This window comes from Brevibacillus sp. HB1.4B (assembly GCF_013284285.1).
In the GTDB taxonomy this organism is placed as follows: domain Bacteria; phylum Bacillota; class Bacilli; order Brevibacillales; family Brevibacillaceae; genus Brevibacillus; species Brevibacillus porteri.
Map to the genome: position 1 here is coordinate 1 of NZ_JABSUT010000016.1, position 57671 is coordinate 57671.

The 57671-nt window shown below is 46.8% G+C and carries 50 protein-coding genes and 7 tRNA genes; 38 read left to right on the plus strand and 19 right to left on the minus strand.

What is annotated here, in order from left to right:
• Positions 1–45: 45 nt before the first annotated feature.
• The 8 genes from HP398_RS27960 (at position 46) to mnmL (ending at position 3721) form a co-directional block, all read left to right on the plus strand.
• Positions 46–136, plus strand: a tRNA-Ser gene (locus HP398_RS27960).
• 10 nt (positions 137–146) lie between these two features.
• Positions 147–223: transfer RNA gene (locus HP398_RS27965), tRNA-Met, on the plus strand.
• A gap of 17 nt (positions 224–240) precedes the next feature.
• Positions 241–316 (plus strand) — tRNA-His (locus tag HP398_RS27970).
• A 9-nt stretch (positions 317–325) separates the two neighbouring features.
• Positions 326–399, plus strand: a tRNA-Cys gene (locus HP398_RS27975).
• A gap of 5 nt (positions 400–404) precedes the next feature.
• Positions 405–481, plus strand: a tRNA-Arg gene (locus tag HP398_RS27980).
• A gap of 474 nt (positions 482–955) precedes the next feature.
• Positions 956–1040: transfer RNA gene (locus tag HP398_RS27985), tRNA-Leu, on the plus strand.
• A 298-nt stretch (positions 1041–1338) separates the two neighbouring features.
• The gene (locus HP398_RS27990; RefSeq protein WP_007724131.1) at positions 1339–2577 is read left to right on the plus strand and encodes a glycosyltransferase family 2 protein; all 1239 of its coding nucleotides are present in this window, start codon (positions 1339–1341) and stop codon (positions 2575–2577) included.
• A gap of 175 nt (positions 2578–2752) precedes the next feature.
• Complete coding sequence (gene mnmL / locus HP398_RS27995) at positions 2753–3721, plus strand: tRNA modification radical SAM protein MnmL/YtqA (RefSeq protein WP_069852441.1); 969 nt, start codon at positions 2753–2755, stop codon at positions 3719–3721.
• 47 nt (positions 3722–3768) lie between these two features.
• Here the strand turns inward: mnmL and HP398_RS28000 are convergent, their stop codons facing one another.
• Together HP398_RS28000 and yjcZ are read right to left on the minus strand one after the other, a co-directional pair.
• A complete protein-coding gene (locus tag HP398_RS28000; RefSeq protein WP_083261745.1) occupies positions 3769–4497 on the minus strand; it encodes a glycerophosphodiester phosphodiesterase in 729 nt (242 codons plus the stop codon).
• 96 nt (positions 4498–4593) lie between these two features.
• Positions 4594–4908 (minus strand): sporulation protein YjcZ, encoded by a 315-nt coding sequence (yjcZ, locus tag HP398_RS31460; RefSeq protein ID WP_106836696.1) that lies wholly within the window; start codon positions 4906–4908, stop codon positions 4594–4596.
• On the opposite strand from yjcZ, the gene ablB reads away from it, so the two are divergent.
• Positions 4856–5710, plus strand: coding sequence for a putative beta-lysine N-acetyltransferase (gene ablB / locus HP398_RS28010; protein WP_017247766.1), 855 nt, complete (start codon positions 4856–4858; stop codon positions 5708–5710). The genes yjcZ and ablB overlap by 53 nt on opposite strands.
• 4 nt (positions 5711–5714) lie before the next feature.
• Here the strand turns inward: ablB and HP398_RS28015 are convergent, their stop codons facing one another.
• Positions 5715–7259: a PucR family transcriptional regulator gene (locus HP398_RS28015; protein ID WP_173624251.1), complete on the minus strand. Its 1545-nt coding sequence runs from the start codon at positions 7257–7259 to the stop codon at positions 5715–5717.
• Between the two features lie 156 nt (positions 7260–7415).
• Between HP398_RS28015 and HP398_RS28020 the strand changes: the two genes are divergently transcribed.
• The 7 genes from HP398_RS28020 to HP398_RS28050 all read left to right on the plus strand — a co-directional run bounded on the left by HP398_RS28020 (position 7416) and on the right by HP398_RS28050 (position 14844).
• Positions 7416–8768 (plus strand): aspartate aminotransferase family protein, encoded by a 1353-nt coding sequence (locus HP398_RS28020; RefSeq protein ID WP_017247768.1) that lies wholly within the window; start codon positions 7416–7418, stop codon positions 8766–8768.
• A 16-nt stretch (positions 8769–8784) separates the two neighbouring features.
• Entirely contained in the window at positions 8785–9477 is a 693-nt protein-coding gene (locus HP398_RS28025) for a 3-oxoacid CoA-transferase subunit A (protein ID WP_017247769.1), read from the plus strand.
• On the plus strand, positions 9459–10136 hold the full coding sequence (locus HP398_RS28030) for a 3-oxoacid CoA-transferase subunit B (protein ID WP_069852430.1): 678 nt from the start codon (positions 9459–9461) through the stop codon (positions 10134–10136). Before HP398_RS28025 ends, HP398_RS28030 begins: the two co-directional genes overlap by 19 nt.
• 33 nt (positions 10137–10169) lie before the next feature.
• On the plus strand, positions 10170–11450 hold the full coding sequence (locus HP398_RS28035; RefSeq protein WP_017247771.1) for a peptidase: 1281 nt from the start codon (positions 10170–10172) through the stop codon (positions 11448–11450).
• A 96-nt stretch (positions 11451–11546) separates the two neighbouring features.
• On the plus strand, positions 11547–12965 hold the full coding sequence (locus tag HP398_RS28040) for an aldehyde dehydrogenase family protein (RefSeq protein ID WP_026042998.1): 1419 nt from the start codon (positions 11547–11549) through the stop codon (positions 12963–12965).
• 67 nt (positions 12966–13032) lie between these two features.
• Positions 13033–13121, plus strand: a tRNA-Ser gene (locus HP398_RS28045).
• A gap of 157 nt (positions 13122–13278) precedes the next feature.
• The gene (locus tag HP398_RS28050; protein WP_173624252.1) at positions 13279–14844 is read left to right on the plus strand and encodes an acyl-CoA synthetase; all 1566 of its coding nucleotides are present in this window, start codon (positions 13279–13281) and stop codon (positions 14842–14844) included.
• 66 nt (positions 14845–14910) lie between these two features.
• Here HP398_RS28050 and HP398_RS28055 read toward each other — a convergent pair whose 3' ends face one another.
• Positions 14911–16959, minus strand: coding sequence for an exo-beta-N-acetylmuramidase NamZ domain-containing protein (locus HP398_RS28055; protein ID WP_173624253.1), 2049 nt, complete (start codon positions 16957–16959; stop codon positions 14911–14913).
• Positions 16960–17182: 223 nt separating this feature from the next.
• On the opposite strand from HP398_RS28055, the gene HP398_RS28060 reads away from it, so the two are divergent.
• The 7 genes from HP398_RS28060 (at position 17183) to HP398_RS28090 (ending at position 25832) form a co-directional block, all read left to right on the plus strand.
• Entirely contained in the window at positions 17183–18013 is an 831-nt protein-coding gene (locus tag HP398_RS28060) for a copper amine oxidase N-terminal domain-containing protein (protein ID WP_173624254.1), read from the plus strand.
• 75 nt (positions 18014–18088) lie between these two features.
• Positions 18089–18703, plus strand: coding sequence for a YhcN/YlaJ family sporulation lipoprotein (locus HP398_RS28065; protein WP_217368932.1), 615 nt, complete (start codon positions 18089–18091; stop codon positions 18701–18703).
• 122 nt (positions 18704–18825) lie between these two features.
• Positions 18826–22032, plus strand: coding sequence for an ATP-binding protein (locus HP398_RS28070; protein WP_173624255.1), 3207 nt, complete (start codon positions 18826–18828; stop codon positions 22030–22032).
• A gap of 129 nt (positions 22033–22161) precedes the next feature.
• On the plus strand, positions 22162–22731 hold the full coding sequence (locus tag HP398_RS28075) for a TetR/AcrR family transcriptional regulator (protein ID WP_026042999.1): 570 nt from the start codon (positions 22162–22164) through the stop codon (positions 22729–22731).
• A gap of 44 nt (positions 22732–22775) precedes the next feature.
• Positions 22776–23966, plus strand: coding sequence for an HlyD family secretion protein (locus HP398_RS28080; protein ID WP_173624256.1), 1191 nt, complete (start codon positions 22776–22778; stop codon positions 23964–23966).
• Positions 23956–25134, plus strand: a complete 1179-nt coding sequence (locus HP398_RS28085) for an ABC transporter permease (protein ID WP_173624257.1) — start codon at positions 23956–23958, stop codon at positions 25132–25134. The genes HP398_RS28080 and HP398_RS28085 overlap by 11 nt, the downstream gene beginning before the upstream one ends.
• Before the next feature lie 185 nt (positions 25135–25319).
• Positions 25320–25832 (plus strand): DUF3907 family protein, encoded by a 513-nt coding sequence (locus HP398_RS28090; RefSeq protein ID WP_173624258.1) that lies wholly within the window; start codon positions 25320–25322, stop codon positions 25830–25832.
• A gap of 30 nt (positions 25833–25862) precedes the next feature.
• Here the strand turns inward: HP398_RS28090 and HP398_RS28095 are convergent, their stop codons facing one another.
• Positions 25863–26042, minus strand: coding sequence for an anti-repressor SinI family protein (locus HP398_RS28095; protein WP_173624259.1), 180 nt, complete (start codon positions 26040–26042; stop codon positions 25863–25865).
• 197 nt (positions 26043–26239) lie between these two features.
• Positions 26240–26569 (minus strand): helix-turn-helix domain-containing protein, encoded by a 330-nt coding sequence (locus tag HP398_RS28100; RefSeq protein ID WP_017247782.1) that lies wholly within the window; start codon positions 26567–26569, stop codon positions 26240–26242.
• 642 nt (positions 26570–27211) lie between these two features.
• On the opposite strand from HP398_RS28100, the gene HP398_RS28105 reads away from it, so the two are divergent.
• The 8 genes from HP398_RS28105 to HP398_RS28140 all read left to right on the plus strand — a co-directional run bounded on the left by HP398_RS28105 (position 27212) and on the right by HP398_RS28140 (position 38309).
• A complete protein-coding gene (locus tag HP398_RS28105) occupies positions 27212–28030 on the plus strand; it encodes a hypothetical protein (RefSeq protein ID WP_173624260.1) in 819 nt (272 codons plus the stop codon).
• Between the two features lie 22 nt (positions 28031–28052).
• Entirely contained in the window at positions 28053–29456 is a 1404-nt protein-coding gene (locus tag HP398_RS28110; RefSeq protein WP_173624261.1) for a glycosyltransferase family 2 protein, read from the plus strand.
• Between the two features lie 26 nt (positions 29457–29482).
• Positions 29483–30295, plus strand: a complete 813-nt coding sequence (locus HP398_RS31465; RefSeq protein WP_371736807.1) for a response regulator transcription factor — start codon at positions 29483–29485, stop codon at positions 30293–30295.
• A 26-nt stretch (positions 30296–30321) separates the two neighbouring features.
• Positions 30322–31683, plus strand: a complete 1362-nt coding sequence (locus HP398_RS28120; protein ID WP_173624262.1) for a nucleotide sugar dehydrogenase — start codon at positions 30322–30324, stop codon at positions 31681–31683.
• A 44-nt stretch (positions 31684–31727) separates the two neighbouring features.
• The gene (gene glmS / locus HP398_RS28125) at positions 31728–33560 is read left to right on the plus strand and encodes a glutamine--fructose-6-phosphate transaminase (isomerizing) (RefSeq protein ID WP_173624263.1); all 1833 of its coding nucleotides are present in this window, start codon (positions 31728–31730) and stop codon (positions 33558–33560) included.
• A gap of 110 nt (positions 33561–33670) precedes the next feature.
• A complete protein-coding gene (locus HP398_RS28130) occupies positions 33671–33829 on the plus strand; it encodes a YwzD family small protein (protein ID WP_017247788.1) in 159 nt (52 codons plus the stop codon).
• Between the two features lie 22 nt (positions 33830–33851).
• On the plus strand, positions 33852–35228 hold the full coding sequence (glmU, locus tag HP398_RS28135) for a bifunctional UDP-N-acetylglucosamine diphosphorylase/glucosamine-1-phosphate N-acetyltransferase GlmU (RefSeq protein WP_173624264.1): 1377 nt from the start codon (positions 33852–33854) through the stop codon (positions 35226–35228).
• Positions 35229–35267: 39 nt separating this feature from the next.
• Complete coding sequence (locus HP398_RS28140; RefSeq protein WP_173624265.1) at positions 35268–38309, plus strand: hypothetical protein; 3042 nt, start codon at positions 35268–35270, stop codon at positions 38307–38309.
• A gap of 129 nt (positions 38310–38438) precedes the next feature.
• Here HP398_RS28140 and HP398_RS28145 read toward each other — a convergent pair whose 3' ends face one another.
• From HP398_RS28145 to HP398_RS28165, 5 genes are all read right to left on the minus strand, one after another.
• Positions 38439–39839, minus strand: a complete 1401-nt coding sequence (locus HP398_RS28145; protein WP_173624266.1) for a S8 family peptidase — start codon at positions 39837–39839, stop codon at positions 38439–38441.
• Positions 39840–39924: 85 nt separating this feature from the next.
• Positions 39925–40695: a Cof-type HAD-IIB family hydrolase gene (locus HP398_RS28150; RefSeq protein WP_173624267.1), complete on the minus strand. Its 771-nt coding sequence runs from the start codon at positions 40693–40695 to the stop codon at positions 39925–39927.
• Between the two features lie 110 nt (positions 40696–40805).
• A complete protein-coding gene (locus HP398_RS28155) occupies positions 40806–41921 on the minus strand; it encodes an ABC transporter ATP-binding protein (RefSeq protein ID WP_017247792.1) in 1116 nt (371 codons plus the stop codon).
• Between the two features lie 112 nt (positions 41922–42033).
• Positions 42034–43041 (minus strand): PucR family transcriptional regulator, encoded by a 1008-nt coding sequence (locus tag HP398_RS28160; RefSeq protein WP_106836675.1) that lies wholly within the window; start codon positions 43039–43041, stop codon positions 42034–42036.
• Positions 43042–43083: 42 nt separating this feature from the next.
• The gene (locus tag HP398_RS28165; RefSeq protein WP_173624287.1) at positions 43084–43983 is read right to left on the minus strand and encodes a metallophosphoesterase; all 900 of its coding nucleotides are present in this window, start codon (positions 43981–43983) and stop codon (positions 43084–43086) included.
• Positions 43984–44143: 160 nt separating this feature from the next.
• On the opposite strand from HP398_RS28165, the gene acsA reads away from it, so the two are divergent.
• Positions 44144–45859 (plus strand): acetate--CoA ligase, encoded by a 1716-nt coding sequence (gene acsA, locus HP398_RS28170; protein WP_173624268.1) that lies wholly within the window; start codon positions 44144–44146, stop codon positions 45857–45859.
• 49 nt (positions 45860–45908) lie between these two features.
• On the opposite strand, the gene HP398_RS28175 is transcribed toward acsA, so the two are convergent.
• The 3 genes from HP398_RS28175 to HP398_RS28185 form a co-directional block, all read right to left on the minus strand.
• Entirely contained in the window at positions 45909–46922 is a 1014-nt protein-coding gene (locus tag HP398_RS28175) for a cation diffusion facilitator family transporter (RefSeq protein ID WP_173624269.1), read from the minus strand.
• Between the two features lie 29 nt (positions 46923–46951).
• The gene (locus tag HP398_RS28180; protein WP_173624270.1) at positions 46952–47992 is read right to left on the minus strand and encodes a flavin-containing monooxygenase; all 1041 of its coding nucleotides are present in this window, start codon (positions 47990–47992) and stop codon (positions 46952–46954) included.
• Positions 47993–48134: 142 nt separating this feature from the next.
• Positions 48135–48524, minus strand: a complete 390-nt coding sequence (locus tag HP398_RS28185; RefSeq protein ID WP_173624271.1) for an ArsR/SmtB family transcription factor — start codon at positions 48522–48524, stop codon at positions 48135–48137.
• 255 nt (positions 48525–48779) lie between these two features.
• On the opposite strand from HP398_RS28185, the gene HP398_RS28190 reads away from it, so the two are divergent.
• From HP398_RS28190 to HP398_RS28200, 3 genes are read left to right on the plus strand one after another with little or no spacing between them, the layout of a single operon-like run.
• On the plus strand, positions 48780–49706 hold the full coding sequence (locus HP398_RS28190; RefSeq protein WP_483297076.1) for a permease: 927 nt from the start codon (positions 48780–48782) through the stop codon (positions 49704–49706).
• 10 nt (positions 49707–49716) lie between these two features.
• Positions 49717–50703, plus strand: coding sequence for a TIGR03943 family putative permease subunit (locus HP398_RS28195; RefSeq protein ID WP_173624272.1), 987 nt, complete (start codon positions 49717–49719; stop codon positions 50701–50703).
• A 17-nt stretch (positions 50704–50720) separates the two neighbouring features.
• Positions 50721–51173 (plus strand): GNAT family N-acetyltransferase, encoded by a 453-nt coding sequence (locus HP398_RS28200; protein ID WP_173624273.1) that lies wholly within the window; start codon positions 50721–50723, stop codon positions 51171–51173.
• Between the two features lie 117 nt (positions 51174–51290).
• Here HP398_RS28200 and HP398_RS28205 read toward each other — a convergent pair whose 3' ends face one another.
• The 3 genes from HP398_RS28205 to HP398_RS28215 form a co-directional block, all read right to left on the minus strand.
• Positions 51291–51695 (minus strand): SET domain-containing protein, encoded by a 405-nt coding sequence (locus HP398_RS28205; protein WP_017247802.1) that lies wholly within the window; start codon positions 51693–51695, stop codon positions 51291–51293.
• An 81-nt stretch (positions 51696–51776) separates the two neighbouring features.
• Positions 51777–52424: a response regulator gene (locus HP398_RS28210; protein WP_007724217.1), complete on the minus strand. Its 648-nt coding sequence runs from the start codon at positions 52422–52424 to the stop codon at positions 51777–51779.
• Positions 52421–53227, minus strand: a complete 807-nt coding sequence (locus HP398_RS28215; protein ID WP_173624274.1) for a sensor histidine kinase — start codon at positions 53225–53227, stop codon at positions 52421–52423. The genes HP398_RS28210 and HP398_RS28215 overlap by 4 nt, the downstream gene beginning before the upstream one ends.
• A gap of 107 nt (positions 53228–53334) precedes the next feature.
• Between HP398_RS28215 and thiD the strand changes: the two genes are divergently transcribed.
• Positions 53335–54129, plus strand: a complete 795-nt coding sequence (gene thiD, locus HP398_RS28220; protein ID WP_173624275.1) for a bifunctional hydroxymethylpyrimidine kinase/phosphomethylpyrimidine kinase — start codon at positions 53335–53337, stop codon at positions 54127–54129.
• Between the two features lie 67 nt (positions 54130–54196).
• On the opposite strand, the gene HP398_RS28225 is transcribed toward thiD, so the two are convergent.
• Positions 54197–55492 (minus strand): DUF4179 domain-containing protein, encoded by a 1296-nt coding sequence (locus HP398_RS28225; protein WP_254476423.1) that lies wholly within the window; start codon positions 55490–55492, stop codon positions 54197–54199.
• A 41-nt stretch (positions 55493–55533) separates the two neighbouring features.
• Entirely contained in the window at positions 55534–56058 is a 525-nt protein-coding gene (locus tag HP398_RS28230; RefSeq protein WP_026043006.1) for a sigma-70 family RNA polymerase sigma factor, read from the minus strand.
• Between the two features lie 126 nt (positions 56059–56184).
• Here HP398_RS28230 and HP398_RS28235 point away from each other — a divergent pair, with 126 nt between their 5' ends.
• A complete protein-coding gene (locus HP398_RS28235; RefSeq protein ID WP_017247807.1) occupies positions 56185–56412 on the plus strand; it encodes a hypothetical protein in 228 nt (75 codons plus the stop codon).
• A 73-nt stretch (positions 56413–56485) separates the two neighbouring features.
• On the plus strand, positions 56486–57559 hold the full coding sequence (splB, locus tag HP398_RS28240; RefSeq protein WP_017247808.1) for a spore photoproduct lyase: 1074 nt from the start codon (positions 56486–56488) through the stop codon (positions 57557–57559).
• The last annotated feature ends 112 nt before the right edge of the window (positions 57560–57671 follow it).

Sequence of the window (57671 nt, forward strand, 5' to 3'; positions counted from 1 at the left end):
TCTTAGCAATCATGCATATCTAGTTTTGAAGGTGCATATAATCACGGAGAGTTACCCAAGAGGCCGAAGGGGACGGTTTGCTAAACCGTTAGTATGCGCAAGCGTAGCGAGGGTTCGAATCCCTCACTCTCCGCCATTTTTATTTTGGCGGCGTAGCTCAGCTGGTTAGAGCGTTCGGTTCATACCCGAAAGGTCGGGGGTTCGATTCCCTCCACCGCTACCAAACTACATAAAAATATGGCGGTCGTGGCGAAGGGGTTAACGCACCGGATTGTGGCTCCGGCACTCGTGGGTTCAAGTCCCATCGATCGCCCCATAACAACATGGGAGTATAGCCAAGGGGTAAGGCACGGGTCTGCAAAACCCTTATCCCCGGTTCAAATCCGGGTACTCCCTCCATTTTAGTCCCAGTAGCTCAGCAGGATAGAGCAACGGCCTTCTAAGCCGTCGGTCGGGAGTTCGAATCTCTCCTGGGACGCCACGCCTTTTCAAAAGATAGCCTCCTTAGGACGTTGTGGCGTCCGCAGGAGGTTTTTTTCGTAGAAGATATAAAGTGTCTTTCAGGATACAAACAAAAGCATGTGATGAGACAAATAGCCTATTTCAAAAAAAAGTTAAAAAACTTCCATCCAAAATTGGAAATATTTTGTCTGACTTGTCATAAATTATGTAAAAAAATCACAGAATATGGCTCCTTTTCTATTCGGAAAATGTGACGAAACAATGATATTTTTGTAGAGATGCGTTTGCATTCTTTCAAAATTTTTGCGACATGTAACTTTCTTTTTCGACAAACGTATCTACTAGTAGACTGAGCAATAAAAAAGATAGTTTGACAGGAAAAATATGGGCTCCATCAAATCGAAAACGATATTGACTTGCGAAAATTGATTGTGTATACTCAAAAACGTACTTCGTGTCAACAGAAAAACACGAGTAAAATCAGCGTTTATAGGCGGTCGTGGTGGAATTGGCAGACACACCATCTTGAGGGGGTGGCGGGGCGACCCGTGCGAGTTCGAGTCTCGCCGACCGCACCAATCCCGAAAGCAATCAGGAAGAAATGGAAACGAGCGTTTGTATTTTTCTAAATAAATGGAGCCTTTTTCGACAAGGGCTTTTTTTTCTGCCAACTGCTAAGCACTGTCGAATAGAAAGAGAAAAAGGTGGGAAAGGTGATAGCAGTGCCTTATTTTTTCCCACTTTTGGGTCATTGCTTATGAATCGCATTTGATGTAAACTGCCAATTGAGAGAAAAACAATAGAGAAATGTTGGAAAAACAACACTACCTAAATTCAGATCAGACCCAATCTGGTTTAGGTCGAGGAGAAGAACCCATGAGTGTAATTAGAGAGATCATTGAGGGATTATTCATCGGATTTACGTCTGCGGTGGGTGTAATCGGCACATACCAAACACTGGTTTCTTGTGCAGGCCTGTTCCGCAAAAAAGAGCAAGTAACAACAGAGCCGCAAAAGACGTTTGCTGTGCTCGTGGCAGCTCACAATGAGAGCGCCGTAATTGCTCCGCTTATTGAAAACCTGAAGAAACTCGACTATCCACGTGAAATGTACGACATCTTCGTCATTTGCGACAACTGTACAGATAACACGGCAGAAATTAGTCGGGCGCATGGTGCAATTGCATGTGAGCGTTTTGACACATCCAAGCGTGGGAAAGGCTACGGCATCGAATGGATGCTGGAGAACCTCTGGGCAAGACCTAAGCAGTATGACGCTGTCGTCATGTTTGATGCTGACAACTTGGTTGAGAAAAACTTCCTGAAAGTAATGAATGACCGTCTCTCCAAAGGGGCGCGTGTAATTCAAGGCTACCTCGACTCCAAGAACCCGTTTGATTCCTGGATTACGCTTTCCTATGCGGTTACCTACTGGTTTACAAACCGTATGTGGCAGTTAGCTCGTCACAATTTGGGACTGCCGAACACTTTGGGCGGAACGGGCTTGTGCATTGAGAGCAACCTGCTCAAAGAAATGGGCTGGGGAGCAACCAGTCTCACGGAAGACCTGGAATTTGCAACACGTTGTATTGAACGCGGTATTTACCCGACATGGGCACATGACACCAAGGTCTGGGATGAAAAACCGATTGATTTAAAATCGTCGATGCGCCAGCGTTTGCGTTGGATGCAAGGGCACTACGATGTGGCAGGACGCTACATCCGCGCTGTCTTGTTTAATGGTTTGAAGTCAAGAAAGCTGGGAATGCTTGATGCAGCCTTCTACCTCTTCCAACCGATGTATGTGCTGATGGTGACGATGATGTCGGTATTGTTCTTGGCAAGATTTTTTGATATCGGTACGCTGACAACAGTATCCACGATCTTGCCTACATGGCTGGTATACGGTTCTACTGCCGTGTTCTACCTGTTGCCGATCTTGGCCCTCTATTTGGATAAAGTTCCGTGGAAGGGGTATTTCGGGCTCCTCTTACTACCATTCTTTTTCCTGACCTGGCTTCCGATTATGTTTTACGCGTTCTTTACGAAGAAAAACCAAGAGTGGAGTCACACCTCTCACACACGCGCGATTCGTATTGAGGAGATCCAGCAATAGTGACGTAAACAAGCAAAGCCACAGGGGGAATATTCACCTGTGGTTTTCCTATTATCTTAAAGTAGCGAGACCGTTGCCGAATTTGGTATAATGACGTGATCAAGCAAGTAGCGTTCGCCAACGGGATTAAGGCACCAGCGCCAGACGTAGCGGTGCCCATAGGAGGAAAACAGCAATGAAGCTCGCGACAGATATTCACAACAACGACGTCCCATTGTTGTGGGGCGATAAACGATACCATACATGGAATAATCATTTAAGAGGAACTTTTCACGAAAAGATTTTTAAGGTTCCATTGGATGGCGGTTTTAGTTGTCCGAATCGGGATGGGAAAGTAGCGACAGGCGGCTGCACGTTTTGCAGTGCGAGAGGATCTGGAGATTTTGCTGGTGATCGCAGAATGGACCTGGAAAGACAGTTTCATGATGTGAAAAATCGCATGCATGAGAAATGGCCGCAAGCCAAGTATTTGGGCTTCTTCCAAGCGTACACGAATACGTATGCACCTGTAGAGGAGCTGCGGGAGATGTACGAAGTCATCCTCCAACAAGAAGGTGTAGTTGGGCTCTCCATTGCCACACGTCCTGACTGCCTGCCTGACGATGTTGTGGAGTATTTGGCTGAATTGAATGAGCGCACATATTTGTGGGTGGAGCTCGGTCTACAGACAGTTCATGAGCACACAGCCCAGTTAATTAATCGAGCACACGATTATCAATGCTACGTGGATGCTGTAGAGAGATTACGCAAGCACAACATTCGTGTATGCTCACATATCATCTACGGATTGCCAGGAGAGAGCCAAGAAGAGATGATGCAGACGGCAGATGCTGTGGCACATCTCGATGTGCAGGGGATCAAGATACACCTGTTGCATCTGCTGCGCAAAACGCCGATGGTGAAGCAATATGAAGCAGGTCTTTTGGAATTCCTGTCACAGGAAGAGTACACAAAGCTCGTTGTGGATACATTGGAAATTTTACCTCCAGAGATGATCGTCCATCGAATCACTGGGGACGGCCCACCTGATCTCTTGATTGGACCGATGTGGAGTCGCAAAAAGTGGGAAGTTCTGAATGGCATTGATGCAGAACTGAAAGCGCGGAATAGCTGGCAAGGAAAGTTTTTCGTGCCACGTACGTAAGGATGCAGCAACAAAAAGGGAGCCTTTTTAAGGGCTCCCTTTCTTTTTTATAAATTGCGAATCAGATTTCTCGCACGCTTCGGGTAATTGGTGATCAGACCATCTACACCACAGTCAATGGCTCGTTGAATTTGCCGACCACTGTTCACCGTCCAGCTCAATACTTCAAAATGATGCTCCTTTGCTTGTTTGACCAAGTCTTCCGTCAATTGATCATAAGGGACGTGCAATTGATCAGCTCGATAGCTGCTGGCTACTTCCCAGGGCTTGACGAGTGGTCCAACGTATAAAAGTCCCGTCCTTTGCGTGGCATCCAATTGCTTAATTCGTAAAAGGCTGTCGAAGTTAAACGCTGAAATGATGGTTCGCTCTGTTAGCTGATAACGTCTGATTTGTTCGATGACGAGCTCCTCTAAGTGGGGTTGATCGAGGAAGAAATTTTTCAGCTCGATGATGAAGCGCAGTGGTGTGTCGACAAACGTCTGGAATACCTCCTGCAAGGTTGGGATGTGGGCTTTTGGTACTCGCATAGACGAGTCTTTATCCGCACGTAGCTGACGCAGTTCACGCAATGTGTATTGGCGCACCATACCGGAACCATTGGTCGTGCGTTCCAGGCTATGGTCATGAATGACAACCAGCTTATTATCACTGCTGAGCTGGACGTCCAATTCGATCCCATTAGCTTTTCGTCGGACGGCTGCTTGAAAGGATCCCATCGTATTTTCCGGAAACAGGCCGGAAGCGCCACGATGGGCATAGATAAGTGGGGGCACGAGGGCTTCCTCCCTTCTCGAGCGTGTGATTCCCTATTACCATGATATGTAAAAGGCCCCTCGATACGACCTGACATGAGAGGCATCTCCAGAAGTCTATCCGATTACGACGAGTACGATGACCAAAAGGACAAAGAGGACAAGGATCAGGGCAAAATTGTTATTGCAGCTCACAAAAAACACCCTCCTTCTCGCACATGAAGCATCTACTTTTATGGTATGAAGAACGAGTAAATATGACCCAACAGAATGCCCACCCTGTGTTTTTTTGTGCATGAGGAACGCTTTTTTATACAGATTGGCAGATGACGGCTTTACTTGTTTTGCTACAATGAGAGGAGGAGTACTGTAGGGGAGGATGAAGACCGTGATAAATGTTGTAGGCGCACAGGACGCTGGCGACCTGATCATTGATCGACAAAATCGCCGGGTAAAGCTGCACGTATATGAACCATCACAAATCGAGCAGTGGGATCGGGTCATGAAGGAGCTGGCCGAAGAGTCAGAGGCAACAAAAGTGATTGTGTACGGGAAGAAACAAGATGTTTCACAATGGCAATCCCTTGGTTACGAGCTGGAGGGAACCATCGATGGTTTTTTTCAAGGGGAAAACGCACAGATGCTCACCTGCTATCTGACAAAAGAGCGGGCCACCTCTGGTGCAGCAAAACTTGCCGAGGAAATTCTTACGTTGAGCTTGTCACGAGCGGGGGGTACGATAGAGAAAACATTACCCGAGGGATACCACCTGCGTGAAGCAACGGAGGCAGACACGAAGGAATTGGCTTTTTTGTATGGACTGGTATTCGCGACGTATCCTACACCGATGAACGATCCGTCCTACATTCTCAAAACCATGCAAGAAGGCACCATCTATTATGTCGTTGAATTTGACGGCAAGATTGCATGTGCTGCATCGGCTGAAGTATCCGAACGATTTGGTTCAGCGGAAATGACGGATTGTGCGACCGATCCAGACCATGCGGGGAAAGGTCTCCTCCAACCGTTGTTTATCGCGCTGGAACAAAGGATGGAGGAGGCGGGGATTTACTTTTTATACACCTTGACCCGGGCACAATCTGCAGGAATGAATGTGACGGCTGCCAAAATGGGCTATGCTTACCGCGGACGGTTGATTAACAATTGCACGATTTTTTCAGGATATGAAGACATGAATATATGGGTAAAGCCACTTCGTCCGACGAGGGAATAACAGGCTACCTGTTTGTAGGATACAACTGCTGTTGCAGACGACGGGCCATCAGGGCCAACTGAAGCTGCCAGCGTTGATGAGCATCCTCCAGGCGGTAGCCTGTTTTTTCTTCAATCTGGGTCAATCGGTACTTGAGCGTATGTCGATGGATATACAAGGCTTGCGAAGTCTGTAGACCGTTTCCATTTTGGGCCAAATACACTTCAAGTGTTTCGAGAAGCTGTTGATTGTATTTCGTATCATAGCGAATTAATGGCTCTAGCAATGGGTTCCACAGGCGGAGCAAGCTATCTTTTTCACGATGGTACGGAAATAAAAACTGATAGCCCTGCATATCCCGGTATCGCAAAATTTGCGGGGATTGGGCCAACAGCGGATACGCTTGGAGAGCAAACATCGATTCTTCGGAGGCACTGACGACGTTTGGCAATTGCTCACAGGGATTGCTCAAGGCGATCTGTAGGTCAAGAGAAGGGTGCAACCCTCTCCAGCGGGAAGTGAGCTGTTCCAACAAGCGCAGGCTCGTCTGATCATCCGGCAAAATAAATAAGAGGCAATGTGGACGCTCGCGTAGCAAATAAGAGCGCTGATGACGGTCGCTAAGCCTCCGCATCAATGTAATGACACTTTGATGCATGTCTCCAAGCAGCGTCTGATCGGCTACCTCTACGCGAACAGCGACACAGAGATGATGTCCAGCAAGCGGGTACCCCAGCATGCGACAACGGCTCTCCAGCTCCGTATGGGTCATCTGCTGCCCGTTTAGCAACTCCTCCACAAAATCCCCTTTTAACCTCCATTCCGTTGCGGCTACTGCCCTTTCCTTTACATATTCGAGTGCACATAAGGTAGAGGCATGCTGTAGAGCGACGTCATCGAGCTCTTTCCAGGTGTGCTCGGGCTTCGTTAAGGTCAACGTGCCAAAATGCTCGCGATTGGCGCGAATCGGTACACGATGCGAGATTTCCTGGGACTGCTCATGCGGCAGTGCTTCCGAGCTGCCATGCTGTGTGACTTCGAAGCCTAATGCATCGATGAGCGACACGACGCCTCCGGTAAGTGTAGCGAGCTCGCCAGCGATGGCGGGAAGGCCTCCTTTGGACAGGGCAGCGTCAATCATTCGATTGTGAATCGCCGAGGAATAGGCCAGCGTCTCAAATTGGCGATTCATGATCGGCTGCAAGATAGCTTTGGTGATGATCGAAAAGTTAATCTCCGTGGGAATTTCAATCAATGGAAGTTGATAGTGATCCGCCAAAGACAAAAACGTCTCGGGAATTTCTCGTAAGTAAAAGCCCGTATGAATCGCAACGCCACTCAGCTTTTGCTTCGCCAACGAAGGAATAAAAGAAGCGAGCTTTTCCATGTTTTCAGCCAGCCCAAAGCCGGTTGTAATCAAAAATTCGCCTTCCTGCAAGCGACTCGTATCCTCCAGCACCTCGACAATAGTCACCCACCGAATCGGATTGTCCAGTCCGCCTGCTCCTGCGATCAGCCTGGTGTGAACCATGTCCGGCAGTTGTAGTGCTTCTTTTATCGTGATGGTCATCAGGCATCTCCTCCAAAAGCCTCGGTAAAGGTTCTCTTATACAAAATGTACAAAAGATTTTGTCTCTTTGCCATGTTTTTTTGCCAGCACGTAGGATGGCTCTTGCGTGCTGCTCAGCTAGGATAGAGGTAGAGAATAAGCGAGGTGGCGACGAAAATGACGAAAAGCTATGTAATCAAGCCTGAATTGGGCAAAGAGTATCCGGTAATTTCTCACGGAAAAGGCATCTATCTTTACGATAAAGAAGGGAATCGTTACATCGACGGTTCCAGTGGAGCGGTGACGGCAAGCATTGGTCACGGTGTAGAAGAAGTGGCTGAGGCGATGTATGCGCAAGCCAAAGAGGTTTCCTTTGTATACCGCTCGCATTTTAGCAGCGATGCTGTGGAGAAACTGGCTGCGAAGCTGGCTGAGTGGGCACCAGGCTCACTGAACTGGACGTTTTTTGTCAGCAGCGGTTCGGAAGCAACAGAGACTGCACAAAAAATCGCGATTCAGTACTGGCAAGAAAAAGGAAGACCAACGAAAAATCGGATTATCTCCCGCTGGATGAGCTATCACGGGATTACAATGGGTGCACTTTCGATGTCTGGACATGTCTTGCGCAGAAAGCGGTTCACCTCATTATTGGCTGACTATCCGGCGATCACAGGACCATATCCGTATCGTAAACCAGAAGACATGTCCCTCGAAGCGTATGCGCTTGCGTGTGCAAACGAGCTGGAGACCGCGATTTTGCGCGTCGGACCTGAGCAAGTAGCGGCATTCATCGCTGAGCCTGTCATCGGCGCTTCTGGTGGGGCTGTTGTGCCGCCAAATGGTTACTTCCAACGCATTCGCGAGATTTGCGACAAGTATGAGGTTCTGTTTATCGCAGACGAAGTGATGACAGGGGTAGGTCGCACGGGGAAAGCGTTTGGGATCGACCATTGGGACGTCGTACCTGACCTGATGGCATTGGGTAAAGGGATGAGTGCCGGTTATACGCCAATGGCTGCTACGATTGTCTCGGACGAAATCATTGAGACCATTACAAAAGGCAGCGGCTCGATTATGGCAGGACATACGTATAGCGCCAATCCACAATCTGCTGCTGTTTCTCTGGCTGTCCTCAACTATGTGGAGAAGCATCAGCTAGTCGACAAAGCAGCAGAACAAGGTGCCTATTTGCTTGCCCGCCTAAAAGAACTGGCTGACGAGCTCCCGTTGATCGGAGATGCACGTGGTCTTGGTATGCTGTGCGCGCTGGAATTAGTGAAAAACAAGCAGACAAAAGAGCCGTTTGCACTTTCACAAGGGGTAGGCGGGAAGGTCATTGAAAAAGCATTTGAAAAAGGCTTGCTTATTTATCCGGCAATGGGCGGAATCGAAGGGGTGGCAGGAGACGCTGTCATCATCTCACCTCCACTGACCATTACTACGGAGCAAATCGATGAGCTGATATCTCTGCTGAAAGAAGCGGTGGTAGCTGTTCAGCAAGAGCTCCAAGACAAGGCACTGATCGGATAGAGGAGGAGGAACGAGAATGACAAACCGATTTGAAAAGGTCGTCTCCCTGTCCGAAGCGCTCACCCATTTTCACGATGGGATGACGCTGTTGGCAGGGGGCTTCGGTGGGGTAGGGAACCCGCCTACGTTGATTCAGGGGATTTTGGATAGGGGCGTGCGTGATCTGACGTTGATCAGTAACGATACTGCTTTCCCGCATATCGGAATCGGCAAGCTGGTGACCGAAAAGCGCGTTAAAAAAGTCATTGCTTCACACATTGGCTCAAATCCGAACGCAGGGGCCCAAATGACGGCTGGAGAGCTGGAAGTAGAGTTCTGCCCGCAGGGGATACTCGCAGAGCGTGTACGGGCAGGTGGAGTCGGTCTGGGAGGCATTCTATCGGATGTCGGCATCGGGACGATCGCGGAAAAAGGGAAGCAGAAGGTCGTTCTGGATGGAAAGGAATACCTGTTGGAGACACCGCTTACTGCCGAAGTGGCTATCGTACATGCGAAAAAAGCGGATCGCTTTGGCAATTTGGTGTTTGATACAAGTGCACGCAATTTCAATCCGTTAGTGGCGATGGCGGGCGACATTACTATCGTGGAAGCGGATGAGATTGTAGAGGTAGGCATGATCGACCCGGAAGAAATCGTCACCCCGGGCGTTTTCGTGAACTTTATCGTCCAAAGTGAAGGGGTGAACTGGCAATGGGCATGGGAGAAGTAAAAGAAACAGAGAGCTATCGTGAACGAATTGCCCGCCGCGCAGCGTTGGAAGTAGAAGACGGCATGATTATTAATCTGGGAATCGGCATTCCAACATTGGTTGCGGATTTTATCCCAGCTGACAAGCGGGTCATGTTTCACGCGGAGAACGGCATTCTCGGTACAGGACCAAGCCCTGCGAAAGGCGAGGAGAACGCCATGCTATGCAATGCGGGCGGTTTTCCTGTCACGCTCGCCACAGGGGCATCCTTTTTTGACAGTGCGACTGCTTTTGCCATCATCCGTCGTGGACTGTTGGACATGACGATTTTAGGAGTCCTGGAAGTAAGCCAAAATGGTGATATTGCCAACTGGATCGTTCCAGGTAAACGCGTCCCAGGCATGGGAGGAGCTATGGAGCTGGCACAAAAGGCCAAGAAGGTCATGGTTGTGACCACGCATCTGGATAAAAACGGACGTTCGAAAATCGTTCGGGAATGTTCACTGCCGTTAACTGCGACAAAAGCAGCGGATTTGATCATCACGGATATGGCAGTAATGGAGGTCATGCCAGATGGGTTGTATCTGCGAGAAGTCATGTATCCTTACAGTGTCGCTGACGTGATTGGAGCAACGGAAGCCGAGCTCAAGATGGACGGAGAGGTTGGCGTTTTCCGCTAAGCAAAGACAAAAACCATGGAACGGGGGAAAAACATGGCAAACTGGCAGGTGCTTATTCGGGAGCAATTGGAAAAAGATCGCGAGGCGGCTGTTCAACTGCTACAGCAATGGGTAAAAAGCCCGAGCGTACAAGGCGAAGAGCAATCCATCCAGCAAAGCATTGCAGAGCTTTTGGGGCAGATGGGGCTGGACGTTGACTTATGGGTCATGGAAGGCGAGGAGCTGGTGTCACATCCGTATTTTGTCTCCCCGCGCACAACGTTTGAAGGCAGCCCGAATGTCGTCGGTGTGTGGAAGGGTCAAGGAGATGGGCGTTCCATCATTCTAAACGGACACGTGGATGTAGTGCCTGAGGGCGATCTGGCACAGTGGAGCGATGCTCCGTTTAGCGGGAAGGTTGTGGACGGCAAGCTTTACGGACGTGGAGCAACAGACATGAAGGGTGGAAACCTATCTTCACTGTTGGCGATCCAGGTTCTACAGAAGTTGGGTGTGCAACTGAAAGGCGACGTCATTTTTCAGAGCGTCGTAGAAGAAGAAAGCGGCGGTGCTGGAACATTGGCGACCATCATTCGCGGGTACAAAGCGGATGCTGCCCTGATTCCAGAGCCGACCAATATGAAAATTTTCCCGAAGCAGCAAGGCTCCATGTGGTTCAGATTGACCGTCAAAGGGCGTTCTGCTCACGGAGGGACCCGCTACGAGGGAGTCAGCGCCATCGAAAAGAGCATGCTCGTCGTTCAAGCAATTGGTCAATTGGAAAAAGAGCGAAATGATCGACTCGACGATCCGCTCTACGCCAAGCTGCCCATTCCGATCCCGATTAATCTGGGGGTGATTGAGGGTGGCAAGTGGCCTTCGTCTGTAGCTGACCTCGTCAAGCTGGAAGGAAGGATGGGGGTTGCCCCAGGAGAGCAGATGGACAATGCCAAAGCCGAAATGGCAGCAGCACTCAAAAAGCTGGCTGAGATCGACCCGTGGTTTGCAGAACAGCCCGTCGAGCTGGAGTGGTTCGGAGCTCGTTGGGTTCCGGGAGCAGTGGAGCTAGATCATCCGTTGATGGAAATTCTGCAAGCACAGTTTGAAGCTGTGACAGGAGATCGTGCCATTGTGGAAGCATCGCCTTGGGGAACAGATGGCGGTTTGTTGACGGCTTTGGCTAATACCCCAGCGATTGTTGTCGGACCTGGAGTCACACAGGTTGCACACTACCCGAATGAATACATCGTTTTGGATGAGGTATTCCGTTGTGCTGAGATCTTTGCGCTTACGTTACTGGAATGGTGCGGTGTAGCGAAAAGTGTGAAAGAGTAAAAAGATATCCAAATATTTCAAAATCAAGACAGGAAGGCATGCGCATGAGGGAGAATGTTTGGAGGTGAACTCCAATCAATGAGAGTGGGGATACCAATGAAAAAAACGTGCTTTATCGGGGGAGAGTGGGTGCCAGCCACTGCTCATGCACCGCTATTCTCTCCATGTACGGGTCAAGAGATTGCACAAATTTCGCAAGCAGACTCATCATTGGTTGAAAAAGCAATTGCTGCGGCCCACGAAGCGACAGCCGTCATGCGGCGTCTTCCTGCCTATCAACGCTCCTTCCTGCTTGAAAAAATCTCAATTTTGATGAATGAACGTTTGGAGGAAGCGGCACGGATCATCGCAATAGAAGCGGGAAAACCAATTAAAACAGCCCGCGGTGAAGTGATCCGAACCATTCAGACGTATAAGTTTGCGGCAGAGGAAGCCAAACGCCTCCATGGAGAAACTGTACCACTCGATGCAGCTATCGGCGGAGAGGGGCGCCTGGCTTACACCGTGCGTGAACCACTGGGAGTCATCGGTGCCATTACACCCTTTAATTTTCCCATGAATCTCGTCGCCCATAAGGTCGGACCTGCTCTCGCTGCTGGTAATACTGTTGTTCTCAAGCCTGCATCGCAGACACCACTTAGCGCATTGTTTCTCGCAGAGCTCGCAGAGCAAGCGGGTGTGCCTGCAGGAGCCCTAAATGTGATCACAGGCAGTGGTGCGAGTGTTGGCGATAAAATCGTGTCTGACCCGAGAGTCAGGGCGGTGACGTTTACAGGGAGCCCAAGTGTTGGGCTGGATATACGCAATCGAGCGGGCATGAAAAGAGTCACGCTCGAGCTGGGATCGAATTCGGCAGTGATCGTTGATCGCGATGTGCAACTCAATGATGTGATACCCCGATGCGTTTTTGGCGCATTCGCCTATTCTGGGCAGGTATGTATCTCTGTGCAAAGAATTTATGTGGTCAAAGAAATCTATCATGATTTCGTCCAACAGTTTGTTGAACACACACGAGCACTTCGCGGTGGTGATTCGCTCTCTGAGGACGCGGACTATTCCGCTATGATCAATCCACGCGAATCAGAACGTGCGATGGCGTGGATTCATGAGGCGCTCCAGCAGGGGGCACGTTTGGAGTGTGGGGGACAGATCGTGGATCGGATGCTCCAACCTACGGTGTTGACGGGTGTTCCGGCAGAGGCAAAAGTTTCTTGTCAGGAAGTATTTGGTCCTGTCGTTCTGATTAATCCAGTGGAGTCTGTCCGGCAAGGCATTACGTTGGTCAATGATTCCCGCTATGGATTACAGGCTGGTGTCTATACCAACAATCTGTCGTTGGCTCTGGAAGCGGCAGAAGAGCTGCGCGTGGGTGGTGTGATGGTAAATGATATTCCGACTTTTCGCGTGGACCATATGCCCTACGGTGGCGTAAAGGAAAGCGGACTTGGTCGGGAAGGGGTCAAATACGCGATAGAAGAAATGACGGAATTGAAACTCGTTGCCTTCAAACGATAAAGGAAATGGATACAGGGCTCTTGCAAAAAATAGTAGAGCTGTGATATAGTAAGTATTGTTGAAATACGGAGGGATACCGAAGTGGTCATAACGGGGCGGTCTTGAAAACCGTTAGAGTGCAAGCTCACGCGGGTTCGAATCCTGCTCCCTCCGCCATAAATACAAATGAACCGACTCCAGTTGAGAAGCTGGGGTCTTTTTTATGGTTGAGAGCTTTGAGTGTAAGTTGTCGTTTCTTTATTGTAAAAATATCAGAAAATAAAGAAAACTATTATATAATGGAGAGGAGACTAAAAGTGATGGGGGAATTTGCATGCTCGAAGCGCAACGGGTTCGTAGAAATGCACTAGGCGATATTTTGCGAAGAAGTCGTGGGCGAAATCCTGATAAGCCTGCCCTGTACTTTGAGGAAGAAGTATTGACCTACACGCAGCTTGATCAGCTTGCAAATAAGACGGCTCATACGCTTCTTTCCAAAGGCTTGCAAAAAGGGGAGCGGGTAGCTGTACTTTCACGCAACTCGATGGATTTTGCGATTCTGAACTTTGGGCTAGCGAAAGCAGGAGTCATCATGGTGCCGATCAACTTCATGTTGAATAAGGAAGATGTCGCCTATATTTTGGGTCATGCGGAAGTGAGTGCGTGCTTCGTATCCCCTGAATTCCTGCAGCTCGCTCAAGACGGACTCCAATTAGCTGGAATTTCCCCCAAGCTGCTTTCCCTCATGTCCAAACCTACAGTACAAGCAGGGGAATGGTTGCCTTTTCGCACGCTGATGGAAGCGGCAGACGACCATGAGCCTGAAGTAGATATAGCGGAAGAAGATGTTGTACAGATTTTGTATACCAGCGGAACGGAATCAAAGCCAAAGGGCGTTATGCTCACGCATAAAAGCATTATCTCCGAATATGTCAGTGCGATCATTGAAGGCGGGATGACGCAGGATGATGTGGCTGTTCACGCGCTTCCCTTGTTCCATAGTGCGCAGCTTCATTGCTTTTTGGGACCGTACGTGTACCTAGGTGGGAGCGGTATTATTTTGGAACAGGCAACCCCTGCGTTAATGCTGCAGACGGTAGAGGCGTATAAGGCTACTCAGTTGTTTTGCCCGCCAACCGTATGGATTGCAATACTGCGTTCTCCCGATTTTGCCGTGCGCAATTTGAGTTCTTTGCAAAAGTGCTATTACGGTGCTGCGATCATGCCTGTAGAAGTGTTAAAAGAGCTTGGTCAACGTCTCCCGAACGCACAGTATTACAATTTTTACGGGCAGACGGAAGTGGCTCCATTAGCAACTGTTTTACAGCCGAAGGATCAGATGAGAAAAGCGGGCTCTGCAGGCAAGCCAGCGTTACATGTAGAAACGAAAATCGTCGATGATGATGGGAATGAAGTCCCGCGTGGAAGTGTTGGTGAGATTGTACACAGGACCAGTCATGCGATGCTGGGGTATTTCCGAGATGAGGAAAAGACACGGGCTGCTTTCCATGGTGGGTGGTTTCACAGCGGGGATTTGGGCATCATGGATGAAGAAGGCTATATCACGGTCGTTGATCGGAAAAAGGATATGATTAAATCGGGGGGAGAGAACGTTGCAAGCAGGGAGATTGAGGAGCTTATTTATCAACATCCGAAAGTGTCTGAGGTCGCAGTGATCGGAGTTCCCCATCCGTACTGGATCGAAGCAGTGACGGCTGTCGTTGTGCCAAAAGCAGGTGAGTCACTGACTGCTGACGAGATGCTTGCTTTTTGCAAAGACCGTCTTTCCTCCTTCAAAGCACCCAAATATGTAGTGATTGCCGACAATCTTCCTCGAAACCCTAGCGGAAAAATTTTGAAAAGAGAGCTGCGCCTCCGATACGAAAAACTGACGACTTAGCCAGTCACAAGGTCTAACATACAAAATAACCCGCTCTATTACAGAGCGGGCTTTTTGCTGCTGTGATTATTTTACGTTGGAAACAGTTGGACGATCGGCTTGAATGACTTCAAAACGATAGCCTTTTTCTTTCAAGTACGAAATGATTTCTGGGAGAGCTTCAGCTGTTGGTGACTTGGTACTGGAATCATGCATCAAGACGACGATTTCTTTTTGTGACTTTACTTGCTGCTTTATATTGGCCAGTGTTTGAGCGGCTGTGTATTTGTTGCTTCTTGCATCGCCGTTTGTTACATTCCAGTCGATAAATGAATAGCCACGTTGTTGCGCCTCTGCTTTGATCGCATGCATGACTGTATGCTGCTTGTTATAACGTTTGGGATCTTGATATTTCAAACTGACGGTATTCGTGCTGCCACCTGGATAGCGGAATACTGCTGGTTTTACGCCGGTTGCTTTTTCAATCATTTGACTGCCTTTTTCTAGGTCTGCAAAAAAGCTCTCCATGTTTTTGTAAACAAGTTGATAATTATGGGAATACGAATGTCCTCCCAACGCATGCCCTTCAGCTACAATCCTTTTGAGAATGGCCTCATGACCAGCTACCTCACGGCCTACTATAAAGAAGGTAGCTTTAACCTGATGCGTTTTCAGCGTATCCAAAACACGTGGAGTTACTGAAGAAGGTCCATCGTCAAAGGTTAAATAAGCGATCTTCTCAGAAGACTTCGGTGTCTGAGGAATCGGTTTTGTAGCTGGTTCAGGTTTCTTCGCTGGATTGGTCGTTCCATTATTATTGCCAGGCTGCTGTGGAGTCGGTGTCTTTGGCTTTTCTGGCTTAGATGGTTTCGGTTGTTCTGGTTGTTCAGGCTGCTTTGATTGCTTCGGTTGTTTCTGTTGAATCGGCTGCATTGGGATAAACGGTTTATCGCCATAGATCAAATATTTTTGCCGCAGCTCTACAAATTTCTTAAGATCCGCTTCATAGGAAGAAACAATCTCCTGCGGGGATTTGCCTTGTTCGAGAAGCAGACCGATTTTGTTGGTACCCATCACCTTGTCGAACATAGAGATTTGCATACTTGTACTTTTTGGCATAGGGAATGGCTGCAATTGCTTGGCATAGGTCAGCGCGTAAATACCTGTTTTTACAGGGTTAAACTGATGTAGATCGTTGATCTGAAGGCGTACGCCCCCGGCAGTTCCTTTATTCTCAGGAATAAAGATGACACCAGGCAGAAGACTTCCATTTAACAGATCGGCGTACTTGTGCGAATCCAGACCCTCAGCCCCGATCCAGGTGAAATGGTCGCCTTGACGAATGGGGGTACCCTCACCCAAACCAGTTGCCATATACCCGAAAACCGAGGTCAAGTTAGGGATATGCGGAGAACTCGGAATCCAGGCTAAACCTGTCTGTTGATAAATCATGCTGCGTGCATACCCTTGCATCGGAATGACGGTAAGGTCTACACCGATGGTACGGTTGAAAAACAATGCCAGCTCTCCGATCGTCATGCCATGTGCAAGCGGGAGGGTGTCCACTCCGATAAAGGAGCGGTAAGGCAGTTCAACTACAGGACCCTCGACAATTGTTCCGCCGAGAGGATTCGGTCGATCCAATATCATTACTTCTTTTCCTTGTTCCTTTGCAGCTGTCATGGCGTATTGCAAGGTAGATATGTATGTGTAGGTTCTCGATCCGATATCTTGCAAATCGATGAGAAGAATATCAATGTCTTTCAGCATTTCTGGTGTCGGCTTGCGAGTTGATCCAGACAAGCCGTAGACCGGTATAGCGTAAACGGGATGAACAAAGCTCGTTACTTGTTTTCCTGCGACCGTTTTTCCGTCGAGGCCATGTTCAGGTGCATAGAGAGTGGTTAAATGCACGGAGCGATCACGTCGTAACATGTCGATCGTGCTAACCATTTGACTGTTCAGACCTGTTTGATTCGTAATCAACCCGACTTTTTTGCCTTCAATGAGATGGTGGAACTGATTGAACAGTACATCACTTCCCAATTGGATGGCCGTCGTATTGGCGGAGCTTCCTACTGGAGGAATTAACGTTAAGATAAGTGCCAGGATGAGGAAAGGGAGAAATTTATTCATCAGTCATTGCCTCTTTCAAGATAAAATACTGTCGCTTCTTGTCTATTGTAACGGTTTTGGAAAGCAAGATGGTTGCATTTTTGTAACAATTTGAAATTAGGTCAAAAGGAGGAGGAAAAAGTAACGAGATGGAAGAGAACTACTAGGAAAGAACGATCTTTTGAAAGGGAGACTGTAGGAAATTCTTGAAACAGTCCTCATCCTATAGTAGATTAAGAATCGTATGAACTTTTTTGGAAATGGAGTGAATGTTTTGCTTAAAAAAGTAACCTCATTACTGCTAGCGATCGCCCTGGTACCAATGGCAGCGTTTTCTGCAGCGGCAGCATCTGCACCTGTTGCGCCGAAAGCAGTACAGACTGCTGTTAAAGTGGAGTACAATAAAAAACAAATCGCGTTTCCTGACCAAGCACCTATTATCAGCCAGGGGCGTACACTGGTTCCGATTCGTCCGATTGCAGAAAGCCTCGGTTTTGAAGTGCAGTGGAACGAAGCTACTCGTACCGTAACGATTAATAAAGGGAAAGATAACATCAGATTGGTCGTTACACAAAAAATTGCCAAGAAAAATGGACAAACGATCAACCTGGACGTGCCTGCACAGATTGTGAACAAGCGTACTGTAGTACCTGTTCGTTTTATTGCGGAAGCGCTGAGTTACAAAGTAGAGTGGGATCCAAAAACGCAAACCGTTTTGATTGCGGATAATGTGAACCCTAATCAAGTCGGACAACAGGAAAAGCCAAAAGATCCGACGAAACCAGCAACAGACGAGAAAAAGCCTGAGCAGGTTGCATTTATTGACAAGGAAAGTGTTAAAGGTAAGACCTTTTCTTTAGCCAATTTGGGAGTTTACCAAATCGTCGGTAAAGTAAAACCTGGAACAGAGGTTACCGTAACGTTGGAAGACAAAACATACGAAGTGGAAGTAACTGCTGAAGGTACTTTTGAGTTTTACCAATCCACGAATGATGGAATCAGAAGCTACACGCTCAAAGCTGAAAAAGACGGCAAAAAAGATACATTTGAAGGTGACTTCCAAAAGGCGAATTAAGGCAGCTACTTCCTGAGTAAGAACACCTCCTGCACATCACACTAAGTGCAAGGAGGTGTTTTTGTTGTGAGACGAATGAGTGGGAGTATCATTGCTGTGCTCCTGTTTGCCGGCTTGCTGACAGGGTGTTCGCCTAACAAAGAACAGGGCACCGAAGATCAGAACGGAAATCAGGCCAAATTTGAATCTCTCGGGATTAACTTCCAGAACGATAACGTCGCTAGGGATAAAGGACCGGCAGCCATGATTAGCCAAAAGATGGTTCATCAGCGTGAGCCGCAGCTCGTGACACACTTGGAAGGGCATGCGGAAAAGCTGCCCGGTGTAACCGATATCAAGGTGTTAGCGTACAAGGATAACTTGATTGTAGGTGTGCTGCCAGTCGATACTCCGAAGCCTGACGAAGTCAATCCGCGGACGTCGATCCCGTATACACCTGGAAAAATTGTGCGAGTCGATAATGGACATCCAGATTCGCTGCATAAACGTGTCGTGGATCGGATGAGGTCACGCTTGCAGGCAGAAACACGCTTCAACATATTATACGTCTCCACCAATCGCGCTGTTTATGACCGAATCGCAAATTTGCATTCACGAATTACACACGGAGAGCACATTAGTGACGAAGAATTCCAAGTTTTGTTAAATGATATTGGATATACTGTTATTGGATATAATTTAGTGGATTGAATGAGCACCACCTGGACTCCCGGGTGGGCTTTTTGTTGATTAAGAGTCAATTGGCAGGAGAATAGTTAGAAATGGGGAAATAGTCAAAGAAGAGCAGGAGAACGGCAAGGAGTGCACATTTTATGATTCCAATCCACATCCCTATATCCAAAATAACTCCTCCAGGACAGAAGCCATATGTCTTACGGCGACCTGCATTGGCAAAAAAATTACGCCTGTTGAAATATACGCAGCTTTGTCTCATTCATGCAGGGACAGGCTATGGCAAAACGACTTCTCTGGCTACATTTTTGCATGATGAAGCACTGGCTGCATCCTGGTATACGATCCAGGATGGAGACGATGCCCTTCTTGCGTTTGTCATCTGTCTCGTCGAAAGCGTTCGTCAGATTCATTCCGATTTTGGACAGGTATTGCGAGAGCGACTCATACGTATCACTGAGCAAAGTCCGGTGCCCTCCATTGACAGTAAGGTATTGGTCGACTGGTTCGTCGGGGAATGTGTACAACTCCAGGTGGACCACATACTTGTTTTGGACCATTACCAACGAATAGATGATGGTAGTGACGTCGATCGATTTATTCAACGGTTAGCCGAGGCTCTCCCACAAAAAGTCAAGCTGGTCATCTTAACGCGCTCTCGACTGAAGTGGTCTAATCTCGACTTGTTGTCCGCAAGAGGCGAGTGTCTGGAACTTACAACAAATGACCTTTCTTTTACGTTGGAGGAGAGTGAAGCCTTTTATTCAGATCAATACGACATAACGCTGTCCGAAGACGATTGGGGCCGTGTAGAAGAGGTGGCGCAAGGCTGGGTGATGGCGCTGCGCACTTTTGGTGAAATGGTAACGAGGGGGCAGACGGTTTCTGACAGTCTGCGTGAGTTATCGCGATTGCTGCATTTGCTGGAAGTGGAAGTCTGGACACAGCTGGATGCAAGTATGCAATGCTTCTTGATGGAGGCAGCGGTTCTCGAGCAATTCGACCTGGAGGATTGCAAGCAAATACTCGGGGAAGGATACATCGAGCACCTGTATGAAGCACAGCGTTGTAATCTTTTTTTGCATGTCCAGGCAGGATCTCATTATTCCTTTCATCCGCTTTTCCAGCGTCTCCTGTCTAGTAAACTGGCTGCGAATCAAGCGACGTACGTGCATGTCAATCATAAGGCCGCAGGCTGGTACAGACGTAAAGGGGACGAGGCAAAAGCTTTTGGGCGGTTGCGGCTCGTCGAGCAGTGGGAGGTGCTGGGTGAATGGTTGTGCCAAGCATCGGAAAGGTTGCTGCAAGCAGGGAAGCTGGATTTTTTATACGAGTGGATAACACTGTTACCAGAGAACATCAAGTGCGAACAGCATTGGCTGCTGTTTTATCAGGGTGAAGTAGAACGCTATCGCTGTCTGTATGCGAAGGCCTTTTCTTCTTATGAGCAATTTTTGAAACAATGTGAACACAAGCAAGATCAAATCGGATTGTGCCGCGGGCTGGAAGGGCAAGCACGCGTTCATCTGGACAGCGTACAAGGCGTCCGGGCAGAAGAACTGCTTAAGAGAGCGATTCAACTTTTGCCCCCATTTGAACAAGAGAATGAAATGGCACCGAGGCTATACCGTTTGCTGGCAGAAATTTATACGAATCGCGGAGATGCCAAACAGGCGGCAGCTTGGTATGAACGGAGTCAGGAATTAGAGCAGCAGACGGAGGTTGAGCTGGAATCGCGCCTGTTGTTCCGTACTGGCCGATTGCAGTCCTCCATTCAGCTCCTGGAGAGTAAGTGGCAGGTAGAACAGAGGAAGCATCCTCCGCTGACCAGATCGTATCGGGAAACCTCTTTGCTGCTATCTTTTGTGTATGCATTGAATGGCGAATGGGAGCGGGGGTGGGAAGCCGCAGAAACTGCGATCCAACTCGGACGTGCAGCGCATTCACCATTTGTAGAGGCAAATGGCTATGTTCGAAAAGCCCATGCTGCCCTCATCAGTCAAACATTACCTATGGATGAGATTCGCCAGCTTTATGAAAAAGGTTTGCAGATCATGGAGGAGCTCCAGTCGACACGCGGAAAGTCAGAAACGCTTCTGGGACTAACCCTGCTTCACGCAAGAGAAAAGGCACTCGACCAAGCCCTTTTGTATGGCAACAGGGGGATACAAGAGACAGAGGCAATGCGCGACGACTGGTTAGGCAGTCTGGTACGGATGGCGATTGGGATTGCTTATGCGAAATATGGTAAAGAAGAGGAAGCATGGGCTACCTTTATCGACTGTGCCGACCGACTTAGTCACTGCGGGGATAGCTACAGTGTAGTCATTTGCCAATTATGGCTGAGCTTCTTGGCTTATCGCAAAAAACAATGGGATTTGTTTGTACCTGCGGTGACGCAAGCTCTGTCCTTGATGAAGTCCGGTGAATATCAATTCCTTTTGCAGCGACCGACCCTGCTTACCCCACATGATGTACAACAGCTTATGCCGATTTTGATTGAGGCAGAGCGACGGAAGGTATCACCGGATTACGTCTCTCAGCTGTTAAATGATTTGGGCTTGCAAAACGTGACCTTCCACCCCGGCTATACGCTTCGTATTCAGACGCTGGGCGCGTTCCGTGTATGGCTGGGAGAGCGGGAGCTGAGCGAAAAGGCATGGCAGCGTGGGACGGCCAAGCTGTTGTTTCAGCTTTTATTAACGAAGAGACATCATTTGTTAGCCCGGGAAGAAATCATGAACCGACTTTGGCCAGACAGTATCGAGGAAGCGGCAATCCGCGATTTTAAAGTGTCGTTGAATGCGTTGAACAAAGCCCTCGAGCCAGATCGTGCCGCCAGAACAGATACATTCTTCATTCAACGCCATGGCAGCTCTTACGGATTCAATCTGGCATCGGGCTACCATATGGACGTCGAGGAATTCGAGAAGCTCGTTACATTGGGCTTGGCAGAATCAGACCGGCGTCAGGGAGCCATCCTTTTGGAAAAAGGGCTTGCGTATTACTTGGGCGATTACATGCCGGAATGCCGTTATGAGGATTGGTGCGTAGAAGAGCGTGAGAGAGTGCAGGCACTGTTTTTACGCGGAGCAGAGAGGGTAGCCAAAATCATGCTAGAGGATGGGCAATTGGAAAAAACAATCCGCTGGTGTGAAGCGATTCTGCGGGTGGATGATTGCTGGGAGGAGTCGTACCGCTTACTAATGACTGCGTATTATCAGCAAAATAATCGGACACAGGCCATTCGCTGGTACGAGAAATGTGTAGCAAAACTGAGGGAGGGCCTCGGTGTCGCGCCAATGCCTGCAACCATGGAAACATACCTTCAAATTATCGAGAAGTAAAAGATCGCCCACAAAGCGATCTTTTTTTTATACATAGAAGGAATGGCTGCTTGACAAAACTAGGAAGTATTCGTAATATAATCTTTGTACTGACCAGTCAGTTCAAAAAATTGAAAGGGGACAGGAGTGATGGCACCATCTAAAAAAGATCAAATTGCAAATGGAGCTTTAACCGCATTTGCCCAATTGGGATATAGCGAAACGACCATGGATGCAATCGCGGAAATGGCGCAGGTGGCAAAAGGAACACTCTATTATCACTTTTCCACAAAGGAAGAGCTGTTTTTGTACGTGATAGAAAAAGGCGTGAAGATGCTGATTTACCATGTAGATAATGTAATGCAAAATGAAGAGCTTTCCTTGGAGGATCGCATTCTGAATGTGCTGGATGAGCATCTTCGCTTCTTTTCCGAGAATCAAGATTTGTGTTTCCTGTTGCTGAGTGCGTTCTCAGGAGATGGACAGCGCGACAGGATGGTTGGCAATCTGTTAGGTGGCTATTTCAGCACAATGGAGTCACACATGCTGGAATTGCAGCAGCAAGGGTATATCCGGGCAGATATCGATATTCGTACACTCGCTTCCGCATTGTTCGGCATGGTTGGTTTTACCGTGCTTCGCAAGCAATTTCGCAAAGAGCCAGTGAACAGTGCCGCAGATAAACAGACGCTTCGTTACATGCTTTCAGGAATGTTTTAAACCAAATAACGTCTAGAGAAACGTAAAACAAGAGGAGAAGACAGATGAACAAACGTGCATGGATCGGTATAGGTAGCTTTGTAGTCAGTATTGCAGTACTTGGAACCGTATTGTTTGGTTCAAATGTGAGTAGCATGGCTGGTAAGAACACAACGAAATTAGCAGGTGTAATCGAGGGAACAGAGGTAGATCTCTCTTTTAAAATGGGCGGTTCCATCGAACAGCTCTCCCTAAAAGAAGGGGACGAAGTAAAGGCAGGGCAAGTCGTTGCCACGCTAAACAGCGCAGAGATTCTCGCGAAGAAAGAGCAGGCTGAAGCTGCTTACAAGCTCTCTCTCGTCAAGCTTGATCAGGCGAAAAAAGGAGTATCCGTGACAGATAACTCCAGCAATGCTCAAGTCGACCAAGCAAAAGCAGCAGTCAGCTCGGCGCAAGCGCAGCTTGACGCGAACAAAAATGGAGCGCGTTCAGAAGAAATTACGCAGCTCAAAGCGAAATTACAAGCAGCACAAACTTCGAATCAAATTGCCGCGACGAATTTGGAACGAATGAAAAAATTAATGGCGGAGGGTGCCGTTCCACAAGTGAAAGTGGAAGAGGCGCAGATGCAAGCAGACAAGGCGCAAGCGGAGTTTAAAGCAGCAGAAGAACAGTTGAAAATGGCTCAAACTGGTTCGCGCAAAGAGCAGGTCGATGCCGCACAAGCACAACTGGATCAAGCAAAAGCTGCATACAACCAAGCTGTAGCAGGGAGAGGCCAAGTAGGCTTGAAGGAGCTGGATGTTAAATCCGCAGAAGCGAACGTCATGCAGGCAAAAGGTGCGCTGGCTGAAATGGAAGCCTATGTGAACAACACCAAGCTGTCAGCTCCAGTAGACGGTATTGTAAAAGCAGTAGCTGTTCAAAAGGGAGAGCTGGTTTCGCAAGGTTTCACCGTTTTGACGCTCCAAACGAAATCAGACAACTATGTCAAATTTTATGTGAATGAATACATGCTCGCGAATGTGAAAACAGGCGATCAAGTGAAATTGTTTGTCCCAGCTCTGAACAGAGAAGTAGACGCCAAAGTGGTTACTGTAGCTCCTGCTGCTGACTTTGCCGTAAAAAAAGCGACACAAGAACTCGGTGATCGTGACATTCGTTCCTTCCAAGTGAAGTTGTTGGTGTCCGATCCGGAATTGCGTCCAGGCCTGACAGTTGAGTGGCAACTTGAAGGAGCTGGTAATGGTGAATAGTTTCTCTCACCTGTTCTGGAGCGAATGGAAAAATCTTTTTGCAAACAAAACCATTCGTAATATTCTCTTCCTCGTTCCGCTGATTTATTTAACAATGTTCGGTTTTCTGTACAGTGAGAAAAAAGTGATGGAGATCCCTACTGTGATGGTGGATGCCGATCAAACCGAATTGAGTCGTGAGCTCTATCGCGCCTTTGAGGTCGATCATACATTTCGGATCACGTCCGTTGTAGGAACAGAAGAAGAAGCAATGAAATTGGTTGACAAGGGCGAAGCAAATATCGCCCTGATCATTCCTGCTGGATTAGAAAAGGATGTGAAGGCTGGGAGAGAGGCAGAGGTACTGACTGTTATCGACGGCAGCAACATCATGATTTCGAATACGGCAGTTCGAGCGGCGAATACTGCGATTAAATCTGTTTCAGCAGGAACCACGCTGAAGAAGATGGAAGCAATTGGCGGATGGGGAGAAAAAGGGAAAAACATGTTTACGGGTATCGACTATCGATACAGAGTGCTGTATAACCCGACCTTCAGCTATTTGTCCTTCATGGTATTCGGACTCGCAGGTACAGTGCTACAGCAAGTGCTGTTTCTTGGAATCGTATTGTCGGTTGCCCAACAAAAAGAAGAGGGTACCTGGAAGGATACACTCTCTCGCCATAGCTTCTTCGCGATCACGGCGAGCAAATTGTTGCCGTACTTTCTGGCAGGAACCCTCAACATGTTCCTAGCGTTTACACTGATGTTAAAAGGTTTTGATATCCCTTATTACGGAAGCACGTTCGACCTGATGCTACTGGCTACCATGTTTAACTTGGCGGTATTGGCTATTGGTTATGCCATCTCCTTTGTGTCCAGCAGCCAGCTCCAAGCTACTCAGATCGGGATGATGATTGCAGTACCTTCGTTTATGTTATCTGGCTATACTTGGCCACTCATGTCGATGCCGACTGGAATTGTCGCGATTGCAAAATCTTTGCCGCTGACGTATTTCTTGAATGGTGTCAGAGAGATTTTGACGAAGGGACATGGTCTGTCAGCTGTCATGAATGACTTTGTCGTTCTCGGCTTCATGACTCTCATCGGGTTGTTCGCTGCCTATCTCATTTATTTGTTGCAGATAAGGAAAATGAAGGGAAAAGTTAGTGAGCAAACGGCGGTTTAAATGGCAATTGAATAGGAAAACTTGGCTACGCTAAACCTTTGGCGTAGCCTTATTTGCGCTTATACGATGCTATCTATCATCTTGTGAAGCGGTCTGGTTGTATAAAAATAACCCTTGTGTAATAAATAATCTTTCCTTTATACTTATTATAAAAAAGGCAGATTCTTCAACATTAGGGGGACTTTATGTCAGCGACTCATCTAAAGCAATTGTGCGAGGAGACGTACACCAAGTTGAAAAAGGTCAGCATGGAAGTGGAACGTTTTTTGAATCAGGTTACTCTAGCTGGTCTCGTATCCACGTCAGGTGATCCTGAAGAATTTGAAACATATTACCGTAACTATCTTTCCGACTTGCGCCACCTTTTGGTTTACTGCGAAAATGCATACGAAAGGCTGGGAGTATCCCTCCGGCGCGCACGATTTCATGAGGAGTTTGCCGAGGAAGTATTGTATCAGGTCTACCATACCTGTATAAATAACTTCTATTATCCCAAAGGTGAGGTTTACGAAGAAGATGGGCGATTGGCCTATACGGGTCAGGACTGTATCGTTTTCCGCAAGCAGGTCACCCCTGAATTGCAGCAGTTGACCTTGTCCCTGTCCAGAGTGTTCGAACAGATGCGTAATGATTTGCAATATTACGAGTCAGACTATATCGCGAAAAAGCAGATGCAAAATGAGAAAGCACAGGTCTAATAAACCTGTGCTTTTTCCATGATTTTCGAATTAGTAAGGAACCCTGTAGGAAGTCCTATTATAATCATTTTTCTCCTCCTCTAAAGAAAGAGGAGCGTTCACGAGAAAAAAACGAATTTCCTCAATAGATATCCCCATTTTGCGTGCAGTAAATATAAGATCAATCCATTCTTTATCCAGGGGATCTTTAGGAGATGAAGTGGTTTTCATGTTCGTTCCTCTTTACCCTCCTTTTGTAAAAAACAAATAAAATACCCAAAAAATGGTTGAAAAAAATAGAAGGTAAAAAGCTTATATGAGAAATAATACTTAATTCAGTTTCAGATGTAAATCTTGTATTTGTGACTTTTGTTTTAAATTATTGCAAAAAATAATGAGCCAGCACTATACCAGTGCTGGCACCAATTTTATTTATCTCGATTGATTCGCCATTTATTGTACTCTAAAAACTCTCGAAACTGTTCTTTACTTACCCCGGATTTCATAGCCTCTTCGATCAGCTCATACCATTCTTCATCAACATTCTCAATGGAAGGAATTTCTTTATCCTGAAGCAATGTGTCTACCGTCACATTTAATACTAGTGCAATTTTCTCAAGAAATTGAATCGAAGGATTACGCTGAATGCCGCGCTCGATTGAGCTTAGATAAGACTTGGCGACACCAGCGCGCTCAGCTAAATCAGAAAGAGAAAGGCTTTTGTCTATTCTAAGCTGCTGGATACGCGAGCCGATCATGTCATAGCCACCCCTTTAAATCTCTTCGTTTATTATAACGGCAAAATAACTGGAACACAACTTTTTATGGGACTAGTCCTGTGTCGTTTGGCTCATTTATACAGTATAAGTTTACTGGAAATGCCAAAAAATTACTTTCCTACTAGATGATACGATGGGTCGGTATGGCTTAGTATCTATATCTTTGATTGTTCTTTATAAGAAACGCAATGTTCGTTATTAATGTCGAGAAAATGCGAGATATTCAGACGATATTCTACAATAAAGTCGATTTTCGGCTATTTTTGGCCTATTTTTAGAGGAAATTGATATTTTACATTCCGTTGTCCGTGCAGGATACTAATCCCAAGTTGTTCTTTATACAGAACGAAAAGTAAAATTTGTTCTTTATAAAGAAAATGAGAAGGGCGAAAGAAACAAGCCGGAACTACGTTTGCACCTGCCAATTTTAAAAGCAACATGGATAGGAATGCACAGAAAAACTTACAAAAAATTGGAGAGGAGAGATCCATTCTGCAAGCTAATTTGTCTGAAGCAGTTGCGGTAATCTGTCTGTTATTTGTAATAATTATACTATTTTTTCTGGCAATCTTGGTGATTAAATCAAGGAACTTGTGGTTGGAAAGGAAAACAAACGTTTACGTGGGACAGTTTCAAGACTACTTCACCTATATCCAGTCGCACATGGACTCGCCGGAGAGACTGAACCCGCCTTACTGGCAATTAAATCGCTTGGAATTGCGCGTTCTGCAACAAAAACTCATTGAATGGATCGAATCACTTACAGGGAGCCACCAAAAGAAAATCATCGCACTTTGTGAGGATACAGGGCTCGTCAATCAAAATATCCAAAGGCTGTACAGTCGCTTCCATTGGATAAGAATTGACGCTGCCTATCATGTAGGAGCCATGCGATCTGGAGAAGCGGTACCAAGATTACTGCAATTGCTGCATACAAAAAAACTCGATCCCACCCATTTTATCATCGCGAGATCTATCTCGAAGTGTGCGAGAAATCTGGACGATGTAAGGAACATGTTATTGCTCCTCGTAAAGCATCGAAAAAGCAATTGCCATCTTGTCGTTGACATCATGAAAGAGACAGAGCTGGATTGTACTCCTTTATTTCTTGATTGTTTGCGAAGTACGGACAAGGATTTGATCAAAATTGCTTTGCTTGGATGGACTGCTCCTTTAACTGCGGAGATTGCAGATTTGGTATATCGACAAATCGATTCGAGAGATAGGGAAGTACGGATCCAGGCAGTAAAGCTGCTATTCAAATATGATCCTGTATTGGCAGCCGAAGTGATTGAGTCCTTGATGAAGGCTAACGATACGGAAGTTTGTCAGGATGCTGAAATTGTTGAGATGTATACCGTGAACCAGGTGCGGTACAAAAAGCGGATGAATGAGGAAGAACAGTTGAACAAGAAAAATCGTTACGTTCATGCAGTGTAACTATAGCTGAAAGGAGACAAACATGAGGGACTTTTTGCAAGCATACGGGATCTTTGCTATTTATTACGTGATCGTTATTGAGACGCTCTATTTAACGATTCTATCCTTGTCCGTCAAAAATATATTTTCCATCATAAAAAGCTCTATGTATTCTCGCTTTCAGTCACTCTCTGGATCAGAGTATGCTCCGCAGATTTCGATTCTTGTTCCTGCTTATAACGAGGAATTGACTATTATCGAAAACGTTCGTTCCCTTCTTGCTCTGGATTATCCCAAGTACGAGGTCGTTGTTATTAATGACGGTTCAAACGACGAAACGTTGCAAGTTATGCTAAATGAATTCCAGTTGACGCGTACGGAGCATGCGAAGGGTTCCGGAGTATTGGAAACATCTAAGGTACGAGGCGTTTATTACAATCCGCAGTATCCCAATTTATATATGATTGATAAGGAAAACGGAGGAAAAGCAGATTCGCTAAACGCCGGAATTAATCTTTCCCATTATCCTTTGATTGCTTCCATCGATGCTGATTCGTTATTGGAAAAGGACGCATTGATCCGTATCGCCAAGGTATACATGGAAAACCCAGAAGAAATAGTCGCGATTGGTGGCATCGTCCGAATTGCAAACGGCTGTGAAATTGAAGATGGAATGGTAAAAAAAGTGAACCTTCCCAACAAAATTTTGCCCATGTTTCAATGTGTCGAATACTTAAAGGCATTCCTCGGGGGAAGGATCGGTTGGAGTTCGATCAACGGACTGATTATTGTGTCGGGTGCTTTTGGCGTATTTCGAAAAGATTTTGTTGTCCAAGCCGGTGGTTATCGAGGGGGATATCCCGGTGAGGACATGAACATTATCATCAAGCTTCATAAATATATGCTCGAAAAAAAACTTCCGTATCGTGTGGCTTTTTGTCCGGATGCCGTATGCTGGACGCAGGCTCCTGATACGCTGAAAATACTGGGTAGCCAGCGAAGGAGATGGGGACGTGGTAACCTAAAAAACATGCTGGAGTATGGCATTCATATAGTCGGCCGACCCAAGTATAAAGTAGTGGGATTGATTACCTTTCCCTATAACATTATCTTCGAAACTTTGAATCCTTATTTCAGGTTTACCGGTTTTTTAGCTCTGCTGGGATATACAGTCATGGACATGACCCAGTGGAGGCTCCTAGCTATCTATGCGTTGCTGAATCTCTTGTTTGGTGTGTTGCTCGGGATCGGTTCCCTTTTTATTGAAGAGCTGGCCTTCAAACGTTACACAAGAGTTCGCGATAATTTCAAAATGTTGGCATTTCTCTTCTTCATGTTTTTGGGGTATCAGCAGTTAGGAGTCATTTGGAGATTTTTGGGACATATCGAATTTATGCGTAACAACAACACATGGGGGACCATGACGAGAACAAGCTGGAAAACATAGAGAAAAGGGCATAGGAGGGAGATAGTGTGAGTCAGATTGCAAAAGCGTATTCGTTTCCTTTATTTCAAGCCTTTGAACATGTGCTTACCTTCTATGAATCGAGTCAGTTGCCGTGCGGGATTATTCTGGCTGTAACGAATGGAAGCAATGAAGAAAAGGTCCAAAATTTGAAAAAGTCTTTGGCAAAAGAAGAGGGACTTAGCGATATCCATTGTTTTTACGACAAGCAAAGCAGCACGCTGGGAATCCTGTTAGGCGATCAAATGCTTGGTAATACTCACTTTCATTCTCTTTTCATCAAGGAACATTTACAGGCCCGACATATGTTGGCAGGTCCTGTATTCATCGCAAGCTTTCCTGAACAGGGGGAATCAGCAGCACAAATCCTAAGTGGTATGGTACAGGAGATTACTGCTGGTAAGGGAATCGCTGGTGACATTCACATATATGGCGGTAAAAGATCATCTGAAACAAAGAAAAGTCTTTTGCTTGTTTCGCAAGATGAGACCGTGAATGAGTTTTTGCGCATCTATTTACAAAGAAAAGGTTACTGCATTTATTTGGCTGAAAACGGAAGAGAAGCACTGGAGCAATACCAGCGATTTTTACCAGACGCTGTCATCACCGATTTGAATTTGGCCATTGAGGACGGTTACCAGCTCATCAGCAAAATCAAGAAGAGCAATGCGGTTCCGCATAGTACGAAAATCGTGGTGTTAACCCACAAACGGTTGGAAGACGACAAGAAAAGATCATTCGAGCTAGGAGTCTCAGATTATATAGGAAAGCCATTTTCACCCGTAGACTTGGAAGCACGAGTGAGAGGTCTATTGTCTTAAACACAGAGAAAAGGGAGGAACAAAAAATGAGCTACTTCACAAAGTTGAAGCAAAAAATGGAATCAAAAACCGTAAAAGTGGGGGTAATCGGGCTAGGATATGTTGGTCTGCCCTTGGCTATGGAAATGGCAAAAAGCGGTTTCTCTGTTTATGGCATCGATTTGGACCAACGAAAGGTGGAAACTTTGCTCGAAGGCAAGTCGTATATTCAGGACGTTCCGGACGAATTGGTCCAATCAAGCCTTTCTGCTCAACGCTTCTTCCCGACCACTGATTACCGGGTGCTCAAGGAGCTGAATGCGGTCAGCATATGTGTTCCGACACCACTCAGTGAAAATCAAGACCCGGATACGTCCTTTATTAAGGGAGTCGTCCGAGAAATAATCAAATACAAAAAGAAAAACCTTTTGATCACCCTAGAAAGTACAACGTACCCAGGAACGACAGAAGAATTGATTCAATGGGAGTTCGAAAAGCTGGGCCTAACAGTCGGAAAGGATTTCTTCCTTTGCTTCTCTCCTGAGCGAGTAGATCCAGGTAATCATTCATTCAATACACATAATACGCCAAAAGTAATCGGGGGAACCACACCGAAGTGCTTAGAGCTGGGTGCCCTGCTGTATGGAAACCTAGTTACAAATGTAGTAACGGTTTCTTCACCAAAGGTAGCTGAAATGTCGAAATTATTGGAAAATACATTCCGGAGTGTAAATATTGCCTTTATCAATGAAATGGCTTTAATGTGCGACAAAATGGGGATCAATGTGTGGGAGGTTATTAAAGCGGCTTCTACCAAACCGTTTGGCTATATGCCGTTTTATCCAGGCCCTGGAATTGGCGGACATTGCATTCCTCTTGATCCGATGTATCTCTCCTGGAAAGCAAAAGGATTCCGCTTTCATAGTAAATTCATCGAACTGGCGCAATCGATTAACGACAATATGCCGGACTATGTCATCAACAAGACTGCACAAGTACTGAATCTCTATGCAAAATCGATTAAAAACTCACGAATTCTTATTTTGGGGATGGCTTACAAACCTGATATCGATGATCTTCGTGAATCTCCGGGCTTGCATATATACGAGTTGTTCCAGGAAAACGGGGCACATGTAGATTACTACGATCCGTATGCACTAAGCTTTGTGGACAAACGTGGGAATACGGTCCGTTCCATTTCATATGACGTGGATCAAATGAAAAATTACGACTGCATGGTGCTCGTGACGAATCATAAGAGCTTTGACTATCAGAAGTTTGCTGACTTGGGAGTAGCCATCATTGATACACGAAATGCTTTTGACAGCATAACGGGTCAACACATTTACAAGCTGGGGAATCCGGCAAAGATGCACGTCGAGGAAGAACGATTCGTACTTCTGGCTTAACTTGAGAAACTGGCTGAAGATTACGTAACAGGGGAGGCAATCGTATGTGCGGAATTGTTGGATACATTGGTGAGGGGCAAGCCCAAAAAATCCTGACAAATGGTTTGCAGAAGTTGGAGTACCGCGGCTATGACTCGGCTGGTGTCGCGATATTTACCGGAGAAAAAATGAAGATTTGCAAATCGAAAGGACGACTGGCCGTTTTGGAAGAGCGGCTCGACCATTCTCCGATTCAAGGTTCTTTGGGAATTGGACATACGCGATGGGCCACACACGGTCGCCCATCAGACGAAAACTCACATCCGCATGCGGATGAATCGGGAAAGTTTTCTGTTGTCCACAACGGTATTATCGAAAACTATCTGGAAATCAAACAAGATCTTTTGGATCATGGGGTCACGTTTACATCGGAGACCGATACAGAAGTCATTGCTCATCTCATTGCTGTATTATACGAAGGCGATCTCATCGCTGCGGTTCAAAATGCAGTACTTCGGATGCGAGGGGCATATGCTCTCGGCGTTGTTTGCGAGTACGAGCCAGATAAAATAGTGGCAGTCCGATTGGCAAGTCCATTAATTATCGGGGTGGGCAAAGGAGAAAACTTCATTGGCTCTGATATCTCAGCCGTTCTTGAGCACACGCGTGATATTGTTATTTTGGAAGATGGGGAAATGGCAGTTCTTAAAAAAGACAGCGTTTCTCTCTTGAAAGTGGAAACAAGCGAACCGCTTCAACGTGATTTATTCCGTGTAGATTGGAATGTGGAACAGACGGAGAAGGATGGTTTTGAGCACTTCATGTTAAAAGAAATTTACGAACAGCCAAATGCATTCCGAAATACCCTGGTCAACCGGATTGACGAGGACGGAAAGCGTATTGTTTTGAAAGATTTGCAATTGCAGCCAGAACAAATCAAAGGCTTTGAGAAAATATTCATCGTAGCGTGCGGTACCGCCTATCATGCAGGGCTGATTGGCAAGCATGTGATTGAAGAATTGGCAAGGATACCGGTTGAGGTCGATGTCGCTTCAGAATTCAGATATCGCCGCCCTATATTATCTGAAAAAACGCTGGTCATCGTCGTGAGTCAGTCGGGTGAAACGGCTGATACACTCGCAGCCTTGCGGGAAGGTCAGCGACTAGGAGCAAAGGTTTTGGCTATCACCAATGTTCAGGGCAGCTCTATTGCCCGTGAAGCTGATCATGTGCTTGCTACCTTTGCAGGACCGGAAATTGCTGTCGCTTCAACGAAGGCGTACACCTCACAGGTAATCGTTTTCTATCTGCTCGGATTGTACCTGGCTCAAGTGAAGGGGACTCTTGCGGAAAACGAGAGAGAATTCATGATTGCCCATCTGAGACAGTTGCCGGAACAGGCTGAAAAGGCACTCCTGCATGCGGATGAGATTCGTGTTTATGCCGAATCCATAAGAAATCACACCAGCCTGTTCTTTATTGGTCGAGGCATTGATTATGCTGTGGCACTAGAAGGGTCCCTAAAGCTGAAGGAAATTTCCTACCTTCACTCAGAGGCATACGCTGCGGGGGAATTGAAGCATGGTACGCTGGCTTTGATTGAAGAAGGTACTCCTGTCATTGCCTTGGTGACACAAAAAGAGCTGGAAGAAAAAATGGTTAGCAATATCACAGAAGTCAAAGCACGAGGTGGGCATGTGTTAGCGATCACGCTGGAAGGGAATGTCGAGCTGCACAGAAATGTAGATGACGTATGCTTTGTGCCTGCTACCTTGCCAGTGTTTACCCCCATTTTGTCCGTTATTCCGCTGCAATTGATCTCGTATTACACTTCACTGGCATTAGGCAATGATGTTGACAAACCACGGAATCTTGCCAAAAGTGTAACCGTTGAATAAGCAAAAATGATTTGGAAGAATCCCGGAACCGTCTGCTTATAGAGGTCGGGATTCTTTCCACATTTCGACTTGTTGGATTTACATTCATTCCGTAAGGGGCTGAAGTGTCCATGATGGATTCCACTGACCAAATTCTTGATCAAAAAACATTGATAGAGATCATGATTCAAGTTTACGAGAAAGGTCAACAGACAACAACAATGGGAACGCGAGAGATTGTTCAGGATCTTGTTAACAGAGTAAAGCCGTACTTCAATGAAGGCAAATAAGAGGATAGGATGGGAGGATCATATGAGTAGTCGTTATGCAATCGTATTGGCAGCGGGAAAAGGAACACGCATGAAATCTACGCGTTGCAAAGTGCTCCATGAGGTTTGTGGAAAATCGATGATTCAGCATATTGTCGACCGATTACATGCTCTTGGAATCCACGAGATTATTTTGGTTGTCGGTCATGGAGCCGAGCAAGTAGAAAAGCAGATCGGTGCTTCGGTGCGCTATGCATACCAGCAAGAGCAATTAGGAACTGCCCACGCAGTGTTGATGGCGGCTGACCTGTTGCATAACAAACAGGGGACAACGATCGTGTTGAGCGGAGATACGCCATTAGTGAGGGAGAAAACGCTGGTGCAACTGCTTGAGCAGCATGAAACCCAACAAGCAGCCGCAACTGTATTAACTGCACGAGTAGACGACCCGGTAGGATATGGACGATTGATCCGCGACGCAAAGGGCTTAGTGAAACGGATTGTGGAGCACAAGGATGCAACGGCAGAAGAACGGCAAGTGTGCGAGATCAATACAGGCATGTATTGTTTCGACAACCAGAAGCTGTTTCAAGCTCTTTCCCGTGTGAAAAATGATAACGCTCAGAAAGAGTATTATTTGCCTGATGTTTTAAGCGTTTTAAAGGAGCAAAACGAACGGATTGTCGCTTACATGACCGATGATGCAGCAGAGGGGGGCGGCGTAAATGACAGAATCCAGTTAGCTGCTGCCGAGAGAGTGCTCCGTATGCGAATCAATGAGCATCATATGCAAAACGGGGTGACGATTATTGATCCAGCCACTACCTATATTGATGTAGATGTGAGTATCGGACCTGATACGGTTCTTCATCCGGGAACGTACCTCCGGGGGAAAACAATAATTGGACCCGCTTGTGTCATCGGACCGAATGCAGACTTAAGTGATTGCGTGGTAGGAGGTAAGGTAGAATTTCGTTACTCGAATGCATGTAATAGCACGATTCGTGACGGTGCAACGGTTGGCCCTTATGCCTATATTCGTCCAGGGTCAGATGTAGGTGAGGAGGCGAAGGTCGGAGATTTTGTGGAACTGAAAAATTCACGTCTCGGGAAAGGTGCAAAGGTTGCTCACCTCTCGTATATTGGTGATTCTGATATTGGTGAACATGTAAACGTAGGGTGCGGTACAATCACTGTCAACTACGATGGCGTCCGCAAGCATAAAACGATCGTTGGCGATCACGCCTTTATTGGTTGCAATGCCAATTTGATAGCTCCAGTTACCATCGGGGAGGGTGCTTATGTAGCCGCAGGCTCTACGATCACAGATGATGTTCCGAACGACGCTTTGGCCATCGCCAGAGAACGCCAAAGCATCAAAGAGCAGTATGCCAAACGGTTGATGGCTACCCGAACATAATCGCAGTCAGTAGGAGGATGTCTTATTTTTACAGACAGCATGGAACCAGAACAGAATCGATCAAGCCAAAAAAAACTACTGCTTGGTTTTTTGATCATCATCATACCAGTGATCGCAATCATCGCTTATTTGTATAGGACTCCGCCGATCATCGCGACCTGGATTTGGAATACGCAGCTTATTGTTACAGAAAGAGAAGAAATCATTGCATTTGCCAAGGAACATGGCGTCAATCTCATTTATTTGCATATTGACCAAGAAAATGTTGCCCATCAAGATTATCGTTCCTTTATTAAGGAAGCAAATGCATCTGGAATTGGCGTGGATGCTCTTGCAGGAGATCCGGTATGGTCTCTCGTTTCCAATCGAAAAAGTATTACCACCTTTTTAAATTGGGTTCAGACCTATAATAAATCAGCAGGAGAAGGTGAAAGATTTAGCGGCCTCCATCTCGATATTGAACCTCACGTACTACCCGAATGGAATGAGAACAAGGAAGTAATCAAAAACGAATGGGTAGCCAATATCGAGTACTTGTCCGCGGAAATCAAAAAGGACCAGGCTTTGGAGCTAAGTGTCGATATCCCGTTTTGGATGTACGAGCTGTCGCTGGCAGATAAATCGGAAACTGTAAGCAAATGGCTGGTCAGCACGCTAGATCATGTAACGTTAATGGCCTATCGCGACAGGGTAAAGGGACCGAACGGGGTATTGGAAATTGTAAATCCGATCATGAACGAGACTAACGATCAAAAAAACAAAGTGGTCGTAGGCCTTAACCTGCTGCAAAGCGCAGAGGGAGAAAACACAACCTTTTATGAGGAAGGGCATGGCGGATTGGAGGAGCAACTGGCCGTTCTCGAAGATAACCTCGAAGAATTTGGAGGCTACGCCGGATACGCCATCCATGATTACGAGAAGTGGAGGGAACTGGTCAAAAAAAGCGAAGCACAAATGGAAGCAAGCAAAGCGTCAAAACCGATGCCTGTATTTGAAGGTGAAGGCAAGAAGCTGGTTGCCAAAGTAGACGGTGGGGATATTGCTCTCTATACCGGGCAAGGCTGGGAACCCGTGTTTTGGGCGGGAATCAATCTGGGTGCAACGACACCAGGGCACTATCCTGGAGAGCTCTCCCCGACCCGCGAAGATTACTTGCGCTGGTTTTCGCAGATGAAGGAAATGAATAACAAAGTCGTCCGCATTTATACGATTCTACCTCCGATTTTTTATGAGGCTTTACACGAGTTCAACCAAAAACAGGAAGAGCCGCTGCTCTTGCTGCAAGGAATCTGGTCGCCGGATGAAGCACTGGCGGGTGAAGATCGAAAAGGACGGGATGCATTTACTCCCGAGATAACCAACGATTTTCGCCAAGAGATAAAAGACGCTGTACAAGTAGTCCATGGAGACGTGACTCTCCCAGAGCGGTACGGTCGTGCAAGCGGTGAATACCGAACAGATGTGTCGGAATACTTGGTAGGATGGATACTCGGTACAGAGTGGCATCCGTATACGGTACAGGTGACGAATGCCTCTCATCTGGACATGCCTCCTTACCAGGGAAAATATATCATGGCAACGGAAAAAGCGTCTCCTTTTGAAAGCTGGCTTGCCTTCATGCTTGATTATTTGGCTGAGGAAGAGATGAAATACGGCTGGCAGCATCCAGTATCGTTCACAAACTGGCTGACGACTGATCCTCTGTCGCATCCCAATGAGCCGCTGCCGCAAGAGGATATGGTCTCGATCGACCCGATGAATCTGAAAGCATCGGCGGAATGGACAGCCGGTTACTTTGCCGCTTATCATGTCTATCCGTATTACCCAGACTTTTTGCGATATGAGGAAAAGTACCAAAAGTACCGAGATTCCAGCGGCAAGATAGACCCGTATGCCGGATACTTGCGTGATCTGCGTGCCCACCATAAAGGAATCCCGTTGTTGGTTGCCGAATATGGCGTACCTAGCTCACGGGGAATGACTCATTATGGGCCTGCTGGACGGAACCAAGGAATGCATACGGAACAAGAGCAAGGCGAGATGAACGCCGATATGCTGCGCAATATTTATGAAGAAGGTTATGATGGCGCACTTTTATTCGCATGGCAGGATGAATGGTTCAAATTTACCTGGAATACGATTGACCTGGAGCTGCCTTGGGAGAGGAGGGCGATGTGGAACAATCCGTTGACGAACGAGGAAAAATTCGGCGTCATCGCGGTGGAACCGGGTAATTACGCCTCTGACCAGATCATCCTAGATGGGAAAACAGCAGATTGGGAAAAAAGACTTCAGCGAGTCAAACGTGCTTATCCGGGATTTGATCTATCTGTTTCACACGATGAAGCGTATTTGTTTCTCATGCTAAAGAAGAGCGAAGGAGATTGGGATTTCTCAAAGGACAGGGTGGACATTGGCTTTGATACGCTAAGTGGTGGGAGTCGAACTGCTGATAAAGCACCAGGTATTACATTTTCCCAAGAAATCGAATTTTTGTTGCGAATGCAAGGGGACAGCAATTCTCGCATTTTTGTCAACAGCGCCTATGATCAGCATAGTTGGCTATATGGGTACATCAAGGGAATGCTGCCTTGGGACGAGCGATATGATCAAGCAGATAGGGGCATATTCTTGCCATGGAAGCTGGCACTCAACAAAGCATTGTATTTACCGGAAACCAAGAAAACAGTACCTTTCGAAGAGCTGGAAGTGGGCATCATGAAGCCAGGGATTTCTGATCCGCAAGATCCGGCGTACAACTCACTGGCAGATTGGTATGCAAAGGGCAATGTTTTGGAAATACGCATTCCTTGGATGCTTTTGGGTTATACTGACCCGAGCAGCAAACAGGTTTGGAAATATCCGTATGAGGCGAATGGAATCGTACCAACCGAAAGTAAAGGTGTTGGAGTGGAAGTATTTGCACATTCCAATCAGAAGCCATTCTCGCGGGAAGCTTCCAAGCCACTCTTGTACCAATGGGACAAATGGGATCTGCCAACGTACCATGAACGAAAAAAGCAAAGCTTTGAGATTCTGCGCAAAGCCTATGAAGCATATGATACGCCAAAGTTTGACTGAGTAACAAAAAAAGGTGGTCAACAGCCACCTTTTTTCTATTCGAACTGCACCGAAAATAAATATAAAAAAAGGCGTACAAACCTTGGATGGGTAAGTACGCTTTTTAGTTTACTGAAGTTATTACTGAACTTATTGCCCACCAAAGCGCAGTCGTTGAAAGAATTTATTAAGCAAGCCGCCGATTGTTTTCGGAGGTTGTTCTGTTTTGACTTGCTCGACCGGCTGGGCTTGGCGAAGGGCCTGGTTCACATTGATCATACCGTACCCGTATAACTGATCGTGCCCAGGAGCACCGAGGTCAGTCGAAGATTGTCTAATGAGATTCATCACATCTTTGGAATTCATATTGGGATGAATGGAACGGATGAGCGAAGCGAGTGCAGCGACATGAGGGCACGCCATCGAAGTACCTGATAGCGAGGCATAGTCGCTAGAAATGTACGTGCTCGGAATATCGACCCCAGGAGCAGATACATCCACATAATCACCAAAGTTGGAAAAATCAGCGCGTTCTTTACGATGATCGACAGCGGCAACGGCGAGAACTTCATCATAGGCAGCAGGAAAGCTAGGCTGATCACTCGCATCGTTTCCGGAAGCCGCGACTAACACGACATTTTTATCAAAGGCATAGCGACAAGCTTCCCGCAGAGCAGCAGAGGAGGTATAGTTGCCTACACTCAAGTTGATGACATCCGCTCCGTTATCAGTCGCCCAATAAATGCCTTGTGCGATGTCCACGGCTGATCCCGAACCGTCTGCGCCAATGGCCTTGATCGGCATGAGCTTGCTTTTCCAGGACATCCCGGCTATACCATCTGCGTTGTTCGTTTTCGCGGCAATGACGCCCGAAACGTGGGTTCCATGACCATTATCATCCTCAGGTTTGTTACTGCCATCCAAAACGTTGTAGCCTTTGACTAGCTTACCAGCAAATTCTGGATGCTTCATATCCACACCTGTATCGACGACTGCAACGATGACATCACTGCTGCCTTCGCTAACGTCCCAACTTTGCTCCATGCCAATCAGAGGAAGGTTCCACTGGTATTCTTTGTAATACGTATCGTTTGGTTTCACGTTCGGGAGTAGGAGGTAATTTGGCTCCGCAAATACGGAGTCAGGATGTTCAGCCAGTTTTTTCATGAGCTGCTTGGTAGTCATGCTCTTTGATTTGATAATGAGAAATTTGTCAAAATCACGTTTGATCTTGGCATCTAAAGAAGAAACGAGCTGATCAATTTTTTCTTGCTTGGGGCGTGGTGAAAAGCGCACGACGACTTCATTTTCTACATAATGACTGCGATCACGCTGGTTATGATGAAGCGTTTGAATATGGCTTTTTTTCTCCAGGTCACGACGAATGTCTTTCACCTGTTCAATGTAGTTAATACGAGGAATTCTCGATTGAACCGATGTCACGCGGGGATGAGGTTCGCGCATTTCTTGTTCTGCATTCTGATTCATCCGATACGGGACAACTACGAGACCGACCAAGGCAACAACGGCAACAAAAGGCCAGACGCGCAAAAAAACTCACTCCCTCCAGTGCTGTTGTCTATAGCGTGCACATGAAGGGAGTGATTATGAAGGAAATAGCTTACAGTTAACGTGTCTAGATTAAACCAAGCTTTGCTAAGCCATGTTGGATGCCACTATCGTTTACGTGGCGCGTAATCATATTGGCGAACGGCTTCAGCTCTTCATGAGCATTACCCATCGCTACCCCCATGCCAACATAGGAGAGCATCTCTTTGTCGTTCAATCCGTCTCCAAACGCAACAGCATCCGCAGGAGTTAGTCCCAAATGTTTTAAGACGGCTTCAATTCCTTTTGCCTTGGAGCCATTTGGGGGCAAAATATCCATGCAGTGTTCATGCCAACGAATGTAAGAGACGTCATGGAATTCACCCGTATATCTCGATTCATCAGCGCCACAGTAAAGAAATGCTTGATAAATCGGCGTTTGCTCCCAATAGCGATGGCGATATGCCGGGGATTCCAGTCGCAACCAATCAAAAGACTCGATGATATGTGGGTGGTCCATGGCATTGGCATAGCAGTGATCTGCGCTCAAAAATACCATGGGATGGGAATGACCCTCAGCCATTTGTTCGAGCTTTGCCAATGTATCTGTAGCAATTGGCGTGTGATGGATGATCTTCCCTTCGCTCTTCACATACGACCCGTTAAAGCCCACGAATGTCTCAATGCCAAGCTGTTCAGCGATTGGCATCAAATGATAAGGAGCTCGGCCGGTTGCGATCGCGACATGGACACCGTTTTGTTTTAATGTTTGTACGGCGTCCACCGTTGTTTGTGGAATGATGTGATCGGTGTTCAGTAAGGTTCCGTCAATGTCAAAAAAGACGATTTGATAAGCCACTTCTTATCCGCTCCTCTCCACGCTACCTCTAGTTGTTCTCTCTATAAAAGGTTTTGCACAAAAAAATAGGAAAAGGAATGCCGGATGGGACACTCCTTCTCATATCGCTATTAGAATACAGCTACTTCTGTCTCGCTGTCAAACACATGACATTTGGCAAGATCCATCGCTAGTTTTACCTTCATCTTTGGTTTTAGCGCTTCACGAGAATCCACGCGCGCTACCATCTGGGTATCCCCGATATTGTGGAAATAGACGTACAATTCGGAACCCATGTTTTCTACGACTTCAACTTCTGCTTCCAGCGAACTCTCAAATGGATTTGCTTCCATAAAAGAAGCATCGCTGTAAATGTCCTCAGGGCGAATACCAAAAATAACCTGCTTGTTAACATAACCTTTTTCCCGTAAAGTCTTTGCTTTATCTTCTGGGAAGCGTACATGAATATTTTGCGCATCAAAATAGAGTGCGCCGTCTTTCTCGGAAAGATTCCCTTTCACAAAGTTCATCGCAGGCGAGCCGATGAAGCTCGCTACAAACAGATTGACTGGATGATTGTAGATTTCAGTCGGGGTTGCCACTTGTTGGATAAGGCCGTCCTTCATGACGACGATCCGGTCTCCCATGGTCATGGCTTCTGTTTGATCGTGCGTCACATAAATGATCGTGGTATTCAAGCGTTGATGCAGTTTCAAAATTTCCGTGCGCATTTGTACACGCAGCTTCGCATCGAGGTTGGACAACGGTTCATCCATCAAAAATACTTGCGGTTCCCGTACGATCGCGCGACCCAATGCGACACGCTGTCTTTGTCCCCCTGACAGCGCTTTTGGCTTGCGGTCTAGCAAATGCGAAATATCGAGGATTCGAGCTGCATCTTGAATTCGCTTATCAATATCGGATTTGGAGAATTTGCGCAATTTTAGGCCGAAAGCCATATTCTCGTATACATTCATATGCGGATAGAGTGCATAGCTTTGAAAAACCATGGCGATGTCGCGATCTTTGGGAGCCACATCGTTGACACGGCGATCGCCTATGTATAAATCACCTTCCGAAATCTCTTCCAGACCTGCAATCATGCGCAGCGTGGTAGATTTTCCACAACCAGATGGTCCGACTAGCACGAGGAATTCGCGATCTTGAATTTCCAAGTGAAAATCGTCAACTGCCGTAACGTTGTTTCCATATCGTTTATAAATGTGGGAAAGACTTACCTTTGCCATGAAAAAGGCACCTCCTCGGGTTTGTGAAGAGAGCAAATTCTTTGATGACTGTAAGGATAGGGTACCAATTCACTTGCAAGCTGGATACGGACATTATATACAAAATGTTTTGTTAATTTTGACGAAAGAGAAGGTAGAGCTGAAGCATGACGGCATCAGGAAACAATCGCGGGTCTAATCCGGTTTGTTCCGTCAGCTTGTCCAATCGATACAACAGGGTATTCCGGTGAAGGAAAAGCTGCCGTGCTGTATCGCTTACATTCAATTGTCTGGCGAACAACGTATCTAATGTTTCCAATTGTTCATCTGTCATGTGCGGAATGGTTATGGCAGCGGCCAGCTCGTTGGCGATAGCGGCTGCTATTTCTTTTGGGAGAGAAGCTGCCCATCGTTCTAACGGATAAGACCAGTCCCCAGCGACCATCATTTGTGGTCGATAGGATTGAAGGGCACGGGCGAGTGATAATTGCCGTAAAAGAGTGTCGCCCAATGCAAGTGGACTCGTGAGTGGCGATCCGACAACAAGGCGAACGGACTCCATCCATTCCATCGAAATGAGATCATGCAGGCCTGATGCCCACTCCAAAAGTTCTGAAGCCATTTTTTGATGATCGAGCATGGAGACAGGGACGATGAGAAGGGCATGTGTTTGCGTCAACGGAATGAAATCAGGTAATCCTTCAAAAAAATCATGCAACAAGGGCTGCAAGGAATCCCATTCTCCCTTGCGATCCGGTCTGCATCGCTCTAATAAAAAGGAGACGCGCGCTTCTTTCCACGGCCATTTTGCTTCCAGTTGAGCAGGGATTGCAACAGGAGAGCCAGAGACAATGCCCAAGAGCCAATTGGATATCTGTTTTGGGAGGGGAAGCGTTGCTGGATCATCCACATGAGGAAAAATCAGATCCAACAACGCTCGGGCTGAAGTATGCCATGATGCCGTTTCGATAAGGATCAATGTCATCACACCGTTACTCGAATGGAGGGCTACTTGCTCCCAGCCATTTTTTAGCCAATCCTGCTGGGCTTGTGCTGTTTCTATTTGTGAGACTTGTACATATTCGATAGGTAAATTTGTCGCTTGTCGGATGTGCTCGACATCTCTCTTCCATTTTTCCACAAGGTGACCCCCATCTCGACACGAAAGTAAGGCTATTATACCTTAGTCGAGGGCGAGCGTGGCAGCTGTTTCTTGTAGAGCAACAGCTGGAGCGGCCATCTCGTTGAATGGAGCATCACTGCCCAATACATGCAACGTAATCTCGGGACGGGAACGCAGACGGATGTTTGCCCCTGTTTGCCCCAGGCCCTCACTGATGTAAAAGGGTCGACCATCCATCTCGTGAAGACCTTTCACGATATTCAGCTTAGGCAGTTTCCCCATCGTTGCGAGATGAAAGGGGCGAGGCCAATGGATCTGTCCTCCGTGAAAATGCCCTGACAACAAATAATCGTAAGCATACTCTTTCATGCGCAAAACGATATTAGGATCATGTGTTAAGACGAGCCTTGCTCCTGTCTCGGGTACACCGAAGAAAGACTTGGCCAGGTTGCTATGGCGCGTGCTGAAATCATCCACACCTATAATGTGCAGGGGCTGCCCCTTGTGATAGACAGTTTCATTTTCGTTAATAAGAACACGACAGCCAATACGTTCTAACTCTGATTTCAACTGTGCGAGCTTGAAAGGGGTAAGAACATAGTCGTGATTGCCAAAAACTACAAAAATTCCGAGTGCTGGCTGTAATTGCTGGAGGCATTGTACAAAAGCAACTGCCTTCGGAATGTTTATTTCACGGTCAAGCAAGTCACCAGTAATAGCAATCAGGTCTACCTGTCGCTGCGAAAAGTCAGCGACAATGCGCTGGGGCAGTACAGATAAGTTTTCCATGTGCAAATCAGACAAATGTAAGATGGAAACCGGCTCAAACTCATGCGGTTGTTGAAGGTGCCGGGATTTTTGTAAGGGTATCGCTACTTCTTTTATTTGAACATCAAATGTATTGCGATAGGCTCGAAAAAGCAACAAGGCGATAGCCCCAAGTAACATAAGCCAGAACATCATGGACAGCCATCTCCTTTGCAGTAGAGTACCGTCATTATACAAGAAAATGTTCGAAATCGAATAAGTAGGTTCTGGTAGGAGGAATTACTCGAAAAGTGTAGAAATATTATGAATGTTGTGTAGTGAGAAAAACGATGTTGAGTGGGAGAGTGAAGACATGAACGTGGAGAAAATTCCAGCAACGGAAGGCTCTTATAATCTGGAAAATTATGACGAAACATATGCGAGTTTTGATTGGTCGGATGTGGAGAAGCAATTCTCTTGGTATGAGACTGGGAAAGTGAACATGGTGTACGAAGCCATTGATCGACATCTCGCTACTGATCGGAAAGACAAAATCGCTTTGATGTACAGTAATGCGACGAGAGACGAGACTTATACTTTCGCGCAATTAAGCGAGTTATCCAATAAATTCGGAAATGTTTTGCGGAATCTGGGCATTGCGAAAGGGGACCGCGTATTCGTCTTTATGCCGCGTTCGCCCGAGCTTTATGTAAGCGTTTTAGGCACGATTAAGGTTGGTGCAATCGTAGGGCCGCTGTTCGAAGCGTTCATGGAAGCGGCTGTGCGTGATCGTTTGGAAAATAGCGAAGCCGTTGCGATTGTTACGACACCTGCACTCTTGCCACGCATTCCAGTAAGCGACCTGCCTGCATTAAAACACGTGATTGTTGTAGGGGCAGAAGAGGAGCTAAAAGAAGGTCACATCAGCTTTGAAAAAGCAATGGAAGAAGCCTCCACCGAGCTGGAAATCGAATGGGTTGATCGTGAGGATGGAATGATCCTGCATTACACCTCAGGCTCAACGGGCAAGCCAAAGGGTGTTCTGCATGTTCACAATGCCATGATCCAGCACTACCAAACTGGAAAATGGATTCTCGACTTGCAAGAGGATGATATTTATTGGTGCACAGCAGATCCAGGCTGGGTAACGGGTACTTCTTACGGCATTTTTTCTCCTTGGTTGAATGGAGCAACGATTGTCGTACGTGGCGGACGTTTTACTCCCGAAGACTGGTATAAAGTCATTGAGAAAAACAAAGTATCCATTTGGTTCAGTGCTCCGACTACGTTCCGCATGTTCATGGGGGCAGGGGATGAACTCGTCAAGCAATTTGACTTATCCAGTCTGCGTCACGTCCTGAGCGTTGGCGAACCACTCAATCCTGAAGTCGTTCACTGGGGTATGCGCGTATTCAATCAACGCATTCACGACAACTGGTGGATGACGGAAACAGGTGCGCAGCTGATTTCTAACTATCGCTGTATGGCGATCAAGCCTGGATCGATGGGTAAGCCGTTCCCAGGTATTTATGCAGCGATTATTGACGACCGTGGAAATGAGCTGCCACCGAATCGAATGGGGAATCTGGCTATCCGTACAGGTTGGCCATCCATGATGAGACAAATCTGGAACAACCCAGCGAAGTACGAAGAATACTTCAGCATCCCAGGCTGGTACGTGTCCGGGGATTCTGCATACAAGGATGAAGAAGGTTACTTCTGGTTCCAAGGCCGTATTGATGATGTGATCAATACTTCCGGTGAGCGAGTCGGTCCGTTTGAAGTAGAGAGCAAGCTCGTGGAGCATCCAGCAGTAGCGGAAGCAGGCGTCATTGGCAAACCAGATCCGGTACGTGGTGAGATTATCAAAGCGTTCATCTCGCTGCGAGCTGGCTATGAGCCAAGTGAAGCGTTGATGGATGAAATTCGCAAGTTTGTGAAAGAGGGGCTGGCTGCACATGCTGCTCCTCGTGAAATCGAATTCCGCGACAAGTTGCCAAAAACGCGTTCCGGAAAAATCATGCGCCGCGTCTTGAAAGCATGGGAATTAGGTCTACCGACGGGTGACCTGTCTACCATGGAAGATTAATCACAAGAAAACCCATCTCTCGAAAATGTCGGGAGATGGGTTTTTTTTGTTAGGAATGGCTATGTTGTTTATGATCATGCGCATGGTCGTGATCATGGTCATGGTTATGATCGTGGTTATGATCGTGGGAATCGGCTGTTGCCTGGCAATGTAAGTCACCGTGTGTAGTAGACGAGTTCTCAATCTGGATGGTAGCGTGTGTAATGCCGAATTCTTTTTCCATAAGGGCAAGCGCGTCATTTAACACAAGGTAGCTAGGCAAATCGTCCTCGACAACCAGATGGCAGGTCAGGGAATCAAATCCGGAAGTAACCGTCCAAATATGGAGGTCATGCACTTTGATAACTCCAGGCAGCTGACTGAGTCGCTCTTCTACTTTTGTCGTATCCAGCCGTGAAGGAGCGCCTTCCAGCAAAATATTGACGGATTCTTTCGTTACGCGCCATGCGCTCAGCATGATCAGGACTGCAACGACGATACTGATGATCGGGTCGGCAATGTACCAGTCAAAAGCCCACATCAGGATACCACCGACGATTGCACCGACAGAACCGAGAAGATCGCCGAGAACATGGAGATAGGCACTGCGTACATTGACGTTGTTCTTGGTGTCGCCACGCATGAGTACAAGGGCTGCCGCAATATTTGCCAAAAGACCTACGCTGGCGATGATGATCATGGAGCCGCTGGCAACCTCAGGCGGATTCCACATGCGTTGGAACCCTTCCCAGAAAATGAACAAGGAAATCAGTACAAGTGTCACACCATTGGTCAGTGCTGCCAAGATTTCAAAGCGTTTCATCCCGAAGGTTCTCTTGGCAGAAGGTGGCCGTGCAGCGAAATGAACCGCGATCAAGCTCAACAGAAGCGCTAATGCATCGCTTAACATATGCCCAGCATCAGAGAGTAACGCCAAACTATTGGTGAGGAAGCCCCCGATGGTTTCTACAACCAAAAATACAGCAATGATGAGGAAAGAAATGAGAAGAGCTCGTTTACTGGCTCCTTTTCCGTGGTGATGGTGATCGTGACCATCTCCATGATCGTGATGATGAAAGCCCATGATTGTGTCCTCCTTATCAAACGAATGATTTATAGATGCTCTGCTAAATAAAGCGCGTCATTCCCGACACCGCCCATAAGCGCTGATCCTCTTGTATGCTGCCAGGGTAGCCCGAGAAAGGATAGACCAGGAACTTTTGTTATCCCTCGTTGATGAATTGGTCGGCCATCGGAATCGAGCACGTTTGGAACGTTTAACCAATCGTAGTTCGGTCGAAAACCGGTAGCCCACAAAATGTTGTTGAACGTTGCTTTTGTTCCATCTGCAAAAGTAGCGGTATTTCCGTTCATCTGTACAGCTCGTGAAACCAATCGCAATGCTCCGATTCTGGACAATTCTTGGACCTGCTTTTTGTAACCGAATATCGGATCAGGTGATTGACTCAATTTTTGTCCAAGCCAGGTGGAGCGGGGGACATCAAGTAACCCGAATGCCCTCATGTAATCAAATATAGGTTTTCCAAAAATGAAGAGCGGCAAGTAAGAACGTGATTCTCCTTGAGAAAAAACAACGGGTCGATGAGCGGCAAGCTCTACTGCAATTTGAGCCCCAGAGTTGCCACTGCCCACGACGAGGACAGGACCGTCAAGGAGCTGGCTTTCATTTTTGTACTGCGCGGTGTGCCATTGACGAATGCTCGGGTCCAAGCTGTTTGCAATAGCCGGGATATAGGGTGTATGAAAGGGACCCGTAGCAATAACTACCTGGTTCGCGAAGAGCAAGCTGTCTCGTGTCCGAACCTGAAATCTAGATCCGGCACGGCTAAGTTCCAAAACAGTTGTTCCTAGCGTGATTGGCAATTCGAAATGTTTTGCGTACATTTCCAGATAGTCTGCTGCATCGTCTTTGTTTGGGAGTGTATGCGGCTTTCCTGGGAAAGCGAGACCAGGTAGATGATTATGTTTGCGTGGCGTGAAAAGCACGAGTGAATCGTACCGCTGCCGCCAACTATCACCGATCCTTTTGTTTTGCTCCAAGATGACAAAACGGCGATTTTTACGTTTAAGTGCATATCCGAGAGCAAGTCCTGCCTGCCCTCCTCCAATTACGATGACGTCATAGTCGTTCATGATTTGGGCCTTCTTTCGGTAAGGATTAACTAAATCATACCATATTCATTATTATATTCAAGTAATTATTTGAATGTTATTTTGAACATCAGCAAAAAAAGGCCGCCACTCATAGTGACGGACCTGCGTGTAGCCAGTGAATTTACGGTTTTGACTGCTTCAATTCGGCAGCATGCTCAATTCCACACATGATTAAATGACGGACATGATTATCATCGAGCGAGTAATAGACGAGCTTGCCATTTTTGCGGTACCGGGCCAGACCCATATTTTTTAACAAGCGCAGATGGTGAGAGGTATTAGGGATCGAACTATTGATGGTTGCTGCGACATCACAAACGCATAGCTCTCCTTCTAGAGCCAGCGCGTAAATGATTTTTGCTCGCGTATCGTCTGCGAGAGCCTTAAAGAGAGGAGCGACACCTTCCGTCTCCATCATTCTGGGGCGAAGCCTGTTTACTTTTTCTTCATCGATCGTCTGTACTTCACAAACCTCTAAATCAGTGGGAATGCGCTGAATGTCTTCGCTCATTTCATTCACCCCGACCCGTTCCATTTTTCACCATTATAAGACGGATACAGAGGGAAGGGAAGGCTGTACAACCTGTCCATTTTGCAAAAAAAAGTAAAAGGACAAGAAGGAAATATAGATGTCTATATATAAATAGGAATGATACCTATTTGCAAATGGAGAGGAGAGAACTCCCACTTGATTCTGAAGATTCGCCAGTTCCTCGTTGAAATAATCGGGGCGCTCCTGCTTGGACTAAGTGTCGTTTGGTTAACAATGGGCAGAGACAGCAGCTTGTTTTCCGGTTGGAGCATAGAGTGGTCCCCATTGTGGCTTGATGTGAAAACCTTTTTCCTTAGTATTTGGCTGGAAGCAATCCCGTTTGTCCTCTTGGGTGTATTCTTTTCTGCCTTTATCCAAACGTTTGTAACGGAAGAGCAGGTGAGGCGCTGGACACCGAAGCATCCGCTCGTGGCCCTGCCGTTTGCCGGGTTACTCGGGTTTTTATTCCCTGTATGTGAATGTGCCATTATCCCTGTGGTTCGTCGCTTGATCCAAAAAGGGATGCCGCTGTCAGTCGGGATTGTTTTCTTACTGGCGGGACCGATTGTGAATCCCGTAGTTTTGTCATCGACCTATGTCGCTTTCGCCCGTCAGCCGGAAATGGCTCTCTACCGGGGCGTTGCGGGATTCGTCGTTGCTCTCATTGTGGGCATGCTTGTCTTCCTGTTTGTCAAAAAAAATCCGATACGGCTCGGCATGGAATCACAAATCAATCATGAAGCCGACCATGTAAAAACGACGGGTGGCAAGCTGTCCTCGACATTTGCCCACGCGGTAGACGAATTTTTTGACATGGGAAAATATTTGTTGTTTGGTGCGTTTATCAGTGCGCTTTTACAGGTGTACATCAGCCGGGATACACTCATGGACATCGGTCAAACGCCGCTCACCTCCAATTTAGTCATGATGGGGATGGCGTATTTGTTTTCGCTTTGTTCAGAGGCAGATGCGTTTATTGCTGCTTCCTTTGCCAATACGTTTTCAAGCAGCTCGTTGCTCGCATTTCTGGTTTTCGGGCCCATGCTCGATTTAAAAACGACGCTGATGCTATTTGGAACGTTTCGATTTGGTTTTGTTGTCAAGCTGGTCGTGGCTATTACGCTTTTAGTCATTTGCATCACCATGCTCATGCCGATGTAAGGAGGAAAATATGGATCAGAACAAATTGAAGCGTCATCATATCATGCGCAGTCTGATATTAGCGGGCATTACAGCGTTGTTGGCCTATTTGATCCTGTCGGAAACGCTCAGTCACTATCTCGCACCGCGATTACACATGTTTAGCTATGTCACGCTCGTCATCATGGGCCTTTTGACAATTGTCAGCATTCGGCAAATTTTTGTAGGTAGTAGTGTGTACGATTGCGATTGTGAGGAGCAGCATAAAGTTCCGCGTACACCTATGGGCTCCTTTTTGGTTTACAGCTTGTTTGTACTCCCAATCGTGATGGGATTTGTCATGCCGGATAAAATTCTTGGCAGTGATGTAGCGGAGAAGCGGGGAATCACACTTCTCAGCAACGATGTACGAAAGCTGGCGGATGTTACGGCAAACGCGAATGCGACAGAGAATGTGGAGCAAACAGCAGAGGTAAAAAAGGATGCCGATCCAATCGTAGAACCACAGCCAGAGGATACCAATCAAGGAGCAACACCCCCAGTGCAAGCGACAAGCGACGAACAATTGCGGCAGCGATTCTCAAACGGGGGATTTGGTGACTTTTACGCGGATATCGCCGTCTTTTTACATAAACAGCCAGTGATTGAACTGAATGACAAAGTGTTCCTGGATGGACTCACCACGATGGAGCTGTATGCAAAAGAATTTGCTGGAAAAGAGCTTGAGACGATGGGCTTTGTATATCGGCAGCCTGATTTTACGAAGCAACAGTTTGTCGTGGCGCGTTTTTCCGTCACCTGCTGTACAGCAGATTCCAGTGTGTATGGTGTTTTGGTGGAAAAGGAGGACGCGAACAAATGGGCAAAAGACAGCTGGGTAAAAGTTCGCGGCAAGCTCGAGCTGCGTCAAGTAGACGGATACGACATGCTCGTTCTCAAAGCCTCTCAGGTTGAAGCCGTCTCTGCACCGAAAGATCCTTATGTGTATTATAGCTTTGAATCAGTACCAGGCAGTTAAAAGTGGGGGAAACCAAAATGATCGTGCGACTAGATTTACAGGATGAACAAACGGTACAAAAACTTTGGAACATGCAGCAAAGAGCCTATCGTATAGAGGCAGAGCTAATTGGTACGGAAGATATTCCACCCCTGAAAGAATCGGTAGAACAACTGAGGATATGTGGAGAAACGTTTTATGGCTACATAGAGGAAGGCGAGATGGCAGGGGCAGTTTCTTTTTTGATCGAGGGAGAAACGTTGGATATTCATCGAATGATTGTAGATCCTGTTCATTTTCGCAAGGGAATCGCGAGTCAATTGCTTGCCTCTGTCCACGAGCATGATTGCAGCAAGCTAGTCGTCGCGACTGGTTCCATGAATGAACCGGCCGTTCGGTTGTATGAAAGACATGGATTTACCTTGACCGTTCAAAAAGAAGTGAAGCCGGGTCTGCGGCTGTCTTTTTTCGAGAAGACACTTCGTCCATGAAAAGGCGAAAGCCCGCCCCGATAACATGGGAGAGATAGAGTTACACAAAACAACCCGGAGAACGGTCACTTTTTCAAGTGTCTGTTTCCGGGTTTTCATTCTTTTTAAAGCATACGCTTATTTGGTTTCATCTGTTTCTTTCTGTTGGTCTTCATAAAACCAGAGAGGATCATCGCAATCCTCATCACCATTGTAGTTGATTAAGATTTCTTCACCCGCTTGAATGTCTGTATACGCATAAAAATCAAACGTGTGGTTATCGAAGTTAATCTCATACGTGGCATTTGGCGTGTAGGAGTGGTTAAATAGCATGCCATAGCCTAACAAGAAAGCTGTATGATTGGCACCGTACTCAAATGCATAATCCGCGAGCAAGGTTTTCTCGATATGCTCATGCTCTTCGTTCAAATAGGGCAGCACGGGCGCTTCATGAATCAGGTCGCCTTTTCGGATATCTTGCGTTGCAAATACACCTCTATTTAATTCTCCATTGCTTAGTTTGGAGGTCTTGATTTCGATCATGCGGATCACCTGCATTTCTTAGGTCTGTGGAAAACGTATCTTTCTAAGGATGACAGTTGATCGAGCAGAAAGCAATGTTTTTTATTTGATGACCAAATGATGGCGAACCGCATAAGCAGCGAGCTGGACGCGATTAGCCAATTGCAGCTTCTCGAGAATGTTTTTTAAGTGGTTTTTCACCGTGTTTTCTGCGATGATCAGCGCTTCGCTTATTTCCCGATTCGTTTTTCCTGCTCCCACATACATGACAATCTCTCGCTCTCGCGGGGTCAGAACATCTGGTACCATTTCATCCGTCGCCTCTTCTTGACGGAAGCGGTACATGAGCCGGGTTGCCATTTCGCGTGTCAATTCACTGTCCTCGCCGAGCAAGGCATGCAAGTAGTTAATCCAGTCGTCAGGCTCTAAATTTTTCAGCAAGTAACCTTGGGCGCCGAACTGAATGGCCGTGATCAGGTCAGCAACGTCATCGGAGACGCTGAGAATGACGACTTTGATGTGCGGGTATGCTTTCTTGACCTCGCGGGTCGCTTCGAGTCCGCTCCATTTCGGCATGTTGATGTCCATGAGCACAAGGTCAGGTTGTATTTGTCCGCATAAGAGAAAAGCTTCCTCGCCATTTTGCGCTTCTCCGATGACTTCAAAAGAGGGATCGGGATCAAGCAGGCTGCGAATGGCCATACGAGCCATCGGGTGGTCGTCGGCGATCAATACACGGTATGCGTTCATTGTATTTTTCCTCCTGAATGAGAAGATAAGCGGATGATTGTACCGCCTGCCGGTCGTAACTGAATGTCGATGGATGCGTTCAACTGGCGCGCTCGCTCGCGCATCATGGACAAACCGTATTTTTTCGTATCGGGAGAAGGGTTGGAGATCCCAATGCCATCGTCCTCAACGGCGAGAACCCAGCCAGTTGTTTCATTCGTCGTGAGGTGAATCCACGAATGCTTGGACTGAGAGTGCTTGCGAATATTGGCAAAAGCTTCCTGAATGATCCCGAACAGTTGTACTTCTGCGGCGGGAGTAAAAAATCCGTCGTTGACATGCAATTCGCTGACAACGTCGATTCCAGATAAAGCGCTCCATTGCGCCAGCCATTTCTCAAGGCGTTGATCCAGACTGCCTTCTTCTGGCAATGAGCGCAAGTTAAAAATAGCTTGGCGTACATGATTGTCGATGGCAGAAACAGCGACCCGGGCATCGTCCAATTGTCCCTGCTTGAGCTTTACGTTGAGGAAGAACAGAGACTGCGCAATCCCGTCGTGCAATTCGCGGGCAAGGCGTTCCCGTTCTTCATAAACAGCGCGACGAGCTTGTTCCTCGACAATTCGTGCATTCATTTGTTTGAGGGTGTGAAACATCCAAGTGGCGAATAAAAAAGAGAGAAAGAGCGTTAAGAGGGTAATGTATACATTTCCCGCTTCCATAGACATGTAGGGGAGTAAAAAGTCATGACGGATGAATTCGAAGCCCCCGATGATAATGGTTGGAATGAGAAAGGTTAACCAATAAAAGATACGATATGACATGGAAGGTCCCCTTTTCATACAGTTGGCAAACATTCCTTTAGTATACCGAATGGGACGAGCGGATGGTATACTCAGGTGAGAAAAGGTGGAAAGCAGGAGGGAATATCATGAGCACGATTGCGAAAGCATTGACCATAGCGGGTTCAGATAGCGGTGGGGGAGCTGGGATTCAGGCAGACCTGAAAACCTTCCATCAACTCGGTGTGTACGGAATGAGTGCGATCACAGCAATCACGGCACAAAATACATTGGGTGTAGCAGGTGTTTATCCGTTGCCGACAGAGGCGGTTGCACAGCAAATGCATGAGGTGCTGCTTGATCTAGGCGCTGATGCGGCGAAAACGGGCATGCTGTTTAACGCTGATATTATTCGTGCTGTTGCGGAAGAGGTCAAAGCATTTGGCCTGAAAAAGCTGGTGGTAGACCCGGTAATGATTGCCAAGGGAGGGTCAAAGCTACTGCTGGATGAGGCAATCGTTGCATTGAAAAAAGAGTTGTTGCCTCTCGCGGAAGTCGTCACACCTAACTTGCCGGAAGCAGAATGCTTGACTGGAATGAGAATTGAAACGACGGAAGAGATGCGCGAAGGGGCGAAAGCGATACATGCGTTAGGCGCCCGCAATGTCCTAATGAAGGGTGGACATATGCAAGGGGACGTAGTCGTGGACATTTTGTTTGACGGTACAGCATTCCATGAACTGTCCCATGAGCGCATCCATACACGTCATACCCACGGAACAGGTTGTACATTCTCAGCGGCCCTTACAGCAGAGTTAGCAAAAAATACACCGCTCATCACTGCGGTTGAAAAAGCAAATCGCTTTATTTTCGAAGCAATTAAGACAGCTCCGCAAATAGGTGGCGGGCATGGGCCGACCAATCACTGGGCGGTTGTAGATTAATTCGGTGAACCCAAAAATGAATGCCCCACAGCGATGCCATACAAGCGGATCACTGATGGGGCATTTTTTATTTGATTTCTACAGAGAATGTACCTTGAAGTCGTTCAGGATAGCTGGACAAAGGAAAAGAATAGTGAGTAGGCGTGCCTTTGTTTGTTTTTCGTTTGAGTAGCACGGAATAGTTTTGGATGGATGCATCCTCTGTGGAATAGGTGCTTCCTTGCACATAATCATATTCATTTCCGCGGTTGTCCGTCATGTTATACCCAAGAGAGATATGAGAGTGATTATCTTGGGGCGGCACCTTTAAAGAGAAGTCCATGCCCACCACATCATCGACTTGACGCAGCGCCGTTAGTTTTAGGCGATCATCCGGTACTTCTGTGAGTGTACCTGTCTTCGCATCAATCACGATTTGCAATTGATCTTTGTCCAAAGCTCGAATGCCATCTGTTTTCAGGTAGAGCTTTTCTGGTTCCACAAAATAGATGCTCTCTAGATGGTATATCCTTCCGTTTTCTCCGTTATCACGAACAGGAACGCCATTCCCCCAAAAAGCAAACGTTTGCCCTTGTTCATCCTCAAGTCTTAATTTATCAAAATCAAAGACATGCTTTTTATTGGCCGGGTCAAATCGGATACTCACTTCTGTTTGTGTAGGAAAGACTGCAATTTGTTCAATCGTAAACCGCTGTCCGTCAACCGTGACTTCCTTCATCACCGGATACACTTTTTTCTCAAAAGTCTTGTACTTGCTTTTGTCGACCACAAAGTCAATCGATAGGGGAGTAGCTTGTTTGATATGATCGATTTCCAGCGTGACTTTTGCTGTCATTACATCAGGTATTTCGGTAGCTTCGTTGATGACAATATCAATACGGTTTCGGATCACAGGGTCTTCGCTGCCCATGCCGGACCAGGAAACACCGTGCTCCCACTCCTTTCCAGAGTGATCGAACAACTCGATTTTGTGAAGGGCTACTTCTTTATCAGGGAGATCATTCTTCAGTGTATAGAAGAGGAGCATCCGTTTTTCATCTGCTAATACCTGATCAATCGTAAAAGTGACACCCTCAAGTGAACCACTGGCGCCAATATTTTGGACAAGATTGTGTTCTGCTGCCTTTTGCAAGCCTTTATCATCCCGAAGAAACTCAACGATCTTCTCCATCCCTGGAATCGAGCTGACATAAGCGGCAACAGCAGGTGAAAGGCGAACGGAAAAAATAAACACGAAAATGAACAGACAAGCAACCAGACTAGAACCAATGCGAATCCACCGATTGCGGCTCCGATTTTGACGCAGCTCTTTTGCCTGTTCCATCCCATTCCGAATGTATTGATCAATCTCAGCGGGAATCATGAATGGACCCGCATTCTTTTTTTCATTCTCAAGCATAATGCTCACCAGCCTTTCCCGAGATCTTTGCGGAGTGCCCCCAAAGCTTTGTGTAGCCATGTTTTGATCGTGCCTTCCGGATGACCGAGTACCTCTGCAATATCGCGTATCGTCCGATCTTCAAAATATTTCAAAATAATGATGTGACGATAATTTGGATTGAGACGACCGAGAGCCTCTTCGATTTGAATACGCTCGACATTTTGATCATCCATAGGAATACTTGCACGACTTTCGACGTCCTCTTCCATGGGATCCAAGATGATCCGTTTTCGGCGCTTTTGCTCATCCAGACAAATATGAATAAGGATGCGAGTCAGCCATGTACGAAAATACGCAGGCTGTTTCAATCGTGCCAGCTTGAGATAGGAACGGCACGTCGCTTCCTGAATGGCCTCTAATGCATCTGTCTCGTTACGAAGAAAGGCGTAGGCGATTTTATACAGTTGTTCTTTATGAAGGCTGACGAGTTGAAAAAAGGCATCATCATCCCCATCTTTTGCGCATGAAACGAGCTGTTCCAGATTCACTTTTTCCCCTCCTCTAGCATTAGACGGCGCAGGTGCCAAAACGGTTTTCATTAATTGCCAGCCAAGCTGTTTTTTTGAACCAATCGCCTGTCCACTGCTTACTGTAAAAGAAAGAAGTGTGTAAGGATGGGGTGCAGGTGCATGTGGATCAAATGGGTTACGATTCATGAATCGTATGGCCTCCCGCGGATTGCTCAGGAATGTCGGCGTTATTTAGAAATGAAAGGAATTCGAGTCAGGCTTTTGTCCAGACAGACCAAAAAAGCAGGACATGTCTATACACTGCAAGTACCGCTCGCTCAACAGGAGCAAGCAAAGGCGCTGTTACGCGATTTTAAGAACACCCTAAAATAACGGGGCACAGCCATACTTCCCCTTACGTCCAGTCGAATGGCACGGGCATACTAGATGAAGGGGGATGATAGCTATGGGAACGACCCTTTTAGAAAGACCTGAAAAGACGGAGCAGAAAGGCAGCAAGCTGTTTGTTCCGGATTATATTTTCGTCGAGCCAAATGCACTGAACTATCCTCTTGGTCAAGAGCTGTATCGCCGTTTTCAAAAGGAAGGAATCCCGATGCAGATGACGACCAGCCATAATCAGGTCCGTGGCATCCCTGGGGATACAGAAGTAGAGAAATATCGGAATGCGAAGCGGACCTTGGTCATTGGGGTACGCAAAACATTGAAGTTCGAGACCTCCAAGCCTTCCGCAGAATATGCCATTCCTCTGGCTACGGGATGTGCTGCCCACTGTCACTATTGCTATTTGAACACAAATATCGGGACAAAGCCGTATGTTCGGGTGTACGTCAATACAGATGAGATTCTAGCGAAGGCCGAGAAGTACATCCAAGAACGCCCGGGTGAAATCACTCGTTTTGAGGCAGCCTGTACATCCGATCCGGTTAGTATTGAGCATCTTACGGGCAATCTGAAACGAGCGATTGAGTTTATGGGCCAGCAGGAGTTTGGGCGGCTGCGCTTCGTGACCAAGTTTCATCACGTGGATTCCTTGCTGGATGCTAAGCACAACAAGCATACCCGATTTCGCTTCAGCATGAATGCTGACTATGTCATCAAAAATTTCGAACCAGGCACCTCCAGCTTTGATCAGCGACTAGAGGCAGCAGGGAAGGTAGCCAAGGCCGGTTATCCACTCGGCTTTATTTTAGCGCCTTTGTATTGGTTTGACGGATGGGAAGCGGGGTATACCGATTTGCTGGAAAGACTGCGTTCGCAGTTGGTTCCCGAAGCGATGGAGGATTTGACGTTCGAGCTAATCCAGCACCGTTTTACCAAGATCGCTAAAAGCTTGATCCTCCAGCGCTATCCAAAAACGAAGTTGGAGATGAAGGAAGAGGAGCGCAAGTACAAATGGGGGAAATACGGGAAAGGGAAGTATGTCTATCCCGATATTCAAGCAAAGGCGTTGCAGGCCCATTTGGAAAGTGAAATTGCCCGACTGTTTCCGCAAGCTCGCGTTGAATATTTTACGTAAAAACAAGACTGCTCTTGATGAAGAGCAGTTTTTCTTTTAGCAAAAAAGAGTACCAAATGATACCAAACGACACGGTGTGAATGTTTTCGACAAACGCTTACATACATGCTAC

Excerpts from the sequence above, each read along its gene's own strand:
- HP398_RS28075 (WP_026042999.1), top strand. The coding sequence starts at position 22,162 with ATGGCACCATCTAAAAAAGATCAAATTGCAAATGGAGCTTTAACCGCA.
- HP398_RS28120 (WP_173624262.1), top strand. The coding sequence starts at position 30,322 with ATGAGCTACTTCACAAAGTTGAAGCAAAAAATGGAATCAAAAACCGTA.
- HP398_RS28235 (WP_017247807.1), top strand. The coding sequence starts at position 56,185 with ATGGGGTGCAGGTGCATGTGGATCAAATGGGTTACGATTCATGAATCG.
- mnmL (WP_069852441.1), top strand. The coding sequence starts at position 2,753 with ATGAAGCTCGCGACAGATATTCACAACAACGACGTCCCATTGTTGTGG.
- HP398_RS28185 (WP_173624271.1), bottom strand. The coding sequence starts at position 48,524 with ATGAGCGAAGACATTCAGCGCATTCCCACTGATTTAGAGGTTTGTGAA.
- HP398_RS28165 (WP_173624287.1), bottom strand. The coding sequence starts at position 43,983 with ATGTTCTGGCTTATGTTACTTGGGGCTATCGCCTTGTTGCTTTTTCGA.
- HP398_RS28140 (WP_173624265.1), top strand. The coding sequence starts at position 35,268 with ATGGAACCAGAACAGAATCGATCAAGCCAAAAAAAACTACTGCTTGGT.
- HP398_RS27990 (WP_007724131.1), top strand. The coding sequence starts at position 1,339 with ATGAGTGTAATTAGAGAGATCATTGAGGGATTATTCATCGGATTTACG.
- HP398_RS28065 (WP_217368932.1), top strand. The coding sequence starts at position 18,089 with ATGAGTGGGAGTATCATTGCTGTGCTCCTGTTTGCCGGCTTGCTGACA.
- HP398_RS28080 (WP_173624256.1), top strand. The coding sequence starts at position 22,776 with ATGAACAAACGTGCATGGATCGGTATAGGTAGCTTTGTAGTCAGTATT.
- HP398_RS28200 (WP_173624273.1), top strand. The coding sequence starts at position 50,721 with ATGATCGTGCGACTAGATTTACAGGATGAACAAACGGTACAAAAACTT.
- HP398_RS28060 (WP_173624254.1), top strand. The coding sequence starts at position 17,183 with ATGAACTTTTTTGGAAATGGAGTGAATGTTTTGCTTAAAAAAGTAACC.
- HP398_RS28040 (WP_026042998.1), top strand. The coding sequence starts at position 11,547 with ATGAAAAAAACGTGCTTTATCGGGGGAGAGTGGGTGCCAGCCACTGCT.
- HP398_RS28110 (WP_173624261.1), top strand. The coding sequence starts at position 28,053 with ATGAGGGACTTTTTGCAAGCATACGGGATCTTTGCTATTTATTACGTG.
- yjcZ (WP_106836696.1), bottom strand. The coding sequence starts at position 4,908 with ATGATCAGGTCGCCAGCGTCCTGTGCGCCTACAACATTTATCACGGTC.
- HP398_RS28205 (WP_017247802.1), bottom strand. The coding sequence starts at position 51,695 with ATGATCGAAATCAAGACCTCCAAACTAAGCAATGGAGAATTAAATAGA.
- HP398_RS28085 (WP_173624257.1), top strand. The coding sequence starts at position 23,956 with ATGGTGAATAGTTTCTCTCACCTGTTCTGGAGCGAATGGAAAAATCTT.
- thiD (WP_173624275.1), top strand. The coding sequence starts at position 53,335 with ATGAGCACGATTGCGAAAGCATTGACCATAGCGGGTTCAGATAGCGGT.
- ablB (WP_017247766.1), top strand. The coding sequence starts at position 4,856 with ATGAAGACCGTGATAAATGTTGTAGGCGCACAGGACGCTGGCGACCTG.
- HP398_RS28030 (WP_069852430.1), top strand. The coding sequence starts at position 9,459 with ATGGGCATGGGAGAAGTAAAAGAAACAGAGAGCTATCGTGAACGAATT.
- HP398_RS28210 (WP_007724217.1), bottom strand. The coding sequence starts at position 52,424 with ATGAACGCATACCGTGTATTGATCGCCGACGACCACCCGATGGCTCGT.
- HP398_RS28035 (WP_017247771.1), top strand. The coding sequence starts at position 10,170 with ATGGCAAACTGGCAGGTGCTTATTCGGGAGCAATTGGAAAAAGATCGC.
- HP398_RS28055 (WP_173624253.1), bottom strand. The coding sequence starts at position 16,959 with ATGAATAAATTTCTCCCTTTCCTCATCCTGGCACTTATCTTAACGTTA.
- HP398_RS28175 (WP_173624269.1), bottom strand. The coding sequence starts at position 46,922 with ATGGGCTTTCATCATCACGATCATGGAGATGGTCACGATCACCATCAC.
- HP398_RS28155 (WP_017247792.1), bottom strand. The coding sequence starts at position 41,921 with ATGGCAAAGGTAAGTCTTTCCCACATTTATAAACGATATGGAAACAAC.
- HP398_RS28070 (WP_173624255.1), top strand. The coding sequence starts at position 18,826 with ATGATTCCAATCCACATCCCTATATCCAAAATAACTCCTCCAGGACAG.
- HP398_RS28095 (WP_173624259.1), bottom strand. The coding sequence starts at position 26,042 with ATGAAAACCACTTCATCTCCTAAAGATCCCCTGGATAAAGAATGGATT.
- HP398_RS28190 (WP_483297076.1), top strand. The coding sequence starts at position 48,780 with ATGGGCAGAGACAGCAGCTTGTTTTCCGGTTGGAGCATAGAGTGGTCC.
- glmU (WP_173624264.1), top strand. The coding sequence starts at position 33,852 with ATGAGTAGTCGTTATGCAATCGTATTGGCAGCGGGAAAAGGAACACGC.
- HP398_RS28020 (WP_017247768.1), top strand. The coding sequence starts at position 7,416 with ATGACGAAAAGCTATGTAATCAAGCCTGAATTGGGCAAAGAGTATCCG.
- HP398_RS28100 (WP_017247782.1), bottom strand. The coding sequence starts at position 26,569 with ATGATCGGCTCGCGTATCCAGCAGCTTAGAATAGACAAAAGCCTTTCT.
- acsA (WP_173624268.1), top strand. The coding sequence starts at position 44,144 with ATGAACGTGGAGAAAATTCCAGCAACGGAAGGCTCTTATAATCTGGAA.
- splB (WP_017247808.1), top strand. The coding sequence starts at position 56,486 with ATGGGAACGACCCTTTTAGAAAGACCTGAAAAGACGGAGCAGAAAGGC.
- HP398_RS28025 (WP_017247769.1), top strand. The coding sequence starts at position 8,785 with ATGACAAACCGATTTGAAAAGGTCGTCTCCCTGTCCGAAGCGCTCACC.
- HP398_RS28015 (WP_173624251.1), bottom strand. The coding sequence starts at position 7,259 with ATGACCATCACGATAAAAGAAGCACTACAACTGCCGGACATGGTTCAC.
- HP398_RS28215 (WP_173624274.1), bottom strand. The coding sequence starts at position 53,227 with ATGTCATATCGTATCTTTTATTGGTTAACCTTTCTCATTCCAACCATT.
- HP398_RS28050 (WP_173624252.1), top strand. The coding sequence starts at position 13,279 with ATGCTCGAAGCGCAACGGGTTCGTAGAAATGCACTAGGCGATATTTTG.
- HP398_RS28090 (WP_173624258.1), top strand. The coding sequence starts at position 25,320 with ATGTCAGCGACTCATCTAAAGCAATTGTGCGAGGAGACGTACACCAAG.
- HP398_RS28225 (WP_254476423.1), bottom strand. The coding sequence starts at position 55,492 with ATGATTCCCGCTGAGATTGATCAATACATTCGGAATGGGATGGAACAG.
- HP398_RS28195 (WP_173624272.1), top strand. The coding sequence starts at position 49,717 with ATGGATCAGAACAAATTGAAGCGTCATCATATCATGCGCAGTCTGATA.
- glmS (WP_173624263.1), top strand. The coding sequence starts at position 31,728 with ATGTGCGGAATTGTTGGATACATTGGTGAGGGGCAAGCCCAAAAAATC.
- HP398_RS28180 (WP_173624270.1), bottom strand. The coding sequence starts at position 47,992 with ATGAACGACTATGACGTCATCGTAATTGGAGGAGGGCAGGCAGGACTT.
- HP398_RS28130 (WP_017247788.1), top strand. The coding sequence starts at position 33,671 with ATGATGGATTCCACTGACCAAATTCTTGATCAAAAAACATTGATAGAG.